The sequence below is a fragment of the Vibrio sp. 1CM8B genome (assembly GCF_023161685.1).
Classification (GTDB): Bacteria; Pseudomonadota; Gammaproteobacteria; order Enterobacterales; family Vibrionaceae; genus Vibrio; species Vibrio coralliirubri.
This window is the reverse complement of sequence record NZ_JALNTU010000020.1, coordinates 1-57,671: the sequence shown is the minus strand read 5'-3', so window position 1 is coordinate 57,671 and position 57,671 is coordinate 1. Positions and strand designations below refer to the sequence as shown.

Here is a 57,671-nt window from a genome sequence, read left to right as displayed (position 1 = left end):
TATCGCAAAACAACGCAATGAGTCATACTCAAAGAATCCTTTAAGCAAGTCATCTAAACAAAGTCGAACTATATTATCTAACAAGATTAAAGTCGTACGCTGAGAACCCGAAGCTTCCGGTAGCTTAACAAATCGAGGGAGCGCTTCTGATGGGATTTCGAGTAAGACGTATTGAGAAGATGCCTCATGCCCGATGTCGATGGCTAAGTAACTTTGCTCGTCTTTCATAATATTGAGTAACTGGCTATCTTCGTTCAAGAGAAACGGAGTTAAATGTGGCAGCACTTTTTTCTTAAAGTACTTTTTGATCCACTCACTTTGTTCTTCGCTGATTTGTTGCTCGTTGACCAGAAAAATACGACTGCGCGCCAGTTCTAATAGTAAGTCGTTATAAAGTTCATGGAATTGAGCATCGAGCGTGCTCGCTTTACTCTGCATTTGAGTCAGTAAGGTTTTCGGCGAGTTGGAGAGTATCTGTGGATCTTGAAGTAAGATCTTTCGTTTCACATCAGAAAATCGAACTTTGTAAAACTCATCGAGGTTTTTCGAGTAAATACCTAAAAAACGAACTCTTTCGATTAAGGGGACTGACTTATCTGCCGCTTCTTGGAGCACTCTTTCGTTGAAGGATAACCAGCTAAGTTCTTTTGTGACATAGTCTTTTTCCATCGAGATGAGAATCCTTGAGTACTGGCTATAGAGCTGATTACTTTAAATTAGAATGGCAAAATTCACAAAATCTATGATCTTACTTTAAGAAATATGGTCAACAAACTTGTTATTAGTTTCAGTTGTTTAACGTAACTTGTAATATAATTGTCATCTAACGTACATATTATGTCAGTAGCTAAAAAAAGGTAGATAAACAGATGGCTTCAGCCCAATTTTCATTGAAAGAGCGCGACAAAAAAAGATGGTTGAAAGATCGTCTCGTCCGTTTTTCGGTGACATGTGGTGCAGTCAGTGTTCTAGCTGCTCTGGTGCTGATCTTTGTTTACTTGGCGATGGTCATTTTACCGGTATTTTCTGATACTGGTTTAGAGACTAACCAAGCCGTGAAGACCGTTGCCGTAGAAAAGCCTATCGCCTTATCCGTAGATGAATACGGTCAGCATGCGTTTACTATCGAAAAATCCGGTTTGGTTCAGTTTTGGGATTTAGAGTCTCAAAAGACACATTCTTACTTTGAGCGTAATGTTTTAGCTAACCCGATCGCCTTTTCTCGAAATACCCCATCTGAAAGCTGGTTTGCCTTTGCCGACAGCGCAAGCAATCTTACTTTTTTCTATCCTGAGTATAGTGCGCCTGTACTGAAAAAGGGCAGCGAAGCCGAACCTAAAATCGAGCAAATCACTCTCCCTGAGCCATTTTTAAATGATGAATCCTCTAATGGGGCGACGATCGACAAATTCGCGTTCTCTAAAAATGGGCGTGGTATTACGGTGGCAGCTCAGTTGAGTGACCAGCGAGTCTTGGTTAAGTGGTATCAGAGTGACCTTGCTGGTCAGTATGTTTTTCAGAAGAGCCAATGGCTATCGGATAAATTGGGATTACAGCAGCAACTGCTCGTTACTCCTGATGGGCAAACTTTATATCTCCGAGCACAATCGGATTTGGTTGTTTTGAAACTATCAGATAACGGCTTTGATGTTCGTGAAGTGATTGACCTTAGCTTAAATGATGCGAAGCATTCCGTAAAAAGCATCGATTTACTGTCTGGGGCATACTCGTTGTTGGTCACGCATGAGGACGGACAGGTTTCTCAGTGGTTCGATGTACTTAAAGATGAAAAGCGTAGTCTGACCCATATTCGAGATTTCCAGCTGGCTGAACAAGTGCAATTTATTTTGCCCGATACTTATAGGAAGGGTTTTTACAGCTTCTATAAGAACGGCACATTACAAAGCCACTATACGACCAGTGAAAAGCTGTCGCTATTCGAGCGCGCATTTGATAAGTCACCACAATTAGCCGCTATGTCTGCTAATGAACTGCATCTGGCTACCTTGATTGATGGCACAATCAGTGTGGCTAAAGTCGACAATGAATACCCACAAATCTCATTCTCATCACTGTGGCAAAAAGTCTGGTATGAAAGCTACCCTGAGCCGCAATACGTTTGGCAATCGACCTCGGCGAATGATGACTTTGAAGAGAAATTCAGTTTAGTACCTATCACGTTTGGTACCATCAAAGCTGCACTGTTTGCGATGATGTTTGCCGTACCGGTTGCTGTGCTTGGAGCGATTTACACCGCATACTTCATGTCGCCACGCATGCGAAGAGTGGTGAAGCCTTCGATAGAGCTAATGGAAGCACTTCCGACCGTGATCATCGGATTTTTGGCCGGGCTGTGGTTTGCTCCAATCGTTGAGACGCATTTAACAGCAGTCTTCTCATTAATGGTGTTGTTACCTCTGAGCACACTGCTGACTGGACTTGTTTGGTTCTGTTTACCGAAGATGGTAACAGGCCGCTTCTCGAATGGTTGGCACGCACTGATATTGATTCCGGTATTGGTGATTACAGTGGTTGCGGTGTTTGCTGGTGGAAACAACATTGAAGCATTGTTATTTGGTGGTGATATTCGTACCTTCTTGGCCAGCTATGGTATCGACTTTGACCAACGCAATGCGCTGGTGGTTGGTTTTGCTATGGGCTTTGCGGTCATCCCAACAATTTTTACGATCGCCGAAGATGCTATTTTCTCTGTACCTAAACACTTATCTGATGGCTCATTAGCGTTGGGGGCAACAGCGTGGCAGACCCTTATTTATGTGGTATTACTGACGGCTAGCCCAGGTATTTTCTCTGCGGTCATGATGGGATTAGGGCGAGCGGTTGGCGAAACTATGATCGTTTTGATGGCGACAGGTAACACACCAATTCTTGATTGGAATATTTTGGAAGGGATGAGGACGTTATCGGCAACGATTGCTGTAGAGCTGCCTGAATCAGAAGTAGGCGGTTCTCATTTCCGCTTGCTGTTCTTGGCTGCACTCTTGCTGTTTATCTTCACATTCGCGGTTAACTCAGTTGCTGAGTGGGTTAGACAAAGACTGAGAGATAAATATCGTGCGTTGTAGTTTTCAAGGTTTGTCTCAATGTGTATCAATGGCTTTTAGTGGCTTTGCTAGCGTATCCCGTGCTATTAGCAGCCTCTTGAGTTCTGCACGTCAAGAGCAAGGTCGATTATGATCAATAAACTGAAGTCGTTATTATCTTGGGTTAAATCGGGCTCTCCTTGGATATGGCTAACGGGTGGGGCGGTGAGCATCAGCATGCTTTCTGTTCTTGGCCTGATGCTGCTGATTGGTTGGAAGGGCTTGACCTATTTTTGGCCAGCACCTTTGTACCAATGGCAAGTTGATTCCAAAGACTTATCGTTAGTGGTCGACCTTGACGAAACCGTATCAAAACAAGATCTATTGATTGGTCAGTTATATGAACGCAAGTACATCCCGATAGAGCAAGTTCCACAAGTCCATGACCTTTTGTCACCTCAAAATTTGTCGACAGGGCTAATACAGCGCTTAAGCATCAAAGTCGCCAATAGAGAACTGTACCCTGCGGACTTTGTTTCCATTCTGGATGTTAACTTACGTGAACCAACCACTCCACTTGATTGGATTGTGATTGAACGAAGTCGAGGTGGCTATTTCTTTGGTAAGCCAGTGGGTTTTAAAACCGCTTCTGGCACATTTGATTCGAACATAGACCAAAAGCTCGAACAAGGTTTAGCGTTTGCTGATACGTTACGTAAAGAAACGTCGCGTGTTGTGAACCAAGAAATTCGCAATATAAGCTGGCAATTGGAAAACTTGCGTTTAGAAAAGCGTAAGCTTGAACTCAATGAATCAGTGAGCGATGAATATCTTAAAACCTATACTCAAACTAAACTGGAATTAAACCGCCAATTAGGTGAGGCTGAAGTAAAGCTTGAGCACTTGAGAACGCAGCTTAATGTAGAAAGCTTGCTCGTTGAGGATATGACAGGAGAACAGGTCGAAATTTCGCTCAGCCATATTCTGGATTATTGGTACCCGAATAATATGTCCTACCTTGAAAAGGTTGGGCATTGGGGCAAACAAGTTTGGAAGTTCTTGTCAGAGAACCCACGAGACTCAAACTCTGAAGGTGGCGTATTCCCAGCCATTTTCGGTACAGTGTTGTTGGTTATTCTCATGTCGATCGTAGTGATGCCTCTTGGTGTAGTTGCTGCGATATATCTTCATGAATATGCAAAAAACAACGCACTAACACGTTTGATTCGGATTGCCGTGATTAACTTAGCGGGTGTACCGTCGATTGTGTATGGCGTTTTTGGCTTAGGCTTCTTCGTCTATACCATTGGTGGCTCGATTGATACGTTGTTTTATGCAGAGCGATTACCCGCTCCGACATTTGGTACACCAGGTCTACTTTGGTCAGCACTAACCTTAGCGGTATTGACGCTTCCAGTCGTTATCGTAACCACTGAAGAGGGCTTAACGCGCATTCCTAGTGCAGTGAGGCACGGTTCATTAGCGCTTGGTGCGACTCAATTTGAGACGCTTTGGCGCATTGTTTTACCGATGGCAAGCCCAGCGATTATCACTGGTTTGATTTTGGCAATCGCGAGAGCCGCGGGGGAAGTTGCTCCACTCATGCTGGTGGGCGTTGTGAAATTAGCATCCAGCTTGCCAGTCGATGGTCAGTTCCCGTATCTACACTTAGACAGAAAGTTCATGCATTTAGGCTTTCATATCTATGATGTTGGTTTTCAAACCTCTAATATCGAAGCGGCACGACCTTTAGTGTATGCGACTTCATTTTTATTGGTTACGGTGATTGTTGGGTTGAATTTAACAGCCATCAATATCCGTAATAACTTGCGTGAAAAATACCGAACCTTAGGACAAGATTAGATGTTCTCGATTAATGAAACCTTGGGTTACCAAGCACCACTTGATGTTCACAACCTGAAGGATGAGCAAATTGCTATCTCGATTGAAGGGCTAAATCTTTACTATAAAGAGAGCCAAGCACTTGATGATATCTCGATGCAGATCCCGAAGGGGCAGGTGACGGCGTTTATCGGCCCTTCTGGCTGTGGTAAGTCGACTCTGCTACGCTGCATTAATCGTATGAACGATCTTGTTGAAGGCTGTAAGGTTTCCGGCAAAGTGAAGCTTCATGGTAAGAACGTGTATCACCCTAAGGTTGATGTCGCGACCTTACGACGTCGTGTTGGTATGGTATTCCAGCGTCCAAACCCTTTTCCAAAATCTATCTATGAGAATGTGGTTTATGGCTTGAGGCTACAAGGTGTTAGCAACAGCCGAGACCTTGATGATGCGGTTGAGCGCTCTCTGCGCGCTGCTGCATTATGGGATGAAGTGAAAGACCGATTGCATGAGAATGCTTTTGGTTTATCTGGCGGCCAACAGCAGCGTTTGGTTATCGCTCGTGCGGTTGCGATTGAGCCTGAAGTGCTGTTGTTAGATGAGCCGACATCGGCACTGGACCCTATTTCTACTTTGACGATTGAAGAGCTGATCAACGATCTCAAAACCCAATACACAGTGGTGATTGTTACCCACAACATGCAACAAGCCGCGCGCGTAAGTGACCATACTGCCTTTATTCATATGGGAAAATTGATCGAGTACTCAGATACGGACTCAATTTTTACGTCTCCATTGAAAAACCAGACGGAAGACTACATTACTGGTAGATATGGCTAACCTCTACAAAGGTGTCATCTAGAGCTAAGTCACTCTACAAAAATGGCTTTCTTCATTTCTTTCAAGGAGCAAGTATGCATTTCGGTCGCCACATTTCAGGGCAATTCAATGTCGAGTTAGAATCGATCCGTACTCATGTATTGACCATGGGCGGGTTAGTGGAGCAGCAACTCTCGTTTGCAATGCAGGCGCTTCATAAAGACGATGTTGAATTGGCTAAAAAAGTGATTCGTGATGACCACAAAGTGAATGCGATGGAAGTGTCGATTGATGAGGCGTGTACTCGAATCATTGCAAAGCGTCAACCGACAGCGAAGGATCTGCGTTTGATTATGGCGATCATCAAAACGATTACCGATCTGGAACGTATTGGTGATGTTGCCTCTAAAATTGCTCAAGGTGCGATAGAGATCCCTTCAACCAAAGAGCAGAAATTCCACGTATCTTTAGAGCCTCTTTGCCGTCAGGCTATCACCATGCTTCACCAAGTATTAGATGCTTTTGCTCGTATGGATGTTGATGCGGCAGCTGAAGTTCACAAGCTTGATGATAAGTTGGATGCGGAGTACGAGGCCGTTATTCGTCAGTTAATGACCTATATGATGGAAGACCCTAAGAACATTCCTAATATTTTGCAGGTGATGTGGTCAGCGCGTGCGATTGAGCGAGTGGGAGACCGCTGCCAAAATATCTGCGAATACATTATTTACTTTGTGAAGGGTAAAGATGTACGTCACTTAGGCGATCAAAGCCTTGATGACGCACTAAAATAGAGCTTATCTTTAGAAGCTAATTATTGCACCAAGATTGAAATTGACCGTTGTGTCGTAAGGCACAAAGGTTTTATTGTGATCAAAAATATTCATATCAACACCAGCACGTAATCCAAGCATTGGTGTCGCTTGATAAACGTAGGCCCCGCCTAGGCTTATACCATGTGTTGTTTTCTCTTCTACTTCGCCTGAGCGAGTTTTTGTACCGTCATAACTTGCCACACCAATCTCAGCCTGAAAGCCGTGGATTTGGTTTCTTCCAAACATGTTTTGGATACCAACACGATACGCATCAACTGTTTCGTCATATCGATCGCTGTCATACCAAAGGTGAGAATAGCTAAGATAAACGGCATCTAAATTTGCCACATCAGTAATGCCAGCTTGAACTCCGAAGCCATGATAAGAGCCAATTTTTAGTTCTGGGGATAAATGAAGACCACTTGAAAATGCAGAGGTTGAGAATAAAGCCGAAGTTAGAAGAAGTGTTTTTAGTTTCATGGTACCACCGAAGTAATTTTTGCTCTCCTTAGCATTAGGTCGATCCATGAATGAACCCAGAGAATTAAACTGGATAACGGTAATCATTATATGGACTTTGAAAGAGCAGGCTAATTCGCATTGGTTATCTCTGTAATAACGTGTACTTATCAGTGGTTGTTATCGTTACTTAGCGAGTGCTTTGTCTTACGTAGCCTTACAAAATGAGTTTGATAGATAAACGTCTACTTAACCTTATGTTATTTAGTGTATTTGTTCCGATGTAATGATGAAAATGACGATAATGACGATAATGACGATAATGACGATAATGACGATAATGACGATAATGACGATAATGTCGATGTGGCTCATTAGTGTTTACTATATTCCGATTAATCTTTAATTTATTCTCTTGCTGAATTTATCCCCCACATTTATTTTTCAGGTAGATATCAGTATGAAAAAGTTTCTTTTAGTTTTGACCCCTCTTTTCACGTTAACAGCGTGCGGCAGCGTTGCCATCATGGACAAATCAGAAGTGGTTAGTAAGCAACCGCAACTTATTATTAAAACAGATGGTGACTTCTGGGGATTGGGACAAGAAGGAACGTTTGATATTGCAGGTATGTATCAAGGCAAATACAGTCGAAACTCATCAAGCTCAACATGGTTTGATACTGTCTCTTTTAAAGACGGAGAGCTTGCTGCTGAGATTACTAGAAACGACAATGGTCAGGTGTGGAACTTAATTTGTTCTGGCGGTGGGACTTCAGTTAACTATATGGGTGTTGATTTCGGTGGCAATAAGCCTTATCGCTGTTCTGTAACCCAAAGGAATGAGAAAGTAGGAGAGTTCGTCTTAGAGCCTCAATCTGGGATGATTAAAGTTAGTTTAGAGAGAAAGAAGCTGGCTACATACGAGTTGGGTTGAATAAATATGATGTAGAAACTGTCCACTCAAGTAAAGATCTTTTGATGTCAGTTGAAAAAACCTTTAGGGTATAGCTTTAAACAAGCTTCACAAGAGGTAGCAGCCGCTCAGACGAATGGAATGCTAACTTTACAGATGATTCCTGAACTTAATGATGATGAGAAAGATACGTTAGTTATCGGTACTATTGCTAGCGCACTGAGTTGGCGTCCGGAAGAGTAAAGTACAATATATAACTTTTAATCGAACTTACTTTTGTACTTGTTCTGATAAAACTTGCTCTATGAGTTTTGAAAGCCAATTTGTTAAAGGTGAGTTTCGATTTTTAATGTGTATATAACTATAGACCGGAGTCTTCAGCGTTTTTCCGTCGACTGAGACATCTATCCCGCGTAATGTCGGATAGTTTTCTACTGGGAAAAGGTTGGAATGGGGCATGTACATATCAGTATGTTGAATGACGTCGATCAGAGCCATGACCAACTCACTGCGAAAGCCGATACTATGCTCGATGGAGAGGTCAGTTAAAATCTGAGACGCTAAGCTAAAATTGTCATTCCAACCTGGTGTTACTAAAGATGCGATTTCGTACCCTGCCATGTCATATGGAGTTATGGTGTCTTGCTTTAAAGGGTGATCTTTCCTAACAAATATACGTCCGGTTAGTTCAATGAGCTGCCTTGTATAGACTTCTTTACTTGTCTTTTCTCCCAGGTAGCTTACTCCCATCAAAACCTCATCTTTTTGTATATCTGAGACAGACGAGTTTGACCATGGAACAAGCTTTAGTTTAGCGTTTGGTGCTTGTGCTCTTATATCTTTAAAAAGTGAACCAGACAGACAAGAAAGTACCACTGGAGATAGGGCGATTTTCAACGTGTAATTAATCTCTTTCGGGTCAAAAGCGTTCGATGTATTAATCGCGATAGATAGACCGTCCATGAACGGTTTGATTTGATTAGTGAGCTGCTCTGAAAATGCCGTAGGTTGTAAGCCTCCATGAACCTTTACGAAAAGGTCGTCGTTGAAGTGGTGTCTTAGTTTTTGTAGCGCTTGGCTAACCGCCGGCTGAGAAACGAATAAACGCTCCGCAGCCTTTCTGGTGTTTTTTTCTTGATAAATAATCAGGAATGTTCGTAACAGGTTTAAATCAAGAGAGCTGAATAAGTCTTTAGCCATATCTATCCATGAAAATTTTCTGTGCTATTAAATCTAATATACGTCAGTCAGTTAGATTAGTCAGCGAGGTTCTCTGGATTTATGTTAGCGGCTATCCCTTAGGCGGTGAGGGCGGCTCTCACATCGGATATCTTACTCGCATTTGTCACGGGGATCTGATAATCATCAATATCATCATTGCCCATTTGAGCACTTGAGTTGTTTTCCATTAGGCTCGGTCTTGTTGATTTACCTGAAAGGTGAAGAGCAGGTGCTTGGGTAGCGCTTTGAATCATTTTAGCATTCGCAGCGTTAACGCCAGCCCCCGCCATGATATCAATTCGTCCATCGGCTTGTTTAACCATTGCTGCCAATACATCGATGCCTTGCTCGGCATTAACAGCAAGCCCTGATGTCAGAACTCTTTCGCATCCAAGTGTAATAACCTGCTCTAATGCTGCTTGGTAATCAGAGCTTTGATCGATGGCTCTGTGGAAGGTAATCCCAAGCTTTAACGAGTGCGCTTTGTCAGCCAGTTGCTGCATCTTTGGCATATCAATGCTTCCGTTCGGCGCTAACACACCAAGTACGACCCCATCCAATCCTGCATTTGCACAAGCTTCAATATCTTCAAGCATACAGAGCATATCGTCGTTATCGAAAATGAAGTCGCCTTGTCTTGGTCTAATCATAGCGTAGACCGGAACCGACGAAATTTTTGCCGCTTGCTTCATCATTCCGAAGCTTGGAGTTAATCCGCCAAGTGCTAATGAAGAGCAAAGCTCAATTCGATTCGCGCCACCAGATAGTGCGTTATGAAGAGATTCTAAGTTATCGATACAGACTTCAATTTCGGTGTTCATCGTGTTTATCCGTTCAAAAAGATACTGATGAAATCATAGCAATCTAGGTGTGATTCTGAATAGATGGGGATAAGGGAAAATAGGGGTAAAGTTTGGGTTTAGAGCTACCTCAATTATCTATCACAAGAGACAGTCTAGGGTGAAGGTTAGTGAGAAAACAAAAAGCCCGAAGCGTTAACTTCGGGCTTTTAATAGGACTTTACTTCTTAACTGATTGGCGGTGCGCTTTGCGCTATTAGCTTATGCTTTATGTCTCTTTAAAGAGAATCTTCCAACCATTAACCCGCGTTGAGTTCGGGCTTAAGAGGTAATTACTTGCTTAGGTCGTCAGCGTGCTCAGATAGGAATGCTGCAACACCTTTTGGAGATGCGTCCATACCTGATTTACCTTCTTCCCATTGTGCAGGACAAACTTCACCGTTCTTCTCGTGGAAGTTTAGTGCGTCTACCATGCGTAGCATTTCGTCGATGTTACGACCTAGTGGAAGATCGTTAACTACTTGGTGACGTACAAGACCGTCAGCATCGATTAGGAAAGAACCACGGAAAGCAACGCCTGCTTCTGGGTGCTCAACATCGTATGCTTTGCAGATCTCGTGCTTAACGTCAGCAATTAGAGGGTACTTAACTTGACCGATACCGCCATCAGCGATAGCAGTGTTACGCCATGCGTTGTGAGAGAATTGAGAATCGATTGAAACACCGATTACTTCAACGCCTTTAGCTTGGAAATCTTCTAGACGGTTGTCGAAAGCAATTAGCTCTGAAGGACAAACGAAAGTGAAGTCTAGTGGGTAGAAGAAAACTACAGCTTTCTTACCTTTAGTGAATTCTGCGAAGTTGAAGTTATCAACGATCTCACCGTTACCTAGAACAGCTGCTGCAGTAAAGTCAGGGGCTTGACGACCTACTAGTACCATTTGGAATCTCCTAAAAATTAGTTGGCCCAACACATCTTTGTTTGGGCTCCGTTTCTACGGGACAAACTATAGTACAATCGGTACTATAGAAAAAAGCGAATTAAATAGATTAAGTTAATCGAAAAAAGCGATGAGCCTAATCTTTGTCCAGTCCTTAGGTCTACTGACCTTTACATAACTTATCCTACTCATATTACAAAGTAATTTTATGAATAAATGGCCAAGTCTTAAGCAGCTTCACTATCTTGTTACCCTTCACGAAACTCGTCACTTTAGTGATGCAGCCGATCGCTGTTTTGTGAGTCAATCTACGCTAAGTAAAGGCATTCAAAACCTCGAAGAGCTGATTGGTTGTCCTCTTTATGAGAAGAAAGATAAAAAGAGCCCATTGGTTTTCACGCAAGCGGGTGAGCTGGTGGTGAAACATGGACGAGAGCTACTAGCGAAAGGACAAGATCTCGTAGAGCTCGGAAATCTATGTAATGGAGATGCGATGCAAGGGCAGTTGCGAGTAGGATGTATCCCTACCATAGCGCCATTCCTTTTATGTGATTTGGTACAAGAGGCCAACCAACGCTTTCCTCAGCTTAATTTATTGTTACGTGAAGATACAACGACCAACCTATTGGCTGCGCTGCGTCATGGAGACCTAGATGTACTGATTCTGGCTTTGCCTGTCGATATAGACAATATGGAAAGCCAAGTTGTTGGGCAAGACCCTTTCCGGATGGTGATCAGTCGTAATCAAGCTGATGGTATTCGTGTTCCGATTAAATACGATGACCTGCCAGACGAGTCTGTATTTTTGCTGGAGAACGAACACTGCTTAACCGAGCACGCGGTATCAGCTTGTAAGTTAACGGATAAAGAGAAGATAAACCCGTTTACAGCGACAAGTCTTCACACATTGGTACAAATGGTAGCAAATGGTTTAGGAACCACCTTTATTCCTCAGATGGCGATCGACCATGGTTTATTGGAAAACCAGAATCTTGTTGTGATCGATCCTCCAGGCCAGCAAGCGTATCGAGACATCGGCCTTGTGTGGCGCCCTAGCTCATCACGTCGTGAGACATTCCATCAGTTAGCTGATGTGGTATCTGAGCTTCTATAATAATCCGTTGCGACAACAATCCCTCTGAGCGGCTAAATTGGCCGCTCCTCTTTATATCATTTCTGATCGTTACTCTACTTCCGCTTCTTCTGGCTCGACTTCTTCTTGCAGTTCCAGCAAGTTGATCGCTATCGTGACAAAATCGCTGTCTGTAATAATGCCTACTAGTTCGTGGTTTTCTACGACAGGTAAACAGCCCACTTTATGTTTTTGCATATAAATAGCCGATTCTTTTAATCCTGCACGCGGCTCTACCGACATAACACTTTTGTGCATGATGTCGTTGAGGGGAGTAGCAAGAGTAAAAGATTGAGCTTGTGGGATGTTTTGTAGGCTGGATTCTTGAGCGGCGAGAATGTCTCGTTGGGTGACGACACCAAGTAGTTGCCTGTCGGAATCAACGACTGGAATATGGCGGATATCAAGCGCTTCCATCATGTGCTTAGCATCGGCCAGTGAGTGTGAGCGCAATAGGGTATGAGGGTTGCGAGTCATCATATCTTCAACCTTGATCATACGAACCTCCTTCTTTTTTATTTGTTGCTATTACTATAGTTTTTTATCCAAAAAATAACTGAGATCTGACGCATTCTTGGGTGAGTTTTATGCAACTAATTCTTTAGTTTGAGGAGGTGAATCAGTCGCATTATTTTACGCCTCTTTACAATAATCCAGTGCTGTAAACCTTGCTATTGCGGCTCGTGTGCCTATACTAGCCCACTGCGAAATTTTTAGTCGTGTTTGCGATGTGTTTCTGGTAACGATTGACTTACCGTAACGATTATCCAGCAACTACGATTTATGATTCGTCAACGGCACAAATCTCATCAACTAAGACAAGACTAGACAAATGCAAGTTTCAGATTTTCACTTTGACCTACCAGATGAACTCATTGCTCGCTACCCTCAAGAGGAGCGCACAGCAAGCCGCCTGCTTAAATTAGATGGCAACAGCGGTAACCTAGCTGATGGTTCGTTTAAAGACGTTTTAGACTTGGTTGAGCCAGGCGATCTTGTTGTTTTCAATAACACTCGAGTGATTCCAGCTCGTGTATTTGGTCGCAAGGCATCAGGCGGTAAGCTTGAAGTGCTGGTTGAACGTATGCTTGATGAGAAAAGCATTCTTGCGCATGTTCGTTGTTCTAAATCACCGAAGCCGGGTACCAAGTTGTTCCTTGGTGAGAACGATGAGTATGAAGCTGAAATGGTGGCGCGTCATGATGCGTTATTCGAAATCCATTTCACATCCGATCAAAGCGTTTTAGAGATTCTTAACAGTGTGGGTCACATGCCACTGCCTCCTTACATCGATCGTCCTGATGAAGATGCAGATAAAGAGCGCTACCAGACTGTCTATAATGAAAAGCCGGGTGCGGTTGCAGCGCCAACAGCAGGCCTTCACTTTGATGACAAGCTAATGGCTGACATGAAAGAAAAAGGTGTTGAGTTTGCTTACGTGACGCTTCACGTTGGTGCTGGTACGTTCCAGCCAGTAAAAGTTGATAATATTAACGATCACCACATGCATGCTGAGTACGTTGAAGTACCGCAAGAAGTGGTTGACGCCGTAGCTGCAGCAAAAGCTCGTGGCGGCCGTGTTATTGCTGTTGGTACAACATCAGTACGTTCACTAGAAAGTGCAGCGCAAGATGCATTGAAGAAAGGCACCGAACTCGTTCCTTTCTTTGGTGATACAGAAATATTCATCTTCCCTGGCTATGAATACCAGTTGGTGGATTGCTTGATTACCAATTTCCACTTACCAGAATCAACGCTGATTATGTTGGTAAGTGCATTTGCTGGTTACGACAATGTGATGGGCGCATACGATCACGCCGTGAAGAGCGAATATCGTTTCTTCAGCTACGGCGATGCTATGTTCATCAATAAGAAAACGAGCTAACTTAAGCTGGTTTAAGCGATACAAAAATTTACGGGTGCTAGCAGTAAGCTAGGAGTCGGGCAGGGTGTCTGTCTAATCTCTCGCAAGGAATACGCGACCGCTCCTCATAGAACCCACTAGACTGAACTTTTGTTTGGCCTAAGGTTCTGAATTAACAGTCAGATTGTTTCTCTGGCATATTGGAGGCTTCGTGAAATTAAAATACGAACTTAAAAAAACTAATAGCGGCGCACGTCGTGGTCAACTTCAGTTTGAACGCGGTACCGTTGAAACCCCAGCATTCATGCCTGTAGGTACTTACGGTACTGTTAAAGGTATGACACCTGAAGAAGTAAAAGACACAGGTGCTGAAATCCTATTAGGTAACACATTCCACCTATGGCTACGTCCTGGTCAAGAAATCATGAAAATGCACGGTGACCTGCACGATTTCATGAACTGGCACGGTCCTATCCTGACAGATTCAGGCGGCTTCCAAGTATTCAGCCTAGGTGCAATGCGTAAAATCACTGAAGAGGGTGTTCATTTCCGTAACCCTGTAAACGGTGACAAGATCTTCATGGACGCTGAGAAGTCTATGGAAATCCAAAAAGATTTAGGTTCAGACATCGTAATGATCTTCGATGAGTGTACGCCTTACCCTGCGACACACAAAGAAGCAAAAGACTCAATGGAGATGTCTCTTCGTTGGGCTGAGCGTTCACGTAACCACTTCGACAAACTTGAAAACCCGAACTCACTGTTCGGTATTGTTCAAGGTGGCGTGTACGAAGATCTTCGTGATGTATCCGTTAAAGGCCTAACAGAAATTGGTTTTGACGGTTACGCAGTAGGTGGCCTAGCAGTAGGCGAACCAAAAGAAGATATGCACCGCATTCTTGAGCACACATGTCCTCAACTGCCAGAAGATAAGCCACGTTACCTAATGGGCGTAGGCAAACCTGAAGACTTGGTTGAAGGTGTTCGTCGCGGTATCGACATGTTTGACTGTGTAATGCCAACGCGAAATGCACGTAACGGCCACCTGTTTGTGACTGAAGGTGTGATCAAGATCCGTAATGCGAAGCATAAAACCGATACAACACCACTAGATTCAGAGTGTGACTGTTACACTTGTAAGAACTACAGCAAGTCGTACTTACACCATTTGGATCGTTGTAACGAAATCCTAGGTGCTCGACTGAACACGATTCATAACCTGCGTTTCTACCAACGAGTAATGTCAGACATTCGTCAGTCTATCGATGAAGACCGCTTTGAAGAGTTCGTTGCAGAGTTCTACGCAAGAATGGGGCGTGAAGTGCCACCACTAGGTAAAGAATCTTAGTATTTCTTTTTTGCGAGCCCTATCTCTCTTCCGAGTGATGGGGCTTGAAAATAAAGGGATGCGACCCAATTAGACAAACAATTACGAAAATATAATAGAGGATGTTTTAAATGTTTATTTCTCAAGCTCACGCAGCAGCAGAAGGTGCACCAGCAGGCGGCGGTTTCGAAATGCTTATCATGCTAGGTATGTTCGCTGTGATCTTCTACTTCATGATCTACCGTCCACAAGCTAAGCGTGTTAAAGAGCACAAGAACCTTATGTCTTCTATGGGCAAAGGCGATGAAGTTCTTACAAGCGGCGGCCTAATTGGCAAGATCACTAAGATTGCTGAAGACAGCGACTACGTTGCTATCGAACTGAACGCAAACAACGAAGTAGTTATCAAGAAAGACTTCGTTACAGCAGTGCTACCAAAAGGTACTCTGAAATCTCTATAAACAGCTAGAGGATCCTCGCTGTGCTAAACCGTTACCCGTTATGGAAGTATTTGATGGTGGTGTTTGCCATCGCTATCGCTGCGTTGTACGCACTTCCAAATATATACGGTGAAGATCCGGCAGTTCAAGTTACAGGGGCGCGCGGCGCCTCTGTAGATATGTCTACGCTGGATGCTGTCACCAATGCTCTTGAAGCAGAAAACCTTTCTACTAAATCCGTTGCACTCGAAGACGGTTCCATTCTTGTTCGCTTTAACGACACAGATACGCAAATTAGTGCCCGTGATATCATCACAGAAGCACTAGGCGATGACGTTATCGTTGCTTTAAACCTAGCGGCTTCAACGCCTAATTGGCTTGAATCTATTGGTGCTGCACCAATGAAACTTGGTCTTGACCTACGTGGTGGTGTTCACTTCTTAATGGAAGTGGATATGGACGCTGCGATGCAAAAGCTGGTTGGCCAACAAGAAGAAGCATTCCGTAGTGAACTTCGTGAAGAGAAAATCCGTTACCGTGCGATTCGCCCATCTGGTAAAGATGCGGTTGAAGTGATTCTACGTAACGAAGAGCAGCTTGCTGAAGCGAAATCGCTACTGCAATCTAAGCACCAAGATATGACGTTTGTAGATTCTGAATCTAACGGTCGTTTCTCTTTGGTTGCAAGCTTTACAGATACTCGCCTTCAAGAAATCCGTAACTATGCGGTTGAGCAAAACATTACCATTCTACGTAACCGTGTTAACGAACTTGGTGTTGCTGAACCTTTGGTTCAACGTCAAGGCTCTAGCCGTATCGTAGTGGAATTGCCTGGTGTTCAAGACACGGCTCGCGCTAAAGAAATCCTTGGTGCTACCGCGACGCTTGAGTTCCGTGAAGTCGATAGCAGTGCTGACTTAGCCGCTGCCGCTTCTGCTCGTGCCCCTGCGGGTAGCGAAATCAAGCAAGATCGTGATGGTCGTCCTGTGGTACTTAAGAAGCGCGTTATTCTAGGCGGTTCAAGTATTACTGATGCAAGCTCAAGTGTTGATGAATATGGTCGTCCTCAAGTTAACATCTCGCTAGACAGCGAAGGTGGTAGCAAGATGTCAGCGTTCTCTCGTCAGAATATCGGTAAGCTAATGGCAACGGTATTTGCAGAGTACAAAGACAGCGGTCGTAAAACACCGGAAGGTCGAGTTATCTTAAGTAAGCACGAAGAAGTGATTAACCAAGCGACGATTCAATCTGCGCTAGGCCGTAACTTCCGTATTACTGGTATTGACTCAACGGCTGAAGCTCATAACTTGGCACTTCTACTACGTGCTGGTGCATTGATTGCGCCTATCTCGATTGTAGAAGAACGTACCATTGGTCCATCTATGGGTCAGCAAAACATCGATATGGGTATCATGGCGATGGTTTGGGGTATGGCTGCTGTAATGCTGTTTACGCTACTTTACTACCGTAGCTTTGGTCTGATTGCGAACGTTGCGCTAATGGCTAACTTGGTGTTGATTATCGGTGTTATGTCGATGATTCCGGGGGCTACCATGACCCTACCAGGCATTGCCGGTATCGTATTGACGGTCGGTATGGCGGTTGATGCGAACGTTCTGATCTTTGAGCGGATACGTGAAGAGCTTCGAGATGGACGCAGTCCACAACAAGCGATTCACCAAGGTTACGCGAACGCATTCAGCACAATCGCCGATGCCAACATCACCACACTACTAACAGCAATCATTCTATTTGCTGTGGGTACTGGTGCTATCAAAGGCTTCGCGGTAACGCTGTCTATCGGTATCTTGACTTCAATGTTTACAGCTATTGTCGGAACACGTTGTATCGTGAACCTGATGTATGGCGGCAAACGCGTTAAAAAACTGTCGATCTAAGGCTAGGAATTAATATGTTTCAGATTCTAAAAGCAGACAAAATGATCGACTTTATGCGTTGGTCAAAGGTTGCCTTTGTTTTTTCTATCTTGATGATTGGTACTGCTATCTTCACCCTAACAACGAAATCGTTGAACTGGGGTCTAGATTTTACTGGCGGTACTCTGATTGAAGTTGGTTTTGAACAACCGGCACACCTTCCTGATATTCGTAGTGCACTAGAAGCCGAGGGCTTTGGTGATGCAACGGTACAGAACTTCGGTTCAGCTCGTGATGTGATGGTTCGTTTACGTCCACGTGATGGCGTAGCGGGCGAAACGCTTGGAAACCAAATCCTTTCTGCAATTGAGAATGGTACTGGTGAGCAAGTGGAAATGCGTCGTATCGAGTTCGTTGGTCCTAACGTGGGTGACGAATTAACAGAAGCGGGTGGCCTTGCTATCCTTGTTTCTCTTATCTGTATCTTGATCTACGTATCAGTGCGATTCGAGTGGCGTTTGGCTGCGGGTGCGGTATTAGCACTGGCGCACGATGTTATCATCACACTTGGTGTGTTCTCTCTAATGCAAATTGAGGTCGACCTTACCATCGTAGCAGCCTTGCTAACGGTCGTCGGTTACTCCCTCAACGATACCATTGTTGTATTCGACCGTATTCGTGAGAACTTCCGTAAGATGCGTAAGGGTGAGGCACCTGAAGTACTGAACAGCTCAATCACACAAACATTGAGCCGTACATTGATCACTTCTGGTACAACGTTATTCGTAGTTATCGCACTGTTCGTTCAGGGCGGCGCTATGATTCACGGCTTCGCGACTGCACTTCTACTGGGTATTACGGTTGGTACTTACTCTTCTATCTACGTTGCATCTGCACTGGCTATGAAGTTGGGTATTACGCGTGAACACCTAATGCCACCACAAGTGGACAAAGAAGGTGAAGAGTTTGACGAAATGCCTTAGGCCTTGGCTTAATAAGTTTCGCTAAACCAAAAAAACCGCTAGGCAACTAGCGGTTTTTTTACGTCTGTATTTTGTCGATACGCTCAACGCAATTTATCGGCGAATTGAGTTGCACTTACTGTCACTAAGAGCAACCATTCTCGTATCTCGTATCTCGTATCTCGTATCTCGTATCTCGTATCTCGTATCTCGTATCTCAAATCGCAGATACAAAAAAGCCTCGCTATATAGCGAGGCTTTGGAATTTCTACTCTCCCTTGAAACAGGGAGCGTTAACGTAAGGTCTGAATTACTTCAGCATACCTTCGTTAGCGTTCTCACGAACGTGCTTAAGAATAGACTTAACACCACGTGCGCTTGAAGCAACAACATTACCAGAAGTCATGTAATCAGTACCGCCAGCAAAGTCAGTCATGATAGCACCAGCTTCACGAGCGATTAGATCGCCAGCTGCTAGATCCCATGGCTTAAGGCCAAGCTCTAGGTAACCATCAACACGGCCAGCTGCTAGGTAACATAGGTCAAGAGCAGGAGAACCTGTACGACGGAAATCAGCACAGTCGATGAATAGACCAGAGATGATCTTCATGAAAGATTCAGAGTGTTGTTTTTGCTTGAATGGGAAACCAGTCGCTAGAACAGTACCTTGAAGGTCTTTTAGCTGAGTAACACGCATACGAGCGTTGTTAAGTTGAGCGCCAGCGCCACGTTGAGCTGTGAATAGCTCGTTTAGCATTGGGTCATAAACACAAGCAACTTCTGTACGACCGTTCATGCGAACAGCGATAGATACAGAGAAGTGAGGGAAACCTTTTACAAAGTTGTTGGTGCCATCTAGTGGGTCAACGATCCATTGTACATCAGAGTCTTTACCTTCAGTCAGGCCTTTCTCTTCAGAAATAATGCTGTGCTCTGGGTAAGATGCTTTGATTGTCTCAATGATCATGTACTCAGCTTCTTGAGCAATGTTAGTAACGTAATCGTTGTTACCTTTTAGAGACGATTCGATCTTATCAGTTGTTTCTAGAGATTTAGCAATATGGTTGCCAGCTTTACGCGCAGCGCGTATCGCAATGTTTAGCATTGGATGCATATGGTTTTTCCCACAAGATGTTAAAGAACAATTTAAAGCGGCGGCGAGTATACCAAAGTTTCCGTAAAAGGGAAGTGGTTATTTTTTGAACTCTTGGTTTCACATTCCGTTAAGGGTCTGACCATTTTACTTTGCTATGTGTTAATATCTCGCGATTATTTTTAAAGTGGTGTCATATAGCATGTTAGACAATGTAAAAGTCGTTCTGGTTGGTACGTCTCATTCGGGAAATATCGGATCAGCAGCTCGCGCAATGAAAGTGATGGGTTTGAGTCAATTAGTTCTTGTAGACCCTCAATGTGAAGTTGACGAGCAGACCTTAGCACTGGCTGCGGGTGCAGGTGACATCGCAGAAAACGCGACCATCGTTTCTACATTAGACGAAGCCGTAAAAGACTGTGGTTTAGTGGTTGGTTCGAGTGCACGTTCACGTACGCTTGAATGGCCAATGCTTGAGCCTCGTGAGTGTGGACAAAAGTTTGCGATTGAAGGCCAAAAGCACCCAGTCGCATTAGTGTTCGGCCGTGAACGTACTGGCTTGACTAACGATGAGCTTCAGAAGTGCCACTTCCATGTATGTATCCCAGCTAACCCTGAATACAGCTCGCTAAACCTAGCAATGGCAGTGCAGACTCTGAGCTACGAAGTGCGTGTAGCTCACCTTGATATGGTCGCTAGCCAATATCAGCCACAGCAACAAGATGAGTACCCTCGTCACGAAGAACTAGAAATGTTCTATGAGCACCTTGAAAAAGTGATCATTGATACCCAATTTATCTCTAAGGATAAGCCGGGTCAGGTGATGAATAAACTACGTCGTCTGTTCAGTCGAGCTCGTCCAGAGTTGCAAGAGATCAACACTCTACGCGGCATTTTGACTTCAATTGAGAAGAGCAAAAGCGACAAATAAAGCCCGCACAAACAATAAGGGTGAATACCTGACTAAAATAGTCAACTAAATACTTGACCAATTTAGTCGGGTATGGGAAGATTCCAACCACATAAACAATGTGGATACGGTGTGATATGAAACTTACATCTAAAGGAAGATATGCGGTAACAGCTATGCTAGATGTAGCACTGCATTCGCAAAAAAGCCCAGTTCCTCTGGCTGATATTTCAGAGCGACAAGGCATCTCGTTATCTTACTTAGAACAGCTATTTTCTAAGTTACGTAAAGCTGGCTTAGTTGCTAGTGTTCGTGGTCCTGGCGGTGGTTACCGTTTAGGTGCTGAAGCGAGCGACATCGCTGTCGGAACTGTAATTGCTGCAGTAGACGAATCAGTGGATGCAACTAAGTGTCACGGTCGAGCAGATTGCCAAGGTGGCAGTCGTTGTTTAACTCACACTTTATGGCGTGATTTAAGCTCCCGAATCAGCAGCTTCTTAAACGACATTACGCTCGGTGAGCTAATGAAAGATAACGAAGTTTTAGAGATTTCTGATCGTCAAGATATCGATCTTGCGGTTAATAATGGTTTTGCACATAAAAATACGAGCACTACAACGATTAGTGCAGCACCTCACGGTGTTAATGCCCGCTCTTAGCGGTCAGTTTTTACATTGGAGTAGAAAATGAAACTGCCTATTTACTTTGACTATTCAGCTACATGCCCAGTCGATCCACGTGTTGCTGAAAAAATGGTTCAGTGCATGACGATGGACGGTAACTTCGGTAACCCTGCATCTCGTTCACACCGTTACGGCTGGCAGGCAGAAGAATCAGTAGATAATGCTCGTGAGCAAATTGCCGATCTACTAAATGCAGACCCTCGTGAGATTGTTTTCACGTCAGGTGCTACCGAGTCAGATAACCTTGCTATCAAAGGTGCAGCGCACTTTTACGAGAAGAAAGGTAAGCATGTAATCACGTGCAAAACAGAACACAAAGCGGTTCTTGATCCATGTCGCCAACTAGAGCGTGAAGGTTTTGAGGTGACATACCTTGAGCCAGAAGCTAACGGCATCATTGATCTAGACAAGCTACAAGCTGCAATGCGTGAAGATACTGTTCTAGTTTCTATCATGCACGTAAACAACGAGATTGGTGTAATCCAAGATATCTCTGCAATCGGCGAATTATGTCGTGCACGCAAGATCATCTTCCACGTTGATGCGGCGCAGTCTGCGGGTAAAATCCCACTAGACGTAAAAGAGATGAAAGTTGACCTTATCTCTATGTCTGCACACAAAGCATACGGCCCTAAAGGCATCGGCGCTTTGTACGTTCGTCGTAAGCCACGTATTCGCCTAGAAGCGCAAATGCACGGTGGCGGTCATGAACGTGGTTTCCGTTCTGGTACTCTTGCTACTCACCAAATCGTGGGTATGGGCGAAGCTTTTGCCATCGCTAAACAAGACATGCAGAAAGATTACGATCACGCACTAGCACTTCGTGAGCGCCTATTGAAAGGTGTTCAAGATCTAGAAGCGGTAACCGTAAACGGCGACCTAGACCAACGTGTACCACACAACCTAAACGTGAGCTTCGCTTTCGTTGAAGGTGAGTCTCTGCTTATGTCTCTAAAAGACCTAGCGGTATCATCAGGTTCTGCATGTACATCAGCAAGCCTAGAGCCTTCATACGTTCTACGCGCTCTTGGTCTGAACGATGAACTGGCACACAGCTCAGTACGTTTCTCATTCGGCCGTTTTACAACGGAAGAAGAAATCGACTACGCGATTGCACAAATTCGTGTAGCGGTAAACAAATTACGCGACATGTCTCCTCTATGGGATATGTATAAAGAAGGGATTGATTTGAACACTGTTGAGTGGGCTCATCACTAATCTCACGGAAATAGAGGATTCGAGGTAACTATCATGGCATATAGCGAAAAAGTAATTGATCACTACGAAAACCCACGTAACGTAGGTTCGTTTGATAAAGAAGACCCAAGTGTAGGTAGCGGCATGGTTGGCGCACCAGCTTGTGGTGACGTAATGAAACTGCAAATCAAGGTAACGCCAGAAGGCATTATCGAAGATGCAAAATTCAAAACTTACGGCTGCGGTAGCGCAATCGCTTCTAGCTCACTAGTAACTGAGTGGGTTAAAGGTAAAAGTATTGATGAAGCAGCGGCTATCAAAAACTCTGAAATCGCGGAAGAGCTAGAGTTGCCACCAGTGAAAGTTCACTGTTCAATTCTTGCTGAAGATGCAATCAAAGCAGCAGTTGCGGATTACAAAAAGAAGCGTTAATCGTTTCATTAAGTAATCACAAGAAATAAGCAATATTTGGGAGCATCCTTTGTGCTCCCCCTGAGTTCTCAATTTATATAAACACAAGGTTGTAGTATGGCCATCACCATGACAGATACGGCAGCAAGCCGAGTTCAAGCTTTCCTAGATAACCGAGGTAAAGGTATCGGGTTGCGCTTAGCGGTAAAAACTACTGGCTGTTCGGGTATGGCGTATGTACTGGAATTCGTTGACGAGCTTAACGAAGAAGACGAAGTGTTTGAGCATTCAGGTGTTAAGGTCATCATTGATCCAAAGAGCCTAGTTTACCTAGACGGTACTGAGCTTGATTACGTAAAAGAAGGCCTAAACGAAGGTTTTGAATTCAACAACCCTAACGCGAAAGGCGAATGTGGTTGTGGTGAGAGCTTCAACGTATAAACGCTTCAATCGTTAAGCGTTTATAGTGAGCGAAGAATAAAATTAGGCTCTGATTGAAGAGCCTAAACTTAGGACCACCGTTACATGAATCATTTCGAATTATTTGGGCTACCACTTCAGTTTCAACTGGATGGTAGCCTTCTTTCTTCTCAGTTTAGAGATCTGCAACGCCAATTCCACCCTGATAAATTTGCCACAGCTTCTGAGCGTGATCGCCTATTAGCCGTGCAAAAAGCTGCGCAAATCAATGATGCGTATCAGGTATTGAAGAATCCAATCAGCCGAGCTGAATACCTGTTAGTACAACATGGTGAGGATATTCGAGGTGAGCAGCAGACCCTGCAAGATCCTATGTTCCTGATGGAGCAAATGGAATTGCGTGAAGAGCTTGAAGACATCGCCGACAGTTCTGATCCTGAAGATGCTTTGTTTGCATTTGAAGGAAAGGTTAGCAAAATGTATAAACAACAATTAAGCGCTATCCAACAAGAACTCGACAGTGAGGCTTGGTTAGAAGCTGCAGACCGAGTAAGAAAGCTTAAGTTTATTGCAAAATTAAAGAATGAAATCGAGTTAGTTGAAGATCGTCTGATCGGCTAGTTCGTATAACAAGGACACATCCATGGCACTACTTCAGATTGCAGAACCAGGGCAAAGCGCCGCTCCTCACCAGCACAAGCTTGCTGTGGGTATTGATTTAGGTACAACAAACTCATTGGTTGCGGCAGTGCGCAGTGGCGAGGCGAGCACACTGGTTGATCAACAAGGTCGCAGTATTCTTCCTTCCGTTGTTCACTATACGTCAGAGTCGTACACGACTGGTGATGAAGCTCGTGCAAATGCACAGACTGATCCTAAAAATACCATTATCTCAGTTAAGCGACTAATCGGTCGTTCACTATCAGATATTCAACAGCGATACCCATCTCTGCCATATCAATTTGAAGAAAGTGATAATGGTTTGCCTGTGATTCGCACAGAGCAAGGTAACAAGAACCCAATTCAAGTATCTGCAGACATTCTGCGAGCGCTAGGTCAACGTGCTGAGTCAACACTCGGTGGTGAGCTATCTGGTGCTGTTATTACCGTTCCTGCTTACTTTGATGATGCACAGCGTGCTGGTACGAAAGACGCGGCGCAACTTGCTGGTCTTCACGTGTTACGTCTTCTTAATGAACCGACTGCCGCTGCGATTGCTTACGGCTTGGATTCTGGTAAAGAAGGAGTCATTGCTGTTTATGACTTAGGTGGTGGTACGTTTGATATCTCTATCCTACGCCTATCGAAAGGTGTCTTCGAAGTTTTAGCAACAGGCGGCGACTCAGCATTAGGCGGCGACGACTTTGACCATTTAGTTGCGGATCATTTCCAAGAACAAATGGGCTTATCAGAGCTAACAGCAGAACAGAATCGTATTCTTCTAGACGCCGCAACAGAAGCGAAGATTGGCTTATCTGAAGCGGAAAGCGTTGATGTTGACGTACTAGGTTGGTCTGGTTCATTAACTCGTGAAGAGTTTGAAGAGATCATCAAACCGCTCGTTAAGAAAACACTGCTTTCATGCCGTCGTGCGCTAAAAGATGCGGAAGTTGACGCGGATGAAGTACTAGAAGTCGTGATGGTTGGCGGTTCAACTCGCACATTACTTGTACGTGAAATGGTCGGTGACTTCTTTGGTCGTACGCCACTAACCAGCATTAACCCTGATGAAGTGGTTGCGATTGGTGCATCGATTCAAGCGGATATCCTAGTGGGTAATAAGCCTGACTCTGAAATGCTACTACTGGACGTTATCCCTCTGTCTCTTGGTATCGAAACCATGGGTGGCTTGGTAGAAAAGATTATCCCTCGTAACACCACGATCCCTGTTGCTCGCGCACAAGAATTTACCACGTTCAAAGACGGTCAAACTGCAATGACAGTACACACCGTGCAAGGTGAACGTGAGATGGTTGACGACTGTCGTTCATTGGCTCGATTTGCTTTGAAAGGCATTCCGCCGATGACTGCAGGTGCTGCTCATATTCGTGTTACTTACCAAGTGGATGCTGATGGCCTGCTATCGGTTACTGCAATGGAGAAGAGCACTGGCGTTCAAGCTGAAATCCAAGTTAAGCCTTCTTACGGTCTGAGCGACAACGAAGTGGCTAGCATGCTGAAAGATTCGATGACGTTTGCAAAAGAAGACATGCAAGCGCGTGCTCTTGCTGAGCAACGCGTAGAAGCGGATCGCGTGATCGAAGGCCTTATCGCTGCAATGCAAGCCGATGGCGATGAGCTACTTGATGAGCAAGGCAAACAACAACTTGTTCAAGCGATTGAAGCACTGATTGAAGTGCGTAATGGCGACAATGCTGACGCCATTGAACTAGAAATTAAGAATACCGACAAAGCGAGCCAAGACTTTGCTTCTCGTCGTATGGATAAATCAATTCGTGCTGCACTGTCAGGTCAGTCAGTCGATAATATTTAATAGTTAGAGAATAGATAAACATGCCAAAGATTATTGTTTTACCTCACGAAGATCTATGTCCAGAAGGCGCTGTTTTAGAAGCAAAAACTGGTGAGACGGTTCTTGATGTTGCACTGAAGGCCGGTATTGGTATTGAACACGCATGTGAAAAATCGTGTGCATGTACAACATGTCACGTTGTGATTCGTGAAGGTTTTGATTCTTTAGAAGAGAGTGATGATCTCGAAGACGACATGCTAGATAAAGCATGGGGCTTAGAGATGGAATCTCGTCTTGGTTGCCAAGCTAAAGTGGCTGATACGGATCTTGTTGTAGAGATTCCAAAGTACACGTTGAACCTGGCTTCTGAAGACCACTAAGAACCAGTTCTCAGTCATGGCTAATACAGCGATGACTGAGAGAGCTATTGCTTAGACAAACATACTAAGAAAACTGGCCTAGAATATAGATCATAAAGGTGACAGAGCGTCGCTGATAAATATAAGGAAGTGTTATGAGCTTGAAGTGGATTGATTCGCGAGATATCGCAATTGAGCTATGTGATTTGTACCCTGATACTGATCCTAAAACGGTACGTTTTACCGATCTGCATCAATGGGTGCTAGACCTTGAAGAGTTCGACGACGAGCCTAACCACTCGAATGAGAAAATCTTAGAGGCTATTATTTTGTGCTGGATGGATGAGATGGATTAATCCTCTTGTCTGATGATTTGGTCGCGGGTTGGTATCAGTCCAATATAAAACGCAGCCAAGTTAACAATTCTTACTAAAAAAAGCGGACCTTATGGTCCGTTTTTTTATCAAAATGACATTTTCCTCCTACATAATGCTAACATCAGTGCGCTAATAAAAAATAATCAGAATCACACACCCAAAGTGGTTCATGACAAGGAGAAATCATGTCTACACAGATGTCAGTATTTTTAAGTCAAGAAGCTGCCCAGCCTCAGTGGGGAGCAAGAGCTATTTTATCGTTCTCAGAAGCGGGAGCGACAATTCACATTGGTGAAGGCCACGATCTAGGCGCAGTTCAGCGTGCGGGTCGTACGCTTGACGGACAAGGTATCGCATTCGTTTCACTTCGTGGTGAAGGTTGGGATCTAGAAAGCGTTTGGGCTTTCTACCAAGGCTACCGTGGACCAAAGAAAAAGAATGCATTGGAATGGGATGCACTTTCAGAAGCCGATCAAACAGAGCTTGAAGCTCGTATTCGCGCAACTGACTGGACGCGTGACATTATCAATAAAACCGCTGAAGAAGTGGCACCTCGTCAACTCGCGACAATGGCTGCAGAATACATCAAATCAGTGGCACCAGCGGGCACTGTTAAAGCGAAGATCGTTAAAGACAAGGATCTACTAACCGAAGGTTGGGAAGGTATCTACGCGGTCGGTCGTGGCTCTGAGCGTACATCAGCAATGCTGCAACTGGACTTCAACCCAACAGGTGATGAAAACGCACCCGTGTTTGCTTGTTTAGTGGGTAAAGGTATTACGTTCGATTCGGGCGGTTACAGCATCAAGCCAGGCCAATTCATGACAGCGATGAAAGCTGACATGGGTGGCGCAGCAACGATTACGGGTGGTTTAGGTCTGGCGATTGAACGCGGCCTGAACAAGCGCATCAAGCTTATTTTATGTTGCGCAGAGAACATGATCTCTGGTCGCGCATTGAAGCTTGGCGATATCATTACCTACAAAAACGGTAAGACAGTTGAGATCATGAACACTGATGCGGAAGGTCGCTTGGTGCTGGCTGATGGCCTAATGTACGCAAGTGCACAAAGCCCTGAGCTGATCATCGACTGTGCAACGCTAACAGGCGCGGCTAAAAACGCACTAGGTAACGACTACCACGCACTATTAAGCTTCGATGATGAGTTATCTCACCAAGCGCTAACGGCGGCAAACCAAGAGAAAGAAGGCCTATGGCCATTGCCTCTTGCTGATTTCCACCGTGGTATGTTGCCTTCAAACTTTGCTGATCTTTCAAACATCAGCACGGGTGATTACACACCGGGTGCAAGTACAGCAGCGGCATTCCTTTCTTACTTTGTAGATGACTACAAAAAAGGTTGGATTCATATGGATTGCGCGGGTACTTACCGTAAGTCAGCAAGTGACAAGTGGGCGGCAGGCGCAACGGGTATGGGCGTTCGCACACTGGCTCGTCTTCTTATCGACCAAGCAAAATAATAATAAGGGTGAGCGGTATTTTGTGCCGCTCATTCATAAAGCTCAGATCGAAAGATCTCAGCAATTTCAGTATTTAATAACAAAAAAATGAAGTGAAGGAATCCCTATGGCTCTAGAAAGAACGTTCTCAATTGTTAAGCCGGATGCAGTTAAGCGTAACCTTGTTGGTGAAATCTATCACCGTATCGAAAAAGCAGGCCTAGAAATTATTGCTGCTAAGATGGTTCGTCTTACTGAAGAGCAAGCGAGTGGCTTCTACGCTGAACACGAAGGCAAAGAGTTCTTCCCAGCTCTTAAAGAGTTTATGACTTCTGGTCCTATCATGGTTCAAGTGCTTGAAGGCGAAAACGCTATCGCTCGTTACCGTGAACTTATGGGCAAAACAAATCCAGAAGAAGCGGCATGCGGCACTATCCGTGCTGACTACGCAATCAGCATGCGTTACAACTCAGTACACGGCAGCGACAGCCCTGAGTCTGCAGCTCGCGAAATCGAATTCTTCTTCCCAGAATCTGAAATTTGTCCACGCCCTGCTCAATAATCGGCACAGCAAACGATTCTAAAGGCTTCACTTCGGTGAGGCCTTTTTTGTTTCTGATGGGGGGGAGATGTGTAGTTAAAGCGAGATTCCAGATACCTCGTCCCTCGGTTCTGGAATGACGGGCTTTGAGGAGTTGATGACCTGACGGCGATGAATAGCGGGGCTAAAATTTCGAGCTAAGTATTAGTGATCTGTTGGAGATTATTTACGTCATTCCCGAAAGCGACGAAGGAGCGTAATCGGGAATCTCTGTTGGCTATTGGAAATTCCAGATACTTCGTTCCTCAGTTCTGGAATGACGGGGAGTTTTGGAGCCATAATCTCGTGGTAAATATTACCGAGCAATTGGTGAGTATTTACGTCATTCCCGATAGCGACAAAGGAGCGTAATCGGGAATCTTTTGTTTAAATTGGGTAATCTTAAGCCGATAAATACAGTTGCTCAAATTTTAATCGCTTAAGTTTGAATGTCTTAATAAACACAGGGTTTTACAATGCTTGTTGAAGTTGCGTAAAGCCTGTACAATTCGCGCCCTTAATTATTGTTCCGTCATTGAGAGGCATCATGACCACAGCTAAAGTCAATCTACTCGATTTTGATCGTAAAGGTCTTCGTAAATTTTTCACAGAAGAACTGAATGAGAAAGCGTTTCGAGCAGAGCAAGTGATGAAGTGGATTTATCACTTCGGTGTCGATGACTTCGAACAAATGAACAACATCAACAAAAAGTTACGTGAGAAACTTCAACGTCGCTGTGAGATTATTGCACCTGTTGTTTCTGAAGCTCAACACTCTTCAGATGGCACAATTAAATGGGCGATGAGCGTTGGCGACCAAGACGTTGAAACGGTATACATCCCAGATGGTGACCGTGCGACGCTATGTGTCTCTTCACAGGTTGGTTGTGCTCTTGAATGTAAGTTCTGCTCTACAGCTCAACAAGGCTTTAACCGTAACCTAAAAGTTTCAGAGATTGTTGGCCAAATCTGGCGTGCATCTCGCGAAATCGGCCTAGAAAAAGAAACCGGTCGTCGTCCAATTACTAACGTTGTAATGATGGGTATGGGCGAGCCTCTATTGAACATGAAGAACCTAATGCCATCATTAGAAATCATGCTTGATGATCTAGGTTTCGCACTGTCTAAGCGTCGTGTAACTGTATCAACTTCTGGTGTTGTTTCTGGCCTTGACCAAATGACAGACAACATCGATGTCGCATTGGCTATTTCTCTACATGCGCCAAACGATGCACTACGTAGCCAAATCATGCCGATCAACGACCGTTGGGATATCCAAGACTTCCTAGCATCTGTTCGTCGTTACATTGCATCTTCAAATGCTAACCGCGGTAAAGTAACGGTTGAGTACGTGCTATTGGATCATGTGAATGATGATATGGACCACGCACGTGAACTTGCAGAGCTAATGAAAGAGACGCCTTGTAAGATCAACTTGATTCCATTCAACCCTTACCCGGGTTCGCCTTATAAGAAGCCAAGCAACTCTCGTATTGATCGCTTCCAAAAAACGCTGATGGAATACAACTACACAGTAACGGTTCGTAAAACTCGTGGTGATGATATTGATGCCGCGTGTGGTCAGTTAGTCGGTGATGTGATTGATAGAACCAAACGTACCAAAATGATCAAAGCAGCCTCTGAAGCGAACTTGATTGCCGGTGGTGTGATTGAAGTAAAAGCGGTATAAAACGCGATTAGAACCTAAACAAGCCAGAAGTCTTACTTCTGGCTTGTTGCTTTTCTGGGGTACAGTTTTTGATTTTTTGGACTTCTTGCCCACGCTTTCTTACATTTTTCGTCAAATTTTGGACAAAACCATGAGCTGACGGTAAATTTTGTTTAAAGTGTTTTTGCCTTGTAATGGCATTAGCTTATGATTAACTAATCTTAAATTAATTTAAGTGCTCGCTTGCTACTGATCATCAATATGTCTATTTAGGTTGGCTACTTGATAAACTAGCTTCCTGAGAAGGTCATCCATAACAAATGAATGATGTTCGCCTTTAAGGGTTGATGATTTAGATAGCAGGAAAAATTCCACATAACGTGGGTTGTTAGATTGAGCTTAAACGACAATAAGAAAACGCTCTCCTCAACCTGCGATAATACTTTAGAAGTTCACTCTCTATGAACACAGAACAAGATACACAAGCGCAAGAAAACGTAGCTCCAGCTTTGGAAGCGGGAACGCTGCTTAAGAACAAACGAGAATCTCTTGGTTTAACGCAAAAGCAGATTTCTGATCGCTTGAAACTTCGCGTTACTCTGATCCAACAAATTGAAGAAAACCAATTCGAGTCAGATCAAGTGGCGACGTTTATGCGTGGCTATATTCGTTCATACGCGAAATACGTCAATCTTGACGAAAAAGTCGTATTGAGTGCGCTGCATCATGCCGGTGATGCTCAGCATCAAGAGCAAGAAATGCTGAGTTTTTCTCGTAAGACCAAAACCGAGAAGCACAACAGCCGTATTATGATCCTGACTTGGAGCATTTTTGCGGTCATTGCGGGTATCTCCTCACTTTGGTGGTGGCAGAACCAACAGCAAGACACCTTATCTCAATCTTTAGCGAATACCGAAAGCTCAGAAGAGCTAGCGGTAGAAGAATCACTTGCCCCTGAATTCACCTCTTTAGAAGTGATTGAAGCTGAACAAAACGAAGCGGGTGCTTCTGTTGTTGAAGGTACTGAAGGCCTTGCTGCGATAAGCGATGCGGAAGATACTTCAGATGCTGTTACTCCAGCTGACGAAACTCCTGCACAACAAGCAACAGAGACAGAACCAACAGCTGAAGTTGCTGCTAATGCAGAAGCGGTTGAAGCAAGTACTGCTCCTGAAGCTGTGGCTAACGAGCTAGTGATGCAGTTCACTGCTGATTGCTGGATCCAAGTAAAAGATGCAACGGGTAAAACCTTGTCAACTGGCATAAAAAAAGCAGGTCAGTCGTTAAATCTTTCAGGAACTGCGCCATATAAAGTGATTCTAGGTGCGCCAGAAGGCGTATCAATGACATTTGCAAGTGAACCTGTCGACCTTTCTGGGTATACTTCAGGCAAAGTAGCTAGAATAACCTTACCTTAGAGTTAATATGCAACACGAATCTCCTATTATTCGTCGCAAATCAACCCGTATTTATGTGGGTGATGTGCCGATCGGTGATGGTGCACCAATTGCTGTGCAATCCATGACCAACACAAGAACAACAGATGTAGCCGCGACCGTTGCTCAAATTAGAGCTCTGGAAAAAGTTGGCGCTGATATCGTTCGCGTATCTGTACCGACTATGGATGCCGCTGAAGCCTTTAAGCTAATCAAGCAGCAGGTCTCTGTTCCTTTGGTTGCTGATATTCACTTCGACTACCGTATCGCACTTAAAGTGGCGGAATACGGCGTTGACTGTCTGCGTATCAACCCAGGTAACATCGGTAACGAAAGCCGTATCCGCTCAGTTGTTGATTGTGCACGTGATATGAATATTCCGATTCGTATTGGTGTTAACGGCGGTTCTCTTGAGAAAGAGATCCAAGAGAAATACACAGAACCTACAGCTGAAGCGCTTGTTGAATCAGCAATGCGTCATGTAGATATCCTAGACCGTCTCAACTTTGAACAATTCAAAGTCAGCGTTAAGGCGTCTGATGTATTCCTAGCAGTCGGTTCTTACCGTTTGCTGGCTCAGCAGATTGATCAACCTCTTCACCTTGGCATTACCGAAGCGGGTGGTGCGCGTGCTGGCTCTGTGAAGTCAGCGGTAGGTTTAGGTATGCTTCTTTCTGAAGGTATCGGCGATACGCTGCGTATCTCGCTAGCGGCTGATCCTGTTGAAGAGATCAAAGTTGGCTTTGATATTCTTAAATCTTTGCGCATTCGTTCGCGTGGCATCAACTTCATTGCGTGTCCGAGCTGTTCTCGTCAAGAGTTCGATGTTATTAACACTGTTAATGCCCTTGAAGAGCGCTTAGAAGACGTGATCACTCCAATGGATGTGTCAATCATCGGTTGTGTGGTTAACGGCCCTGGTGAAGCTGAAGTGTCTCACTTAGGTTTAGCCGGTAGTGCACGTAAGAGCGCCTTCTACGAAGACGGTAAGCGTCAGAAAGAGCGCTTCGACAACGATGATCTTGTCGACAAACTTGAAGCTAAAATTCGTGCAAAAGCGTCAGTGCTTGATCAAGCAAATCGCATTGATGTAGAAAACTTAGAAGATTAATACAACGCGATGGGGTGTGATTGTCTATTCGCACTAACACCTGGTCGTGAGAAATTACGGAATAAATACTGTGGCTAAAAATATCCAAGCAATTCGAGGCATGAACGACTGCCTTCCAACTCAATCACCACTGTGGCAGAAAGTAGAAAGCGCAGTTAAAAACGTGGTGAGTGCATACGGTTACAACGAAGTACGTATGCCTATCGTTGAAGAAACAAACCTATTTAGCCGTGCAGTTGGTGAAGAGACAGATGTTGTTTCTAAAGAGATGTACACCTTTGATGACCGCAATGGCGATAGCCTAACGCTGCGTCCAGAAGGCACAGCAGGTTGTGTTCGTTCATGTATTCAAAACAGCCTTATCAACCGTGATGAACAGCGCCTATGGTACATGGGCCCGATGTTCCGTCACGAGCGTCCTCAAAAAGGTCGTTACCGTCAATTCCACCAATGTGGTGTTGAGGTGTTTGGCCTAGACGGTCCAGACGTTGACGCAGAACTTATCATGATGACAGCACGTCTATGGCGTGAGCTAGGTATCGATAAGCACGTTCGCCTAGAGCTAAACTCAATCGGTTCTCAAGAAGATCGCGTAAGCTACCGCACTGCGTTAGTGGCTTTCCTAGAGCAACACATTGATGTGCTAGATGAAGACTGTAAACGTCGCATGCACACTAATCCTCTACGTGTACTTGATACTAAGAACCCTGATGTTCAAGCTATCTTAGGTGACGCACCTCGACTATCTGAATATCTAGGTGAAGAATCGAAGCAACATTTTGCTGGTTTATGTGAACTTCTTGACGCTGTTGGTATCGAATACCAAGTTAATGAGCGTCTAGTTCGTGGCCTAGATTACTACAACCGCACCGTATTTGAGTGGATCACTGATAGTCTTGGTGCTCAAGGTACAGTATGTGGCGGCGGCCGTTACGATGGTCTTGTTGAGCAACTAGGCGGCAAAGCAACCAATGCAGTTGGCTTCGCAATGGGTCTAGAGCGTCTGGTTCTGATGATGGAAACGCTAGAGCTAACAGAAGTTCGCCGTAGTGTTGATGTATACGTAGTTGCTGCTGGCGAAGGTACTATGATCGCGGGTATGCAGTTAGCGAATCAATTACGCGACACTGTTGAAGGCGTACGTGTAATGAACCACTTCGGTGGTGGTAACTTCAAGAAGCAATTCAAACGTGCTGACAAAGTAGGTGCTGTTGTGGCGCTGGTACTTGGTGAGAACGAAGTTGCTGACAATACAGTTGTGCTAAAAGATCTGGTTGGCGGCGAGCAAGAAACCGTGTCTCAAACGGAAGTTGCAGAGAAAGTTGCTGCGCTAATCTAATTAGCCATTGAGCAAACGCTCATAATGAATACTAACGTCAGCACTATGCTGGCGTTTAAAGAATTAAAGAGGACAGGAAGTGGAACTTTACGATAGCGAAGAGCAACAAGTTGAAGCCATTAAAGATTGGTGGAAAGAGAACGGTAAAGCCGTAATCTTTGGTGCGGTTATTGGTTTAGGTGGTCTATTTGGCTGGCGCTATTACCAAGATTCAGTCGTTGAAGCGCGTGAAGCTGCTTCAGAAAGCTACACCTCTGTAATTTCAGCTCTTGATGCTAAGGGTGTTGATGCTCAATCTGATATTCAAGCTTTCATCGACGCAAACAAAGATGCTGAGTACTCAGTACTTGCTGCTATGCAATTAGCAAAAGTACAAGTACAAGCGGGTGAGCTAGCAGCAGCACTTGAACAGCTAGAGTGGGCAAAATCGGCAACTAAGGACGCGGCACTTGCGCCACTACTTACTTACCGTGTTGCACGTATTAAAGCTGAGCAAGGTGAATTTGACGCAGCGCTGGCTGATCTTGCTGCTATGGCAGACGAATCTTGGAAAGGCCGTGTTGCTGAACTGCGTGGTGATATCTCACTTCGTAAAGGCGACACTGACGCAGCATACAGTGCTTACACAGAAGCACAGCAAGCTGTTGACGCTAGCCAAACGCTTCAAATCAAACTTGACGACCTAGCTAAATAAGGCGCTTTGAATGAAGAAGATGTTTCCAAAAGCGGCGTTGTGTGCGATTGCTCTTGGCCTACTAGCTGGCTGTGCGGGTGAAGAAGACACCGTAATCATGGCTCCAGTACCAACGGTAAACAGCGAGTTCACTCCTAGTCAGGAATGGTCTACGTCGGTTGGTGATGGTGTTGGTCACTACTTTTCAAAACTATCGCCAGAACTGGCTTACGACAAAGTGTTTGTTGCGAGCCGTGAAGGTATGGTTAAAGCGCTTGACCCTGAAACAGGTAAAGAGCTGTGGAAAGTCGATCTTGAGAAAGACGTACTGGCTCGTTTATCGGGTGGTTTAACGGCGGCTTACGGCAAAGTATTTGTTGGTTCTGAAAATGGCGAAGTGATCGCGATGGATGAATCAACAGGTGAAGAGCTGTGGCGTGTATCAGTGAATGGCGAGGTGCTTGCATCCCCCGCAACTGATAGCAACATGGTTATTGTTCATACTAGTCGCGGTATGTTGATCGCGTTAGATCAAGTAAGCGGCGAACAAAAATGGACCATCAGTACTGAAGTACCAAGCCTAACACTTCGTGGCGATAGCTCGCCTGTTGCGGTTTCTGGTGGTGTATTCTGGGGTACCGCAAATGGTCGTCTAGCTGCGGCTATCGTTGACCGTGGTCAGCTTATTTGGCAACAGCCAGTAGGTACGCCAAAAGGTGCAACGGAAATCGATCGTTTGGTTGATGTTGATGCATCTCCAATTGTTCTTGGTGGAACCCTGTATACTGTAGGTATCAACGGTCAGCTGATTGCAATCGATCTTCGTTCTGGTAAGCCAATTTGGAAACGTAACTATTCGTCAGCGATTGATTTAGCAAGTGATGGCAGCCGTTTGTTCGTTGTTACCGACAAAGACCATGTGGTTGCGGTTGATGCGCGTAGTGGTACTGAACTGTGGAGCACTCCATTGTTAGAAAACCGCTTACTGACAGCACCTGCTATTATTAATGGTTATGTAGTCGTGGGTGATACAGAAGGTTATCTGCACTGGTTAGATCGTTCATCGGGTGAGTTTGTTGCACAACAGCTTGTCGATGATAGCGGCTTTGCGGTTGCACCAATTGAACTGCCTGAAGGCTACTTAGTGACGACTCGCAATGGCGATGTAAAGAAACTAACGATTAGCCAATAAAAGCGTGATATAATTCACAGTCGGCTCCTGGTTGGTAACAGCCAGGAGCCGTTTTGTTGTTAAAAATTAATAAACCGTGTGGTTATAGGTAAGAGTTTAAACTTGCGAACAAGTGCTTACCTATAACTACATTTAGAGAAGAAATTGTAGAGGTTGTTATGGTACCTGTTGTTGCTCTAGTAGGGCGTCCGAACGTAGGTAAATCTACGTTATTTAACCGATTGACTCGAACTCGTGATGCATTGGTTGCGGATTTCCCTGGCTTAACGCGTGACCGTAAATACGGTCATGCTCATTTTAGCGAGCATGACTTTATTGTTATTGACACTGGCGGTATCGACGGTACTGAAGAAGGTGTTGAAACTAAAATGGCTGAGCAGTCGCTAGCGGCGATTGATGAAGCTGATGTCGTTCTATTTATGGTAGATGGCCGTGCGGGTCTAACACCTTCAGACGTGGCGATTGCTAAGCACCTACGTCAACTAGAAAAGCCTTCAATGCTAGTAGTAAACAAGGTTGATGGTATCGACCCTGATGCTGCAAGTGCTGACTTCTGGCAACTAGGTGTAGAAGACATGTACCAAATCGCTGCGGCGCATGGTCGTGGTGTTACTGCACTTATTGACCTTGCTCTTAACCCATTCGCAGAAGCGCTAAAAGCTGAGAATGGCGAAGTAAGCGACTTGACTGAGTTTGAAGACGAAGAAGAAGAGCAGGTTGAATTTACAGAAGAAGAAGCTGAAGCAGAATTTAAGCGTCTTCAAGATCAACCGATCAAACTAGCGATCATTGGCCGTCCTAACGTAGGTAAATCAACGCTAACGAACCGTATTCTTGGTGAAGAGCGTGTGGTTGTTTACGATATGCCTGGTACGACTCGTGACTCTATCTACATCCCAATGCAGCGTGACGAGCGTGAATACGTTCTAATCGATACTGCGGGTGTTCGTCGTCGTAAAAACATCAACGAAACGGTAGAGAAGTTCTCAGTGGTTAAAACACTGAAAGCGATTGAAGATGCTAACGTTGTATTGCTGCTTATCGATGCTCGCGAAAACATCTCTGATCAAGATCTAAGCTTGCTAGGCTTTGCGTTGAACGCTGGTCGTTCAATTGTGATTGCCGTAAACAAGTGGGATGGCCTAGATAACGACGTTAAAGAACGCGTTAAGAAAGAGCTAGACCGTCGCTTAGGCTTCGTTGATTTCGCACGTATTCACTTTATCTCTGCACTTCACGGTACAGGTGTTGGTCACTTGTTTGAGTCTGTACAAGAAGCTTACAAGTCAGCGACGACTCGTGTTGGTACTTCTGTTCTAACTCGTATCATGAAGATGGCGACTGATGATCACCAACCGCCTATGGTTCGTGGCCGTCGTGTGAAACTGAAATACGCGCACGCTGGTGGCTACAACCCACCGATTATCGTTATCCACGGTAACCAAGTTCGTAACTTGCCAGATTCATACAAACGATTCTTGATGAACTACTACCGTCGTTCACTAGAGATTATGGGTACACCTATTCGCATTCAATTCCAGAACAGCGAGAACCCATTTGAAGCTAAGACAAACAAGCTGACAATTTCTCAAGAACGTAAACGTAAGCGTATGATGAGCATGGTTAAAGGTCGTAAGTAAACCTTTCCAATAGATTTGATACCCGAGCCTGTCTCGGGTATTTTTTTAAGCAAAATTCACGTTAAGCCATAACAATACGTTTTTATCATCATGGCTTAACGAATCAGACTAGATTCCAAAAGAAGAACGATATGACTACTAGCGATTTGATTACATCTGCGTCAGCAATCACACCAACCATTACTCAATTTTGTCATCAGGCTTGGCAGCTCAATGCTAAAGCGCTGTACGTTGAGAGCGACGACAGCAAAACTTACCTGATTACCGACGTAACACCTTTCCACCCAGTGAGTCATATTTGGCCAGATCACCCTGCAGACCAAGGCTTTGTGAATGTTGGTGACGTGCAATATCCCGTTGAAGACTGTCTTGTTGGTGCAATAGAACAATCTACTGGCAAGCTTCATATCGCAGCAGATATCCCTGTTAAGCGTGATACAGAAGGGTGGGCGTTTGTGGTTGTCCACCAGCTACCCGCATCTGCTTCTATGATTAAGGTTAGCGACGAAGTCGTGTTGTCGGTTGATAAAGAGTACCAAGCCAGTTTGAGCCGTGGTCACAGTGCTGGTCACATCGCTTTCCTAGCCTTGAATAAAGTATTGGCTGAAAGCTACTGGCGTAAAGATGCGGATAGAAAAGATCCGCTTGGCAGTTACGACTTCAATAGCTACGCACAAGTGACCAGCTTTGTGACTCCAGAGCTGTGCACCGATAAGTATCGTTTAGGCAAAACCCTCAAGAAGCGCGGTTTGAACGTTGCAGACATGCTAGCAAACCTTGATGGCATTGAATCTGATATCAACCAGATGATTGCGGGCTGGCTTGCAGAGCCGACGCCAGTCGCAATGAGACTGGAAGGCGAAGCATTAACAGACTCTCGTTATTGGGAATGGCAGTTGGATGCCGACACTTTAGTGTCTATTCCGTGTGGTGGTACTCACATTGAAAACACCTCAGAGCTTAAGGCATTGTCCGTTAAGTTAACCCAGTTAGATGACCAGCATATTGAAATGCTGACGCATGTAATTCGATGATTTAGACTACAGATCGAAATAACTTGTGCTGTTTATTTTGTTTTTACATGTCACTTTTAATATAAATGACTATTTAAAATTGAAATGCAGCACATGTAACTTATGCTTTCGGTGAGTGGTGATATAAATATTCTTTTTGGGGTAGATCGCTGATCAAAATAGATAAAGCGAAAGATCAACCTATGATCTTCGATTGTGTGTCGTACTAATTTAGTGTGTTATTATTAACCAATAACAAGCTTGCATAAGAACAAGCTGTACCCGATTACACAATTGAAAGCCTTAGTGAATGGAACAACAATTTTTATTAGAAGGCCATCGAGCCGTCAATAGTTTGCTGCGGAAGCTTGCGCTTGGGATGGATCGCAAAGATTTAAATCACAAGATTATTCAGCTTACCGAGCAGCTTTTTGGGCAGCGCATGGCTTCAATTCTACTGCTCAAACCAGAGTCTAAAACGTTACACCTTGAATATGCCCCAAACCTGCCTGATTTTTACAATCAACAGATTGAAGGGGTAGAAATTGGTGCGGGGATAGGTTCTTGTGGCGAGGCAGCTGCGCTTAAGAAAGCAGTGATGGTCTCTAACATAAATGCACACCCAAACTGGGCACCTTTTTTAGCCCTCACCAATCAAGCGAATCTGCATGCCTGTTGGTCGGTACCCATTATCTCGTCGCGCGGTAATGTGTTGGGTACCTTCGCTATTTATAGTCAGTACATCTCTGAACCGCATGAATTTGAGCTCGAGATCTTAGAACTACTGGCTTCCCTGTATTCGGTGGCACTAGAGAAGTTTGAGCTGGAGAATCAGCTTAACTTTTTCGCCAATCGAGATTCTCTAACCCATTGCTTGAATCGTCGTGCACTGTTCAATGAAGCTGAAAAAGTGTTGGCTAAGCGATGTTTTTCAGAAAAGGTGATGGCGTGTCTGTTTGTTGATGTCGATAAGTTCAAATCGATAAATGATACCTATGGCCACAGTTTTGGTGACGATGTGTTGTTGGCGGTTGCCGAAGTTCTTGATGAGGCAACCACAGCATGTGCCAAGATAGGGCGTTATGGTGGCGATGAGTTTGTGGTGTTCTCATGTTTTGATGATCAAGAAAGCGTTGTTAGCTTCTACCACAGCTTAGAGAAAGCACTGCAACAAGCGCTTTATATCAATGATGTGCAGTTTTCAGTAAGTGTCGGGCTGTCTTGTGACAAAGATCCTCAAGGATTAGACCAGTTGATCGCACAAGCTGATAAGAACATGTATCAAATCAAGCAAGCCAAGTCTCAGCAGTAGTAGATTGTAAAAATAGTCGTAAATTAGGAAGTGCTAATGAGTGAAAATATCTGCCCTAAGTGCCAGTCTGAGCTAGCTTGGGATGGCAAGTATCACTGTGAAAGTTGTCAGGCTCACTTTACTAAAGTTGGGTTTTGCCCAGAGTGCAGCAGCCAACTTGAGAAGCTTCAAGCCTGTGGTGCGGCGAGCTACTTTTGTAATGGCGATTGCAACGAATTGAAATCAAAGTCGAGAGTAAAATTCGAATTTCAACCAGCGGAATAGCCTTAAACTGCATGGTTTGAACGACCATCGGTGATGTTATACCAGAGACTCAATACTAGGGCGTGTTGACCTTTCGCGGTTAAATTTTGTTCGAGATAAAAGCGTTTTAATCGCGGCGAGGGAGAAGTAGCCTAGTCATTCTAAGCAAATCTCCCTCAACAAAGAGTAAAACGCTTTTAGCCGAACCCTTCGGGCAGCGTTTGCTGGTCATTTCTACTACGTTATCGGCTTCTCATGTAGGCTAGCTACACATCAAAGCCTCTGCCTTGTATAAATACCCAGCAACTCGCTGCAAAAATCAGCTCGAAAGATCAACATGCCCTAAAGTGTTGTGTCTTTTTTATATCTGAAGAACAGGAATGTGTCATCTTGGTTCATTCCCACTGTCACTGCACCAGTATGAAACATAGTTACATGATTGCTATGCACTCTATTGGTGTGAATTTCTTTTAAATTCTATTAATACAATTACTTATAAATAATTTCGTTGGTTCATAAGTTTGGCACTCTTCTTGTAACTCTGTAATTGAATAACAAAAATACAATTATGGAGTAATATCATGAACAAGGTGTTCAATTTATCGCTAGCTGCACTGTGTACAACACTTTCATTTTCTTCTGCAACAGTGTTTGCTGCTGATGAGACCATCAAGGTCGGTGTTCTACACTCACTCTCTGGCACTATGGCGATCAGTGAGACCACGCTAAAAGATACCGTGCTAATGCTCATCGAAGAGCAGAACAAAAAGGGCGGTTTGCTTGGTAAGAAGCTAGAGCCTGTTGTGGTTGACCCTGCGTCAAACTGGCCGCTATTTGCTGAGAAAGCGCGTGAGCTTATCGAAAAAGAGAAAGTGGATGTGGTGTTCGGTGGTTGGACATCGGTATCACGTAAATCGATGCTGCCTGTCTTTGAAGAACTCAACAGCATCCTTTTCTACCCAGTACAGTATGAAGGTGAAGAGTCTTCTAAAAACGTTTTCTACACCGGTGCCGCGCCAAACCAACAAGCGATCCCTGCAGTGGATTACTTGATGGAAGAGCTTGAAGTCGAGCGCTGGGTACTTGCTGGTACCGATTACGTTTACCCACGTACTACCAATAAGATCTTAGAAGCCTACTTAAAAGATAAAGGTGTCGCAGAAGAAGACATCATGATCAACTACACGCCATTTGGTCACTCTGATTGGCAATCTATCGTTTCAGACATCAAAAAGTTCGGCGAAGCCGGTAAGAAAACCGCTGTGGTTTCTACTGTGAACGGCGATGCGAACGTACCTTTCTATAAAGAACTTGGCGCTCAAGGCATTTCATCTGAAGACATCCCAGTTATTGCCTTCTCTGTTGGTGAAGAAGAACTGTCAGGTATGGACACAGAACCACTGGTAGGCCATCTAGCGGCATGGAACTACTTCATGAGTGTTGATACCGAAGCCAATGAAGAGTTCGTTGAAACGTGGCAGTCGTTCATCAAGAGTGAAAAGCGTGTCACCAACGACCCAATGGAAGCGCACTATGTTGGCTTCAACATGTGGGCTCAAGCGGTCACTAATGCAGGCACAACCGATCCTGAATCTGTTCAAGATGCCTTGATTGGTGTGTCTGTTCCTAACCTTTCTGGTGGCTACTCAACCATGCTGCCAAACCACCACATTACTAAACCAGTCCTGATCGGTGAAATCCAAGACGATGGTCAATTCGATATCGTTTGGGAAACCACAGGTCTCGTTGCGGGTGATGCTTGGTCGAGCTACTTACCTGAATCGGCAAAACTGTTCTCTAGCTGGTCGAAGCCATTCTCATGTGGTGCGTTTAACGTCGAAACGAAGAAGTGTTCTGGCGGTAACTAGAGTCATGAGTATGAGCCTTGTCTTTAGTAAACCTAGCTAAGGTAAGGCTCACTACTTCTCAGGTAATAATAATTATCCACGTATCCATCAAGCAAAAATAACAATATCTAGCTCGATGGACTAAGGAAGCAGGGATGAAAAACGCATTAAACGTATTTAAGGCGCTGTTGCTTATGGCAGTCAGTGCTCAGTTGGCTTTTGCGGGAATAACGGATGAAGCTAGCTTTACCAAGGCGCTAGTTGGTAAGAAAACATCGGATAAAGAATTAGCTATTGATTGGGTGATTGAGACGCAAACGGAAGATGTGTTGAAGCCTATTCTGGATGGTTGGTTAAACGGAAACCTTTACTATTTTGGTGATAAACAGAGCGAGCAGTACAAACAGCTCTACCTCATTCAAAGCATCAAAACAGCGACGTCAGCTCAGTCTGTATGGGATGATTCAACGCTGAATATCGAGAATGCGAGACAGTTTAAAAAGGTTCGCGTGAATAACAAACTTCGCGGGATCTTGCGCGGCGAAATTGCTTCTATTGGACTGAACAGCAGTAATCCTGATGTGCGTTATAAAGCTGTTTTGGATCTGTTAGGGACTAAAGACGCTGACATCATTGAGCGCATAGCTGAACTCAGAACCAACGAATCAGAGGGCAAAGTGGCAGAGCTGATGGACCTCTCATTGGCTATTTATAGCTCCCTTGATAAAAGCGCAACCATTGAAGATCGAGTAACGTCGATTGAGCGAGTCGGTGACTTCAAACACTCAGTCGTTCTGCAAACACTGAATCAACTGTTAAACAGTGAGCAAGATCCAAGCATTACCGCTGCAGCAGAACGTGCGATGGATAGCTATCAACAAAGCCAAGCACTCTATTCGGGTGTAGAAACGGTATTCTTCGGTTTGAGCTTAGGTTCGGTATTGGTGCTGGCGGGCATTGGCTTGGCGATTACCTTTGGTGTGATGGGCGTTATCAACATGGCTCATGGTGAGCTGATCATGATTGGTGCTTACACCACCTACGTATTGCAGCTGTTGATGCCGAATCATATTGGCCTAGCGCTGATACTTTCCATCCCAGCGGCATTCATTGTGTCTGGCTTAGTGGGCATTGCGATTGAGCGAAGTGTGATTCGTCATCTTTATGGTCGCCCATTGGAAACCTTACTCGCGACTTTTGGTATTAGCTTGATCTTGCAGCAAGCTGTTCGTTCTATTTTCTCTCCTTTGAACCGCTCAGTGAGCACGCCTGAATGGATGTCTGGCGCACTTCAATTGAACCCAATGTTGTCTCTGACTTACAACCGACTTTATATCATCTTGTTCTGTGGTTTGGTGTTTATGGGCTTATTGATGGTTCTGAAAAAGACACCACTAGGCTTGCAGGTTCGTGCGGTTTCTCAAAACCGTGGCATGGCTCGTGCGATGGGTATTCGTTCTGAGCGAGTTGATGCGATGACCTTCGGTTTAGGCTCTGGCGTTGCGGGTGTTGCAGGAGTGGCACTTTCTCAACTGACCAACGTTGGCCCTAATATGGGACAGGCGTACATCATTGATTCGTTCATGGTGGTGGTGTTCGGCGGTGTTGGCAACCTATGGGGCACGCTAGTCGCAGGCTTAAGCCTTGGTCTGTTCAATAAGATTTTAGAACCATGGGCAGGTGCGGTTCTTGCCAAGATTCTGGTACTGGTTTTCATCATTCTATTTATTCAAAAACGCCCACGCGGACTCTTCCCGCAACGTGGTCGTGCGGCTGAAGGTTAAGGACAACATCATGCAGTCAAAATCATTTGTACTTTCGGCGATGCGTGGTGACAAAGGTGGCCAACTGACCATCCTTGCCATTCTAGCGGCCGTTATTCTTATCCCACTGGCTAACACCATGTTGCCAAGTGGGCATCCGCTCCATGTAGAGACTTTCACGATCTCATTAATGGGCAAGTATCTGAGCTACGCAATGTTGGCGTTGGCGCTCGATCTGGTGTGGGGCTATCTCGGAATCTTGAGCCTTGGCCACGGTGCTTTCTTTGCGCTTGGTGGTTATGCGATGGGCATGTATTTGATGCGCCAGATTGGTGACCGTGGGGTTTATGGTGATCCAATCCTACCTGACTTTATGGTGTTCCTTGATTGGTCTGCGTTGCCGTGGTTCTGGCAAGGCTTTGATCAGTTCTGGTTCGCCTGTTTGATGGTGGTGCTAGTGCCGGGCGCATTGGCTTACTTGTTTGGTTATTTAGCTTTCCGCTCTCGTGTGTCCGGTGTGTATCTCTCTATCATGACTCAGGCGTTAACTTACGCATTGATGCTGGCATTTTTCCGCAACGAAATGGGCTTTGGTGGCAACAACGGACTGACGGATTTCAAAGACATCATCGGTCTGAGTTTGCAGAGTGATACGGTCAAGATAGGTCTGTTTGTCGCGACTGGTATTGCGCTTATTCTCAGCTACATAGCTTGTCGCATGGTGGTGACCAGTCGATTAGGTCGTGTGGCATTAGCGATTCGTGATACGGAATCACGCACTCGCTTTATGGGCTATGACGTCGATGGCATCAAGCTGTGGGTCTTCGTTCTTTCTGCGGTTATCGCCGGTATTGCCGGGGCTTTATATGTCCCTCAAGTTGGCATCATTAATCCGGGAGAATTTGCTCCTCTTAACTCGATTGAGATTGTGGTTTGGGTAGCCTTAGGCGGTCGTGCCACTCTGTTTGGTGCCATTGTCGGTGCATTGATCATCAACTACGCCAAGAGCTGGTTTACGGTTGAGTTCCCAGAGGTATGGTTATTTGCTCTGGGTGGACTATTCGTACTCTCAACCATGTACTTCCCACAAGGTGTGATTGGCTTTGTTAGTGAAAGGTGGCAGCAGCTGCGCAAGGCATCAAATGGGAAAAACCAAGATAAAGATAAGGATGATCAGCATAAGGCCAAGGAGGTGATCGCATGACCACATTTAATAGCGTAAAGGAATCGGTTCAGGCGTTCACTCGTCGAGACGAAGTCTTTGATTACCTCAAACCCGATATTCATCCTGCCATCGATACTCGACATAACGTGCTGTTGTATGTCGAAGGCGTCAACAAAAGCTTTGATGGTTTCCAAGCGATAAACGACCTCAACCTCTACATCAAAGAGGGAGAGCTACGCTGCATTATCGGTCCTAATGGCGCAGGTAAAACCACCATGATGGACATCATCACAGGTAAAACTAAGCCGGACACTGGCGAGGTGTGGTTGGGTTCGAACATCAACTTATTGAAGAAGAATGAGGCTGAAATTGCCAATGCAGGCGTTGGGCGTAAATTCCAAAAACCGACCGTGATTGAGTGTTTAACTGTGTGGCAGAACCTTGAATTAGCCATGGCCGGTGACCGTTCAGTGTGGGCAACTTTCACTGCTGTGATGTCTGGTGAACAGAAAGACAAACTGACCTCTGTGCTTGAGTTGATTCATTTAAAAGACGAAGCGGCGAATTTGGCAGGTAACCTGTCTCACGGACAAAAGCAGTGGTTAGAGATAGGCATGTTATTGATGCAAAACCCTAGGCTATTGCTGGTGGATGAACCCGTTGCAGGGATGACTCACCAAGAGATGGACCGTACTTCTGAGTTACTTAACTCACTGGCAGGCAAGCACTCAGTGGTAGTGGTTGAACACGATATGGATTTCGTTCGTTCAATTGCCAGCCATGTCACCGTGCTTCATCAAGGTCATGTGTTGGCTGAAGGCACGATGGATCAAGTGCAGGCTCACCCTGAAGTTAAACAAGTTTATCTCGGAGAATAGGATGCTAGAGGTTAAATCAGTTAATCAATATTACGGTGAGAGCCATACGCTGTGGGATTTGGATATGCAGATCCCAGAAGGAAAATGCACAGTGCTAATGGGGCGAAATGGCGTCGGTAAAACCACGTTGCTGCAATGCATCATGGGGTTGGTTAAGGTCGAAAGCGGTGACATCTCATTGTCGGGCGAGTCGCTTTTGAAAACCGATGCTGAAGATCGTGCTCGCCAAGGCATCGGTTATGTGCCGCAAGGTCGTCAGATCTTTCCGATGCTCACGGTTCAAGAAAACCTAGAAGTAGGCTTGCCGATTCGAGAAAAGGGCGACCGTAAGATCCCAGAGTTCATCTTCGATATATTCCCAGTGTTAAAAGAGATGCTGCATCGTCGCGGTGGTGACTTATCTGGAGGTCAACAGCAGCAACTCGCGATTGGGCGTGCGTTGGTGGTTAATCCAAAACTGTTGATCTTGGATGAACCGACAGAAGGTATTCAGCCCAATATCGTGCAAGAGATTGGTGACATCATTCGTATGCTCAACGAGAAGATGGGACTCACAGTCCTGCTTGTTGAACAGAAGCTGCCATTTGCGAGAAAGGTCGGTGACCGATTTTGCATTCTCGACCGTGGTCGTCAGGTAGCAGAAGGTGAAATGAAAGGGCTCAATGAGTCTTTGATTAAGGAGTACCTAACCGTATGAGCTCTCTATATTCTTCGAGTGAAGCAATAAACACTTCTTTAGCGGGAGTGTTGTCTCTGAATGAGACCATCGAACAAGATATTCGAGACGGTTGGCAAGCGAGCTTAAACCTCACTTTTGTCGACCGCGGTGATAAAACCGTATTAAAGAATCGTCAGCAGTCTGGTCCGCTTGCGGTGCAGCGTCCCTTGTATCCTGATGGGGAAACGTGTCACACCTACTTACTTCATCCCCCCGGCGGAGTGGTAGGTGGTGACACTCTCAATATTGAAGCGACCATCGAAAGCGGTGCGCATGCGTTGATCACCACACCCGGTGCGACCAAGTTTTACCGCTCAAACAACAAGTACGCCAAGCAGAAGCAGACCCTACGAGTGAAGAAAGATGCTCGCTTGGAATGGATGCCGCAAGAGAACATCTTTTTCCCGAACGCACACGTTCGTTTAGACACTGAAATTCGCCTAGAAAAGGGTGCACAGTTTTGGGGTTGGGAGATGCACTGTTTTGGACGCCCTGCACAGAATGAGGGATTCGAGCATGGTCACCTCGTTGGGAAAACAGAAATCTATCTTGATAATCAAAGGCTTCTGACTGAAGGTTTTAATTTTCACGGTGGCGATAAGTTAATGATAAATATGGGGTTACTTGATTATTCAATGATGGGAACCTTTTATATTACTTCAAATGAGAAGCAAGATTTAGAGTTGGTACAGAGCTTGCTCTTATCTATTACACAGCAAGCTTCACAGCAATCAGTTACATCAAAAACGTCGAGTGAACCCACATTAATATTGGGTGCGACTCAGATAGAAGGATTGATTGTGGTGCGAGCCTTGGGTAATTGGAGTGAAGACATCCTCCAGGCCTTTGGTCAGATATGGCAAGCAACTCGCTCTCATTTATGTGGTACGACTCCTGATTTACCAAGGATTTGGGCGACTTAGCGATTAGCCCTATTTGTACCGGGGGCGCCTTCCGGCCCTCGGTACATTTTTTCAAGCTTGCTGTGATTGAATCCCACTTACTGCTCATGCGTTTTGAGCAATAAGAAAACAACACTAACAGCGGGCGGCTAAATGGAATTAACACCAAGAGAAAAAGATAAGCTACTTATCTTCTGCGCAGGAATGCTGGCACAGCAGCGCAAACAAAAAGGCTTAAAACTCAACTACCCAGAATCTATTGCACTGATCAGCAGTGCCATTCTTGAAGGTGCCCGTGAGGGTAGAACCGTTTCAGAATTAATGGATTTTGGACGCACACTTCTTACTGTCGATGACGTTATGGAGGGGATCCCTTCCATGATCCCTGATGTACAAGTCGAAGCCACTTTTCCTGATGGCACCAAGCTGGTGACCGTTCATGAACCTATCGTGTAGGGAGAAGTAATATGGCTGGTTCCACAAAACAATACTCAGGATTCGTTCCCGGAAAAGTAGAAACCGCACCCGGTGACATCACTCTCAATGAAGGCCGCGACACAACGTCCGTTAAGGTACAAAACATTGGCGATCGTCCTGTTCAAATTGGCTCTCATTACCACTTCTATGAAGCAAACCCATCACTGATCTTTGACCGAGAAGCCACTAAAGGTTTTCGACTCAATATTCCTGCTGGTACTGCAACCCGCTTTGAACCGGGTCAGTCGCGCAGCGTCGAGTTAGTGCGTTACGCCGGTAAGTTAGAGATCTATGGCTTCCAAGGAAAGGTGATGGGCAAGCTCTAAGCGCTCCCACGGAATAATGAAAATAACAAAGGATTGAACATGGCGACGATATCCAGACAGGCTTATGCCGAAATGTTTGGGCCAACAGTCGGTGACCGAGTGCGTCTTGCTGACACTGATTTATGGCTAGAAGTTGAAAAGGATTACACCGTATACGGTGACGAAGTGAAATTCGGCGGCGGTAAAGTGATTCGTGATGGACAAGGGCAAAGCCAACGTCCAAGTGCCGAAACTCCAGGTTTGGTGATCACCAACGCGATTGTGTTGGATTACTGGGGCATCGTAAAAGCCGATGTCGCAATTAAAGACGGCCGAGTTCAAGCTTTAGGCAAAGCAGGTAACCCAGACGTTCAGCCGGGCGTTGATATTGTGATTGGCCCGGGCACGGAGATTTTAGCGGGCGAAGGTTCAATTCTGACTGCTGGTGGCATTGATTCACACATTCACTTTATCTGCCCACAACAGATTGAAGAAGCATTGGCATCCGGTGTGACAACCATGATCGGCGGTGGCACTGGACCAAACACAGGTACTAACGCGACCACATGTACGCCGGGGCCTTGGAACATGCACCGCATGCTAGAGTCACTCGATCAATTCCCGATGAACTTTGGTTTGTTAGGCAAAGGCAATGCAAGTCAGCCAGAAGCACTACGTGAGCAAGTAGCGGCAGGTGCTGTGGGTTTGAAGTTGCACGAAGATTGGGGAACCACACCTGCTTCAATCGATACTTGTTTAAGCGTTGCTGATGAGATGGACATACAAGTTGCGATTCATACCGATACCTTGAATGAGTCTGGTTTTGTTGAATCAACACTTGGCGCAATTGGCGACCGCGTGATTCATACCTATCACACTGAAGGTGCGGGCGGTGGTCATGCTCCCGATATTATCCGTGCGGCAGGTGAACCCAACGTTCTGCCTTCATCAACTAACCCAACACGACCTTACACGGTTAATACGGTCGATGAGCACTTAGACATGTTGATGGTGTGTCATCACCTTTCACCATCGATTGCTGAAGATGTCGCGTTTGCTGAATCGCGTATCCGCCGTGAAACCATTGCCGCAGAAGATATTCTTCATGACTTAGGTGCCTTTTCGATGATCGCTTCGGACTCACAAGCAATGGGACGTGTAGGCGAGGTGATCACTCGAACTTGGCAAACCGCACACAAGATGAAAGTGCAGCGTGGCAGCCTAAAAGAAGATTCAGACTACAGCGATAACTTCCGTTTAAGACGTTATGTCGCTAAGTACACCATCAACCCAGCGATCACTCATGGTATGTCTCATGAAATCGGTTCTATTGAAGCAGGGAAGTTAGCTGATCTCGTGTTGTGGAAGCCCGCTTTTTTTGGTGTGAAGCCCAGCGTGATTTTGAAAGGCGGCATGATCGCCATGGCGCCGATGGGTGACCCAAATGCTTCAATCCCAACACCTCAGCCAGTCCATTACCGCTCTATGTTTGGTAGCTACGGCAAGGCGTGTCAGAACACATCAATGCTGTTTGTCTCTAAAGAAGCCAAGGCGCAGAACATCGACAAACAGTTGGGTCTGCAGAGCTTGATTGGTGTTGTGAGTAACTGCCGAAACATCAGCAAAGCCGACATGAAGCTTAATGATTGGATGCCGAAGATTGAAGTCGACTCTCAGACTTACCAAGTACGCGCCGATGGTGAATTGCTGACGTGTGAACCTGCTGAAGAGCTGCCAATGGCTCAGAGATACTTTTTGTTTTAGCTGCGAGCTGAGGGCTCTTATTTTGAACGTTATAAATCTCACAAGGAGATTGAGGTAATAGCATGATTGAACTGACTCAACTGAATACTCAAATACAAAATGCACCGGACGGCTATTTGAGCCTGCCGATCGATAGCCGCATCAAAAGCCGCCTTAAGGTGATGCTAGATGACGGGCGCAATGCCGGACTGTTTCTACCACGAGGTCATATCTTGCGTGGTGGCGAACAACTCTCAAGTGAATGTGGTTTAGTCGTAGAAGTGAAAGCGGCACCAGAAACCGTTTCAACCGTTTATTGTGAAGACCCACACTTGCTAACGCGAGTGGCGTATCACCTTGGTAACCGTCATGTTCCGCTACAAGTGGAAGCGGGCTGGGTTCGTTACCAACACGACCATGTTTTGGATGAAATGGTTGAAGGTTTAGGCGCGAAGGTGACTACCGAGAAACAACCGTTTGAGCCAGAAGGCGGCGCTTATGGCGGTCGCTCAGGTGGACATCATCACCATCATTAATGACTCACTAAACGATTTATATAACAACAAAATATTAATAACGATAAACGCAAGGAACTCGCGATGAACTTTAAAACAGCAGCAGGCTTATGCACTTTCACAATAGCTTCTCTAACAACATCAACATTGGCTTTCGCTCACCCGGGGCACGGTTCGCATTCGGTTCATGAGTCTCACTCATTTATGTCTGGCTTAACTCACCCTGTGACAGGTATGGATCACCTGATCATGTTGATCGCTTTTGGTCTGCTAATTGGCGCACTTTCATTTTCCAGCAAGACAAAAGCCGCTCTGATTGGCGGCGGGTTGGCGTCTTTGGTGGTCGGACTCATCGCAGGCCAAGCCTTAGGTTTCTCTGTGATTGTTGAACCTGCAATCATCGCTTCTCTATTCGTTGTCAGCTTATGCTTATGGCACGTGTTTTCACCATCAACTAAGCGTGTGAACAGTGTATTAGCAGCTTCGATTGGCATGTTGTTTTTCCATGGTTATGCGCATGGCGTTGAAGCGGCAAGTAACCTAACTCAGTTTGCAGCGGGTATGAGCATCACAGCTTTGGCTCTGATGGTTATCGGTACATTGGTTGGCCGCGCGGTTTACTCAAAATGGATGTCGGTTGGTGTGGCTTCAGCAAGCCTACTATTACTGTTAGGCGCGTAAGCTCTCGAACTTATTTGATTCTAGAAGACTGAGGGCACGGTTATGACCACAACAGAAAATGTCGCCATCTATCGTCTGTTTCAATTGATCAGTCCGTCATTGCCAATTGGTGGGTTTACATACTCGCAAGGCCTAGAGTTAGCGGTTGAAGCGGGTTGGGTGACCGATCGCAACAGTATGGAACAGTGGCTCAATACCATCGTTAGTTCCAGTGTCGCGACTTTGGAATTGCCCATCTTAGAGCGTCTTTACCACGCTCTAGAAAAGGGTGAACTCGATGAGATTGAGCACTGGTGTAACTACCTGTACTCAAGCCGTGAAACCAGTGAATTGCGGGCGGAAGAGAAGCAACGTGGGCATGCATTGAATACTTTGTTGAAGCGCTTAGATATCGATATTTCACTGGTGGACTCTGTTGATAGTCACCCAAACCAATTGTTGGGTATGTGTATGGCAGCGCAGCATTGGGGCATTGATTTAGAAAGCCTTAAGCAGGGTTACTTATGGAGTTGGCTTGAAAATATCGTTACTGCAGGCGTGAAACTGGTGCCTTTAGGTCAAACCGACGGGCAGTTGGCATTGATTAATATCACCAACACCTTTCCTGAGGTGATCGAAAAGGCCCACGCGATAGAAGATTGGATGGTAGGCAGCTTTTCGCCATCAATGGCATTAGCAAGTTCACTGCACGAAACACAATACACGAGACTATTTCGTTCGTAGCGGTCAGCTCGAACGGTGTAGTAAAAAGAATATAAGGAAGTAGACAATGGAAAGTTATAAGCAACCACTTCGAATTGGTATTGGCGGCCCGGTAGGGTCTGGTAAAACAGCGTTGTTAGAGGTGCTATGTAAGGCGATTCGCGACAAGCTCAACATTGCCGTGGTAACCAACGACATCTACACGCAAGAAGATGCAAAGATACTCACGCGAGCAGAAGCGCTAGAACCGGATCGTATCATTGGTGTTGAAACGGGTGGCTGTCCGCACACGGCGATCCGTGAAGATGCATCGATGAACTTAGCTGCGGTAGAAGAGCTCGCTAAGCTGCACAAAAACCTCGATGTGGTATTCGTCGAAAGCGGTGGCGACAACCTCAGTGCCACGTTCAGCCCTGAGTTAGCCGACCTTACCATCTACGTGATTGATGTAGCGGAGGGGGAGAAGATCCCACGTAAAGGCGGGCCGGGTATTACGCGTTCTGATCTGCTAGTCATCAACAAGATCGATTTAGCACCATATGTGGGTGCGTCACTTGAAGTGATGGAGCAAGATACACAACGCATGCGACCAACTAAGCCATACGTGTTCACCAACCTAAAAGAGAGCCAAGGTTTAGATTTCATTATCAACTTTATTGTGACCGAAGGGATGCTGACCATGAAGGAGCCTTCTACGATTGAGTAGAGTTTGAATACGTTCGCTTTCTTTTGAAGCCAATAGATACAAAAAAGCCCTTTCTATTATCGATAGGGCTTTTGGGTTTAAAGGATTTTTAACGTTCTAGTCGAACCTAAAGCTCGCTCTTCGCGACTCTTGTTGTCACTTGCGATTCAATCACACCATCTTCTACTTGAGTGGTAATCACTTCGCCCACCTCAACATCGTTAATCGATGACACCGTCTTGCTCGATGCGGAATGGGTAATGCTGTAGCCACGCTTTAGGGTTGCCAGTGGACTAACGGTTTCTAACTTCTCAGCAGCCATGGCTAGCTGATGGCGAGTGGTTAGCAGTGTTTTATCCATCGCATCTAATAGCTTCTGCTCAGAGCGTTGTAAATGCAGTTTCTGTTCACCAAGGCGTTTCACTGGCGAGTTCAGCTGAAGCTGGTGCTGTTTGCGCTCAACACGCTGTGCATGCTGCTTTAGGTATTGAGTCATACCACGACGCAAACGCATGTCTAGGTCATCAAGTTGCTGACTCTGCTTTTGAAGTTGGTAGCTCGGGTGTTGCTTCTCTAAGCGGTATTTCAGCGTTTGAGTGGATTGTGCTTGTTTGATTAACACATGACGGATCGCACTGATTAAGCGAGCACGTTTAGAGGCATAAGCTTGCTCTTTATGACTGTTGTCACGGCTAACCAATTCAGCGGCCGCTGACGGCGTTGGAGCACGCATATCTGCGACGAAATCAGCGATAGTGACGTCAACTTCGTGGCCAACTGCACTGATTATCGGGATCTGGCTTGCTGCAATTGTGCGAGCAACGATCTCGTTATTGAAGCACCATAAGTCTTCTAATGAACCGCCGCCACGACCTACGATCAACACATCACACTCATTGCGTTCGTTAGCTCGTCCAATCGCTTGAGCAATCTGAATTGCCGCCTCTTCGCCTTGAACCATGGTCGGGTAAACCACAACAGGCAATGAAGGATCGCGTCTTTTCAGTACATCAAGAATATCAAACAGCGCCGCGCCGGTTTTCGAGGTGATAACGCCAACGCGCTTTGGGTGTTCAGGAAGTGGTTGCTTACTCGATTGAGCAAACAGGCCTTCTGCGGCAAGGTTCATCTTCAGCTTTTCAAACTCTTGCTGAAGCTTACCGTCACCTTCTGGCTGCATGCTTTCGATGATCAGTTGATAGTCACCGCGTGGCTCATAAAGAGACAGGCGAGCTTTGACTAGAACTTGATTACCATTTTGGGGCTTAAAAGTGACACGGCGGTTATTGCCACGAAACATGGCACACTTAACTTGAGCGCGAGAGTCTTTAAGCGTGAGGTACCAGTGACCAGATACAGGTGCAGAGAAGTTTGAGATTTCACCAACGAGCCAGACTATTCCCATTTCGTTTTCTAATAGGAGACGAACCTCTGAGTTGAGGCGAGAAACAGTAAAGATGTTTGGATTAGTCATAGAAGCACTATCTTTCCTTGAAGGAAGGTCTTTCTTGGAATCTCACAGGACGTGAGTATGGAAGATAGCGGCAATATAATACATAGCAAGGGGGTAAATGCAAATTAAAAATACAAAAATGTGTAGCCAAGCGATTTCGTTGGCCGTATAATCCGTCCGCAATATCTAATCCAAATGCAGTTTGATTTTCCTTAATTGGCTGCCCTCATTAGGCGAAACGATGAGATTGGATTGTTTCTTTTTACTCCTATTATTGTGAGATATTGCAAATGCTAAGAATTGCCAAAGAAGCGCTGACATTCGACGACGTACTGCTAGTGCCAGCACACTCCACCGTTCTCCCTAATACAGCTGATCTTCGCACTCAGCTGACGAAGAATATTTCCCTAAACATCCCAATGATATCTGCATCGATGGATACTGTGACAGAAGCTCGCCTAGCGATTGCACTGGCACAAGAAGGCGGAATAGGCTTCATTCACAAGAACATGTCTATTGAACAGCAAGCTGAAATGGTTCGCCAGGTTAAAATTTACGAAGCTGGTGTGGTTTCTCACCCAGTAACTGTAAGTCCTGACGCGACAATCGCTGATGTTGTAGCCCTTACCCAAAAACACGGCTTTGCCGGTTTCCCTGTTGTTACTGAAACAAACGAACTTGTTGGTATTATTACCGGCCGTGACGTTCGCTTTGTTACTGACCTTTCTAAGAAAGTTGATGTAGTAATGACACCTAAAGCTCGCCTTGCTTCTGTTAAAGAAGGTGCAACTCGTGAAGAAGTTCAAGAGAAAATGCACGAAGCGCGTGTTGAAAAAGTTCTTGTTGTAAATGATGACTTCCAACTTACTGGAATGATCACTGCAAAAGATTTCCACAAAGCAGAACGTAAACCAAACGCTTGTAAAGATGAGCGCGGCAGCCTACGCGTAGGTGCAGCTGTTGGTGCTGGTGCTGGTAACGAAGAGCGCGTTGCTGCTCTAGTTGAAGCTGGCGTAGACGTTCTACTTATCGACTCTTCACACGGTCACTCTGAAGGCGTACTTAACCGTATCCGCGAAACTCGCGCTGCATACCCTGATCTACAAATCATCGGTGGTAACGTAGCAACTGGCGCTGGCGCTCGTGCTCTTATCGAAGCGGGTGTTAGTGCGGTTAAAGTAGGTATCGGCCCGGGTTCAATCTGTACGACTCGTATCGTTACTGGTGTTGGTGTTCCTCAAGTAACAGCAATCGCAGACGCAGCTGAAGTAGCTAACGAATACGGTATTCCAGTAATCGCAGATGGCGGTATCCGCTTCTCTGGCGATATCTGTAAAGCTATCGTTGCTGGCGCATCTTGTGTGATGGTTGGTTCAATGTTCGCGGGTACTGAAGAAGCACCGGGTGAAGTTATTCTTTACAACGGTCGTTCTTACAAGTCTTACCGTGGTATGGGTTCTCTTGGCGCTATGTCTCAAGGTTCTTCTGACCGTTACTTCCAATCTGACAACGCTGCAGACAAGCTTGTTCCAGAAGGTATTGAAGGTCGTATCGCATACAAAGGTCGTCTAAAAGAGATCGTTCACCAACAGATGGGCGGCCTACGCTCAAGCATGGGCCTAACGGGTTCTGCAACTGTTGAAGACATGCGTACTAAAGCTGAGTTTGTTCGTATCTCTGGTGCGGGCATGAAAGAATCTCACGTACACGATGTTCAAATCACGAAAGAAGCACCTAACTACCGTTTAGGTTAATAATACGTCCAAACGTTTGAATAATGTGCTGATTTAGTCGGCACATTAATATACCAATCGTAGTAAATAACTGGTCATCCTAGCTTGTTAAAAACCTCGATAACTTCGTTAGAATTTTTGATTGTAGAATAACTACTTATCAGAACTCTTTGTTGAATAGAGCAGCCTTGTTCTCAAGCTTTTTTCCAGCGCTACTACTGAACACTTACTTACTGTGATTGGTATTATATCTACCGCCTGTTTTGTTAAAAGTCCGATTTTCTCAAAACACGTGGTTAAAGATATCTAACGAAAACGTTTGCTTTATTTCTTGAAGAGTTAATCAGAGGTGAGTAAACTCGCCTCCGTTTTATCACATAGCCAATAAGACTGCTTACAATGACTAAAAATATTCATGACCAACGTATTCTAATTCTGGACTTCGGTTCTCAATACACACAGCTAGTAGCTCGTCGTATTCGTGAGATCGGTGTTTACTGTGAACTTTGGAGCTGGGACGTAGAAGAAGCGGATATTCGTGAATTCAATCCAGACGGCATCATCCTATCTGGTGGCCCTGAAAGTGTAACGGAGGAGAACTCTCCACGTGCACCTCAGTACGTATTTGATTCAGGTGTTCCTGTCTTCGGTATCTGCTACGGCATGCAAACTATGGCTGAGCAACTTGGCGGTAAAGTAGCAACGTCTACTGAGCGTGAGTTCGGCTACGCAGCGGTACAAGTGACTGGCGAATCTGCACTTTTCGCAGACCTTGAGTCTACTCAAGATGTTTGGATGAGCCACGGTGACAAAGTGGTTGAGATCCCTGCTGATTTCACAAAGATCGCTGAAACAGACACTTGCCCATACGCTGCTATGGCAAACGAAGAGAAGAAATACTACGGCGTACAATTCCACCCAGAAGTAACACACACCAAGAACGGCCTAAAAATGCTTGAGAACTTCGTTCTTAACGCATGTGGTTGTGAAGGTCTGTGGACTTCAGCTTCAATCATTGAAGATGCAGTTGCACGTATTAAAGAACAAGTAGGTGACGACGAAGTTATCCTTGGTCTTTCTGGTGGTGTTGATTCATCTGTAGTTGCGATGCTTGCTCACCGCGCTATCGGCGACAAACTAACATGTGTATTTGTAGATAACGGCCTTCTTCGTTTAAACGAAGGTGAGCAGGTTATGGAGATGTTCGGCAACAAGTTTGGCCTAAACATCATCAAAGTAGATGCTGAGCAACGTTTCCTTGATGCTCTTGAAGGCGAAGCTGAACCAGAAGCTAAGCGTAAGATCATCGGTCACGTATTCGTAGATATCTTCGATGAAGAGTCTAAGAAACTGAAGAATGCTAAATGGCTTGCTCAGGGTACTATCTACCCAGACGTAATCGAGTCTGCAGCATCTAAGACAGGTAAAGCACACGTAATCAAATCTCACCACAACGTTGGTGGTCTTCCTGATGATATGGAAATGGGCCTTGTTGAGCCTCTACGTGAGCTGTTTAAAGATGAAGTACGTAAGATCGGTCTAGAGCTTGGTCTTCCATACAACATGCTTTACCGCCACCCATTCCCGGGTCCAGGTCTAGGTGTTCGTGTGCTTGGCGAAGTGAAGAAAGAGTACTGTGATCTACTGCGTCGCGCAGATGCTATCTTCATTGAAGAGCTTCACGCTGCTGACCTTTACCACAAAGTATCTCAAGCATTCACGGTATTCCTACCAGTACGTTCAGTTGGCGTAATGGGCGATGGCCGTAAGTACGATTGGGTTGTATCTCTACGTGCTGTAGAAACTATCGACTTCATGACTGCTCACTGGGCACACCTACCATACGACTTCCTAGGTAAGGTTTCTAACCGTATTATCAACGAAGTTAACGGCATTTCACGTGTTGTCTACGATATTTCTGGTAAGCCACCAGCAACTATCGAGTGGGAATAATCTCTTAGAGATTTAACCAGCTTTGATTGTCTCGTCCTAAAATACGTTGACAGTATTTCTACTAAGCCAACAGCGTCAGCTGTTGGCTTTTTTCATGCACCTCA

Annotated in this window: 54 protein-coding genes and 1 pseudogene (1 of these 55 running past the window's edge); 47 read left to right on the top strand and 8 right to left on the bottom strand. The window is 45.2% G+C overall.

Annotated elements, in window-relative coordinates:
* Positions 1–669: the 5' portion of a polyphosphate kinase 1 gene (gene ppk1 / locus MSG36_RS22835; RefSeq protein ID WP_248369808.1), read on the bottom strand. Its footprint begins 1,428 nt before the window's first position; the window shows 669 of its 2,097 coding nt (coding positions 1–669); the start codon lies at positions 667–669; its stop codon lies beyond the left edge, outside the window.
* Between the two features lie 200 nt (positions 670–869).
* Between ppk1 and MSG36_RS22830 the strand changes: the two genes are divergently transcribed.
* The 4 genes from MSG36_RS22830 to phoU all read left to right on the top strand — a co-directional run bounded on the left by MSG36_RS22830 (position 870) and on the right by phoU (position 6,499).
* On the top strand, positions 870–3,086 hold the full coding sequence (locus MSG36_RS22830) for an ABC transporter permease subunit (protein WP_248369806.1): 2,217 nt from the start codon (positions 870–872) through the stop codon (positions 3,084–3,086).
* Positions 3,087–3,197: 111 nt separating this feature from the next.
* A complete protein-coding gene (gene pstA, locus MSG36_RS22825; RefSeq protein WP_248369821.1) occupies positions 3,198–4,907 on the top strand; it encodes a phosphate ABC transporter permease PstA in 1,710 nt (569 codons plus the stop codon).
* Positions 4,908–5,726, top strand: coding sequence for a phosphate ABC transporter ATP-binding protein PstB (gene pstB, locus MSG36_RS22820; RefSeq protein WP_009848269.1), 819 nt, complete (start codon positions 4,908–4,910; stop codon positions 5,724–5,726).
* Between the two features lie 74 nt (positions 5,727–5,800).
* Positions 5,801–6,499: a phosphate signaling complex protein PhoU gene (gene phoU, locus MSG36_RS22815; RefSeq protein WP_009848270.1), complete on the top strand. Its 699-nt coding sequence runs from the start codon at positions 5,801–5,803 to the stop codon at positions 6,497–6,499.
* A gap of 9 nt (positions 6,500–6,508) precedes the next feature.
* Here the strand turns inward: phoU and MSG36_RS22810 are convergent, their stop codons facing one another.
* Positions 6,509–7,000, bottom strand: a complete 492-nt coding sequence (locus MSG36_RS22810; RefSeq protein ID WP_248369820.1) for a hypothetical protein — start codon at positions 6,998–7,000, stop codon at positions 6,509–6,511.
* Positions 7,001–7,439: 439 nt separating this feature from the next.
* Here MSG36_RS22810 and MSG36_RS22805 point away from each other — a divergent pair.
* A pseudogene (locus tag MSG36_RS22805) lies at positions 7,440–8,135 on the top strand (hypothetical protein).
* 27 nt (positions 8,136–8,162) lie between these two features.
* On the opposite strand, the gene MSG36_RS22800 reads toward MSG36_RS22805, so the two are convergent.
* The 3 genes from MSG36_RS22800 to MSG36_RS22790 form a co-directional block, all read right to left on the bottom strand.
* Positions 8,163–9,092: a LysR family transcriptional regulator gene (locus tag MSG36_RS22800; protein ID WP_248369804.1), complete on the bottom strand. Its 930-nt coding sequence runs from the start codon at positions 9,090–9,092 to the stop codon at positions 8,163–8,165.
* Positions 9,093–9,190: 98 nt separating this feature from the next.
* Entirely contained in the window at positions 9,191–9,934 is a 744-nt protein-coding gene (locus MSG36_RS22795; protein ID WP_248369802.1) for a copper homeostasis protein CutC, read from the bottom strand.
* Positions 9,935–10,245: 311 nt separating this feature from the next.
* Positions 10,246–10,854: a peroxiredoxin C gene (locus MSG36_RS22790; protein ID WP_017062526.1), complete on the bottom strand. Its 609-nt coding sequence runs from the start codon at positions 10,852–10,854 to the stop codon at positions 10,246–10,248.
* A 208-nt stretch (positions 10,855–11,062) separates the two neighbouring features.
* Here MSG36_RS22790 and MSG36_RS22785 point away from each other — a divergent pair, with 208 nt between their 5' ends.
* On the top strand, positions 11,063–11,968 hold the full coding sequence (locus MSG36_RS22785) for a hydrogen peroxide-inducible genes activator (protein ID WP_017062525.1): 906 nt from the start codon (positions 11,063–11,065) through the stop codon (positions 11,966–11,968).
* 69 nt (positions 11,969–12,037) lie between these two features.
* Here the strand turns inward: MSG36_RS22785 and MSG36_RS22780 are convergent, their stop codons facing one another.
* On the bottom strand, positions 12,038–12,484 hold the full coding sequence (locus MSG36_RS22780) for a CBS domain-containing protein (protein ID WP_248369800.1): 447 nt from the start codon (positions 12,482–12,484) through the stop codon (positions 12,038–12,040).
* Between the two features lie 334 nt (positions 12,485–12,818).
* Between MSG36_RS22780 and queA the strand changes: the two genes are divergently transcribed.
* From queA to secF, 5 genes are all read left to right on the top strand, one after another.
* Positions 12,819–13,871: a tRNA preQ1(34) S-adenosylmethionine ribosyltransferase-isomerase QueA gene (gene queA, locus MSG36_RS22775; protein ID WP_248369798.1), complete on the top strand. Its 1,053-nt coding sequence runs from the start codon at positions 12,819–12,821 to the stop codon at positions 13,869–13,871.
* Positions 13,872–14,061: 190 nt separating this feature from the next.
* Positions 14,062–15,198, top strand: a complete 1,137-nt coding sequence (tgt, locus tag MSG36_RS22770) for a tRNA guanosine(34) transglycosylase Tgt (protein ID WP_017056177.1) — start codon at positions 14,062–14,064, stop codon at positions 15,196–15,198.
* A gap of 110 nt (positions 15,199–15,308) precedes the next feature.
* The gene (gene yajC, locus MSG36_RS22765; protein ID WP_010440492.1) at positions 15,309–15,638 is read left to right on the top strand and encodes a preprotein translocase subunit YajC; all 330 of its coding nucleotides are present in this window, start codon (positions 15,309–15,311) and stop codon (positions 15,636–15,638) included.
* A 20-nt stretch (positions 15,639–15,658) separates the two neighbouring features.
* The gene (secD, locus tag MSG36_RS22760) at positions 15,659–17,515 is read left to right on the top strand and encodes a protein translocase subunit SecD (RefSeq protein ID WP_348983460.1); all 1,857 of its coding nucleotides are present in this window, start codon (positions 15,659–15,661) and stop codon (positions 17,513–17,515) included.
* Positions 17,516–17,529: 14 nt separating this feature from the next.
* Positions 17,530–18,477 (top strand): protein translocase subunit SecF, encoded by a 948-nt coding sequence (gene secF, locus MSG36_RS22755; protein WP_017062837.1) that lies wholly within the window; start codon positions 17,530–17,532, stop codon positions 18,475–18,477.
* Between the two features lie 289 nt (positions 18,478–18,766).
* On the opposite strand, the gene suhB is transcribed toward secF, so the two are convergent.
* Positions 18,767–19,570: an inositol-1-monophosphatase gene (gene suhB, locus MSG36_RS22750; RefSeq protein WP_017062836.1), complete on the bottom strand. Its 804-nt coding sequence runs from the start codon at positions 19,568–19,570 to the stop codon at positions 18,767–18,769.
* 181 nt (positions 19,571–19,751) lie between these two features.
* Here suhB and trmJ point away from each other — a divergent pair, with 181 nt between their 5' ends.
* From trmJ to ureG, 34 genes are all read left to right on the top strand, one after another.
* Positions 19,752–20,480, top strand: a complete 729-nt coding sequence (gene trmJ / locus MSG36_RS22745; protein WP_019822102.1) for a tRNA (cytosine(32)/uridine(32)-2'-O)-methyltransferase TrmJ — start codon at positions 19,752–19,754, stop codon at positions 20,478–20,480.
* A gap of 116 nt (positions 20,481–20,596) precedes the next feature.
* Positions 20,597–21,118 (top strand): Fe-S cluster assembly transcriptional regulator IscR, encoded by a 522-nt coding sequence (gene iscR, locus MSG36_RS22740; RefSeq protein WP_010440512.1) that lies wholly within the window; start codon positions 20,597–20,599, stop codon positions 21,116–21,118.
* 27 nt (positions 21,119–21,145) lie between these two features.
* The gene (locus MSG36_RS22735; protein ID WP_048613459.1) at positions 21,146–22,360 is read left to right on the top strand and encodes an IscS subfamily cysteine desulfurase; all 1,215 of its coding nucleotides are present in this window, start codon (positions 21,146–21,148) and stop codon (positions 22,358–22,360) included.
* A gap of 33 nt (positions 22,361–22,393) precedes the next feature.
* Entirely contained in the window at positions 22,394–22,771 is a 378-nt protein-coding gene (gene iscU, locus MSG36_RS22730) for a Fe-S cluster assembly scaffold IscU (RefSeq protein WP_004740340.1), read from the top strand.
* Between the two features lie 96 nt (positions 22,772–22,867).
* Entirely contained in the window at positions 22,868–23,191 is a 324-nt protein-coding gene (gene iscA, locus MSG36_RS22725; protein ID WP_010440519.1) for an iron-sulfur cluster assembly protein IscA, read from the top strand.
* A gap of 84 nt (positions 23,192–23,275) precedes the next feature.
* Positions 23,276–23,791, top strand: coding sequence for a co-chaperone HscB (gene hscB, locus MSG36_RS22720; protein ID WP_048608145.1), 516 nt, complete (start codon positions 23,276–23,278; stop codon positions 23,789–23,791).
* Between the two features lie 22 nt (positions 23,792–23,813).
* The gene (gene hscA / locus MSG36_RS22715) at positions 23,814–25,664 is read left to right on the top strand and encodes a Fe-S protein assembly chaperone HscA (protein WP_059021420.1); all 1,851 of its coding nucleotides are present in this window, start codon (positions 23,814–23,816) and stop codon (positions 25,662–25,664) included.
* A gap of 20 nt (positions 25,665–25,684) precedes the next feature.
* Complete coding sequence (fdx, locus tag MSG36_RS22710; RefSeq protein ID WP_010440525.1) at positions 25,685–26,023, top strand: ISC system 2Fe-2S type ferredoxin; 339 nt, start codon at positions 25,685–25,687, stop codon at positions 26,021–26,023.
* 134 nt (positions 26,024–26,157) lie between these two features.
* Positions 26,158–26,358: a Fe-S cluster assembly protein IscX gene (gene iscX, locus MSG36_RS22705; protein ID WP_004740335.1), complete on the top strand. Its 201-nt coding sequence runs from the start codon at positions 26,158–26,160 to the stop codon at positions 26,356–26,358.
* A 206-nt stretch (positions 26,359–26,564) separates the two neighbouring features.
* Positions 26,565–27,860 (top strand): aminopeptidase PepB, encoded by a 1,296-nt coding sequence (pepB, locus tag MSG36_RS22700; RefSeq protein ID WP_017062517.1) that lies wholly within the window; start codon positions 26,565–26,567, stop codon positions 27,858–27,860.
* Positions 27,861–27,966: 106 nt separating this feature from the next.
* The gene (gene ndk, locus MSG36_RS22695) at positions 27,967–28,401 is read left to right on the top strand and encodes a nucleoside-diphosphate kinase (RefSeq protein ID WP_016797173.1); all 435 of its coding nucleotides are present in this window, start codon (positions 27,967–27,969) and stop codon (positions 28,399–28,401) included.
* Positions 28,402–28,966: 565 nt separating this feature from the next.
* On the top strand, positions 28,967–30,109 hold the full coding sequence (locus MSG36_RS22690) for a bifunctional tRNA (adenosine(37)-C2)-methyltransferase TrmG/ribosomal RNA large subunit methyltransferase RlmN (RefSeq protein ID WP_248369796.1): 1,143 nt from the start codon (positions 28,967–28,969) through the stop codon (positions 30,107–30,109).
* Between the two features lie 440 nt (positions 30,110–30,549).
* Positions 30,550–31,506, top strand: coding sequence for a cytoskeleton protein RodZ (gene rodZ / locus MSG36_RS22685; protein WP_248369794.1), 957 nt, complete (start codon positions 30,550–30,552; stop codon positions 31,504–31,506).
* 7 nt (positions 31,507–31,513) lie between these two features.
* Entirely contained in the window at positions 31,514–32,635 is a 1,122-nt protein-coding gene (gene ispG / locus MSG36_RS22680; protein ID WP_248369792.1) for a flavodoxin-dependent (E)-4-hydroxy-3-methylbut-2-enyl-diphosphate synthase, read from the top strand.
* A 70-nt stretch (positions 32,636–32,705) separates the two neighbouring features.
* Complete coding sequence (hisS, locus tag MSG36_RS22675; RefSeq protein WP_017062514.1) at positions 32,706–33,974, top strand: histidine--tRNA ligase; 1,269 nt, start codon at positions 32,706–32,708, stop codon at positions 33,972–33,974.
* 79 nt (positions 33,975–34,053) lie between these two features.
* Positions 34,054–34,668 carry a YfgM family protein gene (locus MSG36_RS22670; RefSeq protein ID WP_248369790.1) on the top strand — a complete coding sequence of 205 codons (615 nt, stop codon included), beginning with the start codon at positions 34,054–34,056 and terminating at the stop codon, positions 34,666–34,668.
* Positions 34,669–34,678: 10 nt separating this feature from the next.
* Positions 34,679–35,839: an outer membrane protein assembly factor BamB gene (gene bamB, locus MSG36_RS22665; RefSeq protein WP_060983301.1), complete on the top strand. Its 1,161-nt coding sequence runs from the start codon at positions 34,679–34,681 to the stop codon at positions 35,837–35,839.
* A gap of 158 nt (positions 35,840–35,997) precedes the next feature.
* Entirely contained in the window at positions 35,998–37,479 is a 1,482-nt protein-coding gene (gene der, locus MSG36_RS22660) for a ribosome biogenesis GTPase Der (RefSeq protein ID WP_017062511.1), read from the top strand.
* A gap of 131 nt (positions 37,480–37,610) precedes the next feature.
* Positions 37,611–38,513 carry an alanyl-tRNA editing protein gene (locus MSG36_RS22655; RefSeq protein ID WP_248369788.1) on the top strand — a complete coding sequence of 301 codons (903 nt, stop codon included), beginning with the start codon at positions 37,611–37,613 and terminating at the stop codon, positions 38,511–38,513.
* A gap of 289 nt (positions 38,514–38,802) precedes the next feature.
* Positions 38,803–39,804, top strand: a complete 1,002-nt coding sequence (locus tag MSG36_RS22650; RefSeq protein ID WP_248369786.1) for a sensor domain-containing diguanylate cyclase — start codon at positions 38,803–38,805, stop codon at positions 39,802–39,804.
* 36 nt (positions 39,805–39,840) lie between these two features.
* On the top strand, positions 39,841–40,068 hold the full coding sequence (locus tag MSG36_RS22645) for a zinc ribbon domain-containing protein (RefSeq protein WP_017056199.1): 228 nt from the start codon (positions 39,841–39,843) through the stop codon (positions 40,066–40,068).
* A gap of 560 nt (positions 40,069–40,628) precedes the next feature.
* Positions 40,629–41,915 carry an urea ABC transporter substrate-binding protein gene (gene urtA, locus MSG36_RS22640; RefSeq protein ID WP_004735113.1) on the top strand — a complete coding sequence of 429 codons (1,287 nt, stop codon included), beginning with the start codon at positions 40,629–40,631 and terminating at the stop codon, positions 41,913–41,915.
* Between the two features lie 134 nt (positions 41,916–42,049).
* Positions 42,050–43,678, top strand: a complete 1,629-nt coding sequence (urtB, locus tag MSG36_RS22635; RefSeq protein ID WP_248369784.1) for an urea ABC transporter permease subunit UrtB — start codon at positions 42,050–42,052, stop codon at positions 43,676–43,678.
* A gap of 10 nt (positions 43,679–43,688) precedes the next feature.
* On the top strand, positions 43,689–44,861 hold the full coding sequence (urtC, locus tag MSG36_RS22630; protein ID WP_248369782.1) for an urea ABC transporter permease subunit UrtC: 1,173 nt from the start codon (positions 43,689–43,691) through the stop codon (positions 44,859–44,861).
* Positions 44,858–45,700 carry an urea ABC transporter ATP-binding protein UrtD gene (gene urtD / locus MSG36_RS22625; protein WP_052879463.1) on the top strand — a complete coding sequence of 281 codons (843 nt, stop codon included), beginning with the start codon at positions 44,858–44,860 and terminating at the stop codon, positions 45,698–45,700. Before urtC ends, urtD begins: the two co-directional genes overlap by 4 nt.
* Position 45,701: 1 nt before the next feature.
* Complete coding sequence (gene urtE / locus MSG36_RS22620; RefSeq protein WP_017090946.1) at positions 45,702–46,397, top strand: urea ABC transporter ATP-binding subunit UrtE; 696 nt, start codon at positions 45,702–45,704, stop codon at positions 46,395–46,397.
* Positions 46,394–47,341, top strand: coding sequence for an urease accessory protein UreD (locus MSG36_RS22615; RefSeq protein ID WP_050619867.1), 948 nt, complete (start codon positions 46,394–46,396; stop codon positions 47,339–47,341). Before urtE ends, MSG36_RS22615 begins: the two co-directional genes overlap by 4 nt.
* A 132-nt stretch (positions 47,342–47,473) precedes the next feature.
* The gene (ureA, locus tag MSG36_RS22610) at positions 47,474–47,776 is read left to right on the top strand and encodes an urease subunit gamma (protein ID WP_017092435.1); all 303 of its coding nucleotides are present in this window, start codon (positions 47,474–47,476) and stop codon (positions 47,774–47,776) included.
* Between the two features lie 11 nt (positions 47,777–47,787).
* On the top strand, positions 47,788–48,123 hold the full coding sequence (locus MSG36_RS22605; protein WP_004735120.1) for an urease subunit beta: 336 nt from the start codon (positions 47,788–47,790) through the stop codon (positions 48,121–48,123).
* A 39-nt stretch (positions 48,124–48,162) separates the two neighbouring features.
* On the top strand, positions 48,163–49,866 hold the full coding sequence (ureC, locus tag MSG36_RS22600; protein ID WP_248369780.1) for an urease subunit alpha: 1,704 nt from the start codon (positions 48,163–48,165) through the stop codon (positions 49,864–49,866).
* A gap of 62 nt (positions 49,867–49,928) precedes the next feature.
* Entirely contained in the window at positions 49,929–50,381 is a 453-nt protein-coding gene (gene ureE / locus MSG36_RS22595) for an urease accessory protein UreE (protein WP_048614367.1), read from the top strand.
* Between the two features lie 63 nt (positions 50,382–50,444).
* Positions 50,445–51,041: a HupE/UreJ family protein gene (locus MSG36_RS22590; RefSeq protein ID WP_248369779.1), complete on the top strand. Its 597-nt coding sequence runs from the start codon at positions 50,445–50,447 to the stop codon at positions 51,039–51,041.
* Between the two features lie 42 nt (positions 51,042–51,083).
* A complete protein-coding gene (locus MSG36_RS22585) occupies positions 51,084–51,764 on the top strand; it encodes an urease accessory UreF family protein (RefSeq protein ID WP_086970934.1) in 681 nt (226 codons plus the stop codon).
* A 46-nt stretch (positions 51,765–51,810) separates the two neighbouring features.
* On the top strand, positions 51,811–52,449 hold the full coding sequence (ureG, locus tag MSG36_RS22580) for an urease accessory protein UreG (protein WP_248369777.1): 639 nt from the start codon (positions 51,811–51,813) through the stop codon (positions 52,447–52,449).
* 106 nt (positions 52,450–52,555) lie between these two features.
* On the opposite strand, the gene xseA is transcribed toward ureG, so the two are convergent.
* Positions 52,556–53,902 carry an exodeoxyribonuclease VII large subunit gene (gene xseA / locus MSG36_RS22575; protein WP_050052929.1) on the bottom strand — a complete coding sequence of 449 codons (1,347 nt, stop codon included), beginning with the start codon at positions 53,900–53,902 and terminating at the stop codon, positions 52,556–52,558.
* Between the two features lie 269 nt (positions 53,903–54,171).
* On the opposite strand from xseA, the gene guaB reads away from it, so the two are divergent.
* Both guaB and guaA read left to right on the top strand, forming a co-directional pair.
* Complete coding sequence (gene guaB / locus MSG36_RS22570) at positions 54,172–55,635, top strand: IMP dehydrogenase (RefSeq protein WP_017062496.1); 1,464 nt, start codon at positions 54,172–54,174, stop codon at positions 55,633–55,635.
* Between the two features lie 378 nt (positions 55,636–56,013).
* Complete coding sequence (gene guaA, locus MSG36_RS22565) at positions 56,014–57,567, top strand: glutamine-hydrolyzing GMP synthase (RefSeq protein ID WP_048608103.1); 1,554 nt, start codon at positions 56,014–56,016, stop codon at positions 57,565–57,567.
* Positions 57,568–57,671: the final 104 nt, after the last annotated feature.

What these genes read in the sequence shown, in the direction of transcription:
- hscA (WP_059021420.1), top strand. Translation starts at nt 23,814, where the DNA reads ATGGCACTACTTCAGATTGCAGAACCAGGGCAAAGCGCCGCTCCTCAC.
- MSG36_RS22605 (WP_004735120.1), top strand. Translation starts at nt 47,788, where the DNA reads ATGGCTGGTTCCACAAAACAATACTCAGGATTCGTTCCCGGAAAAGTA.
- MSG36_RS22800 (WP_248369804.1), bottom strand. Translation starts at nt 9,092, where the DNA reads ATGGCTAAAGACTTATTCAGCTCTCTTGATTTAAACCTGTTACGAACA.
- fdx (WP_010440525.1), top strand. Translation starts at nt 25,685, where the DNA reads ATGCCAAAGATTATTGTTTTACCTCACGAAGATCTATGTCCAGAAGGC.
- ureG (WP_248369777.1), top strand. Translation starts at nt 51,811, where the DNA reads ATGGAAAGTTATAAGCAACCACTTCGAATTGGTATTGGCGGCCCGGTA.
- yajC (WP_010440492.1), top strand. Translation starts at nt 15,309, where the DNA reads ATGTTTATTTCTCAAGCTCACGCAGCAGCAGAAGGTGCACCAGCAGGC.
- MSG36_RS22810 (WP_248369820.1), bottom strand. Translation starts at nt 7,000, where the DNA reads ATGAAACTAAAAACACTTCTTCTAACTTCGGCTTTATTCTCAACCTCT.
- MSG36_RS22780 (WP_248369800.1), bottom strand. Translation starts at nt 12,484, where the DNA reads ATGATCAAGGTTGAAGATATGATGACTCGCAACCCTCATACCCTATTG.
- iscU (WP_004740340.1), top strand. Translation starts at nt 22,394, where the DNA reads ATGGCATATAGCGAAAAAGTAATTGATCACTACGAAAACCCACGTAAC.
- MSG36_RS22785 (WP_017062525.1), top strand. Translation starts at nt 11,063, where the DNA reads ATGAATAAATGGCCAAGTCTTAAGCAGCTTCACTATCTTGTTACCCTT.
- guaA (WP_048608103.1), top strand. Translation starts at nt 56,014, where the DNA reads ATGACTAAAAATATTCATGACCAACGTATTCTAATTCTGGACTTCGGT.
- ndk (WP_016797173.1), top strand. Translation starts at nt 27,967, where the DNA reads ATGGCTCTAGAAAGAACGTTCTCAATTGTTAAGCCGGATGCAGTTAAG.
- MSG36_RS22655 (WP_248369788.1), top strand. Translation starts at nt 37,611, where the DNA reads ATGACTACTAGCGATTTGATTACATCTGCGTCAGCAATCACACCAACC.
- MSG36_RS22795 (WP_248369802.1), bottom strand. Translation starts at nt 9,934, where the DNA reads ATGAACACCGAAATTGAAGTCTGTATCGATAACTTAGAATCTCTTCAT.
- MSG36_RS22690 (WP_248369796.1), top strand. Translation starts at nt 28,967, where the DNA reads ATGACCACAGCTAAAGTCAATCTACTCGATTTTGATCGTAAAGGTCTT.
- MSG36_RS22650 (WP_248369786.1), top strand. Translation starts at nt 38,803, where the DNA reads ATGGAACAACAATTTTTATTAGAAGGCCATCGAGCCGTCAATAGTTTG.
- queA (WP_248369798.1), top strand. Translation starts at nt 12,819, where the DNA reads ATGCAAGTTTCAGATTTTCACTTTGACCTACCAGATGAACTCATTGCT.
- pstB (WP_009848269.1), top strand. Translation starts at nt 4,908, where the DNA reads ATGTTCTCGATTAATGAAACCTTGGGTTACCAAGCACCACTTGATGTT.
- ureA (WP_017092435.1), top strand. Translation starts at nt 47,474, where the DNA reads ATGGAATTAACACCAAGAGAAAAAGATAAGCTACTTATCTTCTGCGCA.
- iscX (WP_004740335.1), top strand. Translation starts at nt 26,158, where the DNA reads ATGAGCTTGAAGTGGATTGATTCGCGAGATATCGCAATTGAGCTATGT.
- secF (WP_017062837.1), top strand. Translation starts at nt 17,530, where the DNA reads ATGTTTCAGATTCTAAAAGCAGACAAAATGATCGACTTTATGCGTTGG.
- MSG36_RS22735 (WP_048613459.1), top strand. Translation starts at nt 21,146, where the DNA reads ATGAAACTGCCTATTTACTTTGACTATTCAGCTACATGCCCAGTCGAT.
- bamB (WP_060983301.1), top strand. Translation starts at nt 34,679, where the DNA reads ATGAAGAAGATGTTTCCAAAAGCGGCGTTGTGTGCGATTGCTCTTGGC.
- MSG36_RS22590 (WP_248369779.1), top strand. Translation starts at nt 50,445, where the DNA reads ATGAACTTTAAAACAGCAGCAGGCTTATGCACTTTCACAATAGCTTCT.
- hscB (WP_048608145.1), top strand. Translation starts at nt 23,276, where the DNA reads ATGAATCATTTCGAATTATTTGGGCTACCACTTCAGTTTCAACTGGAT.
- MSG36_RS22585 (WP_086970934.1), top strand. Translation starts at nt 51,084, where the DNA reads ATGACCACAACAGAAAATGTCGCCATCTATCGTCTGTTTCAATTGATC.
- guaB (WP_017062496.1), top strand. Translation starts at nt 54,172, where the DNA reads ATGCTAAGAATTGCCAAAGAAGCGCTGACATTCGACGACGTACTGCTA.
- urtA (WP_004735113.1), top strand. Translation starts at nt 40,629, where the DNA reads ATGAACAAGGTGTTCAATTTATCGCTAGCTGCACTGTGTACAACACTT.
- urtB (WP_248369784.1), top strand. Translation starts at nt 42,050, where the DNA reads ATGAAAAACGCATTAAACGTATTTAAGGCGCTGTTGCTTATGGCAGTC.
- urtD (WP_052879463.1), top strand. Translation starts at nt 44,858, where the DNA reads ATGACCACATTTAATAGCGTAAAGGAATCGGTTCAGGCGTTCACTCGT.
- MSG36_RS22615 (WP_050619867.1), top strand. Translation starts at nt 46,394, where the DNA reads ATGAGCTCTCTATATTCTTCGAGTGAAGCAATAAACACTTCTTTAGCG.
- ureC (WP_248369780.1), top strand. Translation starts at nt 48,163, where the DNA reads ATGGCGACGATATCCAGACAGGCTTATGCCGAAATGTTTGGGCCAACA.
- suhB (WP_017062836.1), bottom strand. Translation starts at nt 19,570, where the DNA reads ATGCATCCAATGCTAAACATTGCGATACGCGCTGCGCGTAAAGCTGGC.
- urtC (WP_248369782.1), top strand. Translation starts at nt 43,689, where the DNA reads ATGCAGTCAAAATCATTTGTACTTTCGGCGATGCGTGGTGACAAAGGT.
- MSG36_RS22790 (WP_017062526.1), bottom strand. Translation starts at nt 10,854, where the DNA reads ATGGTACTAGTAGGTCGTCAAGCCCCTGACTTTACTGCAGCAGCTGTT.
- pepB (WP_017062517.1), top strand. Translation starts at nt 26,565, where the DNA reads ATGTCTACACAGATGTCAGTATTTTTAAGTCAAGAAGCTGCCCAGCCT.
- ureE (WP_048614367.1), top strand. Translation starts at nt 49,929, where the DNA reads ATGATTGAACTGACTCAACTGAATACTCAAATACAAAATGCACCGGAC.
- MSG36_RS22830 (WP_248369806.1), top strand. Translation starts at nt 870, where the DNA reads ATGGCTTCAGCCCAATTTTCATTGAAAGAGCGCGACAAAAAAAGATGG.
- iscR (WP_010440512.1), top strand. Translation starts at nt 20,597, where the DNA reads ATGAAACTTACATCTAAAGGAAGATATGCGGTAACAGCTATGCTAGAT.
- urtE (WP_017090946.1), top strand. Translation starts at nt 45,702, where the DNA reads ATGCTAGAGGTTAAATCAGTTAATCAATATTACGGTGAGAGCCATACG.
- ispG (WP_248369792.1), top strand. Translation starts at nt 31,514, where the DNA reads ATGCAACACGAATCTCCTATTATTCGTCGCAAATCAACCCGTATTTAT.
- trmJ (WP_019822102.1), top strand. Translation starts at nt 19,752, where the DNA reads ATGTTAGACAATGTAAAAGTCGTTCTGGTTGGTACGTCTCATTCGGGA.
- MSG36_RS22645 (WP_017056199.1), top strand. Translation starts at nt 39,841, where the DNA reads ATGAGTGAAAATATCTGCCCTAAGTGCCAGTCTGAGCTAGCTTGGGAT.
- iscA (WP_010440519.1), top strand. Translation starts at nt 22,868, where the DNA reads ATGGCCATCACCATGACAGATACGGCAGCAAGCCGAGTTCAAGCTTTC.
- rodZ (WP_248369794.1), top strand. Translation starts at nt 30,550, where the DNA reads ATGAACACAGAACAAGATACACAAGCGCAAGAAAACGTAGCTCCAGCT.
- phoU (WP_009848270.1), top strand. Translation starts at nt 5,801, where the DNA reads ATGCATTTCGGTCGCCACATTTCAGGGCAATTCAATGTCGAGTTAGAA.
- der (WP_017062511.1), top strand. Translation starts at nt 35,998, where the DNA reads ATGGTACCTGTTGTTGCTCTAGTAGGGCGTCCGAACGTAGGTAAATCT.
- xseA (WP_050052929.1), bottom strand. Translation starts at nt 53,902, where the DNA reads ATGACTAATCCAAACATCTTTACTGTTTCTCGCCTCAACTCAGAGGTT.